This is a genomic window from Streptomyces cinereoruber (assembly GCF_009299385.1).
Taxonomy (GTDB): domain Bacteria; phylum Actinomycetota; class Actinomycetes; order Streptomycetales; family Streptomycetaceae; genus Streptomyces; species Streptomyces bikiniensis.
Window position 1 is genome coordinate 3,412,339 of record NZ_CP023693.1, and the last position, 54,729, is coordinate 3,467,067.

Consider the following 54,729-nt stretch of genomic DNA (forward strand, 5'->3'; position numbering starts at 1 on the left):
GTTCCCCGACGCGGTTCTCCCACTTGGTGGAGAGCACGATGGTCGTACGGGTGCGGGAGACGCCCTTGGTGCCGCTGAGGCGGCGGATCGTCTTCTCCAGGCCGTCGACGTCGTTCGCGCGCACCTTGAGCATGAAGGAGTCGTCGCCGGCGATGAACCAGCAGTCCTCGATCTCGGCGAGGTCCTTGAGGCGGCGGGCCACGTCCTCGTGGTCGGCGGCGTCGGAGAGCGAGATGCCGATGAGGGCGGTGACGCCGAGGCCGAGCGAGGCGGCGTCGACGGTGGCGCGGTAGCCGGTGATGACCCCGGCCGCCTCCAGGCGGTTGATGCGGTCGGTGACGGAGGGGCCGGAGAGCCCGACGAGCCGGCCGAGCTCGGCGTACGAGGCACGTCCGTTCTCGCGCAGGGCCTGGATGAGCTGCCTGTCCACGGCGTCCATAGGTATGAAGCCTTCCATTGTCCAGCGATACCGCGAGTTTAGGTATAGAATCTAAGGTACACAGGGGTCGACACCCTGTGATTCTTTCAGAAGATCAGAGTCGGCGGATCAGAGTCGATCTCTCAGGATTTCAGGAGTGGTGTTCACCGTGTACACGATCGAGATGGCCCGTGCCCGCATGCGCGAGCTGCAGGACCTGGCCGACCGCTCGCGTGCCCACCAGCCCGTCCCCGCCTCGGAGCGCGCTCCCCGGAAGCGCGCGAAGAAGCGCTAATCGGACCGGAGAGCCGCACCCAGCTCTCCCTCCCAGCGGCGGTACAACCGGTGCGGCACCTTCGCCGCGTCCAGTACCCGCCCGGCGACGAAGTCCACCAGGTCCTGGATGTGCGTCGCCCCCGCGTAGAACGCCGGAGAGGCGGGCAGCACCACGGCGCCCGCCTCGTCCAGCGCCACCATGTGCTTGAGCGTCTGCCCGTTGAGCGGGGTCTCCCGCACGGCGACCACCAGCGGCCGCCGCTCCTTCAGCGTCACGCTCGCGACCCGCTGCAGCAGGTCCTTCGAGAGCCCGAGCGCCACTCCCGCCACCGCGGCGGTCGAGGCGGGCACCACCAGCATCCCCTTCGCCGGGTACGACCCCGAGGACGGGCCCGCGCCCAGGTCACCGGCCGGCCAGTACCGCACGTCGTCCAGGTCCACGTCGAAGGTGTCGGGCTTCCCGTCGGCGCCGCGCGCCAGCCAGGCCGCCAGGTCCTCGCGCCAGTGCGCGTCCCGGAAGGAGATCCCGGTCTCGTCGAGCAGGGTGAGCCGCGAGGCCCGGGACACGACCAGGTCGACGCTCTCCCCGGCGGCGAGCAGTCCCCTCAGGACGGCGGCGGCGTACGGCGTGCCCGACGCCCCGGAAACCCCCACGATCCAGGGGGTGCGCTTGCCGTCGTTCATGCCGTCGAGCCTATCCGTGAGGGGTCCGGGACGATCCGGGGCGGTGCGGGACGGGTCCGGGACGTCGGGGCTACGGGGTGAGCCCGCGGACCAGCAGGTCGAGGAGCGCGCAGACGAACAACGAGATCCCGATGAAGCCGTTCGTCGTGAAGAACGCGCGGTTCAGCCGGGACAGGTCGTGCGGCTTCACGATCGTGTGCTCGTAGCAGAACGCCACCACGACGACCGCCAGGCCGATCCAGAAGAAGGCCCCGGCGCCGGTGGCGAGCGCGTACCAGACGAGCAGTCCGGTCGTCACGACCGCCGAGCCCCGCGCGCCCCACAGGGCGGCCGGGATCCCGAAGCGGGCCGGGACCGACATCACGCCGTGCGCCCGGTCCGCCTGCACGTCCTGGCAGGCGAAGATCAGGTCGAAGCCGCCGATCCACACGCCCACCGCGAGCCCCAGGATCACCGCGTCCCAGGACCACTCCCCGGTCACCGCCAGCCAGGCCCCGATCGGCCCTATGGCCTGGGCGAGCCCCAGGATCGCGTGCGGGAAGTTCGTGAACCTCTTCCCGTACGGGTAGACCACCATCGGTACGACGGCGAGCGGCGCGAGCGCCAGGCAGAGCGGGTTGAGCAGGGCGGCGGCCCCCAGGAACACCACGAGGGCGATCCCGGCCCCGGTCCACGCGGACCGCACGGACACGGCCCCGGTGACCAGCTCCCGGTTGGCGGTGCGCGGATTGCGCGCGTCGATCTCGCGGTCGATGATCCGGTTGCAGGCCATGGCGAAGGTCCGCAGTCCCACCATGCAGACGGTGACGAGCAGCAGCGTCCACCAGTGGATCCGCTCGTCCGTCTGGAACATCGCGGTGAGCGAGGCGATGTAGGCGAAGGGCAGCGCGAAGACCGAGTGCTCGATCATGACGAGCCGCAGGAAGGCCTTCGTACGCCCCGGCTGCGCGCCGGGCACGGCGGCGGTGGTCACAGCCCGTACTCCTTCCACCGCCGGTCGACCAAGGCGGCCGTCGCCGGGTCGGACTCGACCATGTCCGGCCAGCCGCCGTCCCGGGTGTAGCCCTCCTCGGGAAGCTTCTTCGTGGCGTCGATGCCCGCCTTGCCGCCCCAGAACTGCTGGTAGGAGGCGTGGTCGAGGTGGTCGACCGGGCCCTCCACCACGGTGAGGTCGCGGGCGTAGTCGGTGTTCCCGAGGGCCCGCCAGGCGACCTCGTGCAGGTCGTGGACGTCGCAGTCCTTGTCGACCACGACGATCAGCTTGGTCAGCGACATCATGTGCGCGCCCCAGATGGCGTGCATGACCTTCTGCGCGTGCTTCGGGTACTTCTTGTCGATCGAGATGATCGCGCAGTTGTGGAAGCCGCCGGACTCCGGCAGGTGGTAGTCCACGATGTCCGGCACGATGATCTTGAGCAGGGGCAGGAAGAAGCGTTCCGTCGCCCGGCCGAGCGGCCCGTCCTCGGTCGGCGGCCGGCCGACCACGATCGACTGGAGCAGCGGGCGCTTCCGCATCGTCACGCAGTCGATCTTCAGCGCGGGGAAGGGCTCCTGCGGGGTGTAGAAGCCGGTGTGGTCGCCGAAGGGGCCCTCCGGCAGCATCTCGCCCGGCTCCAGCCAGCCCTCGATGACGACCTCGGCCTGCGCCGGGACCTGGAGCGGGACGGTCTTGCAGTCGACCATCTCGATCCGCTTGCCCTGCACGAAGCCGGCGAAGAGGTACTCGTCGATGTCGCCGGGCAGTGGGGCCGTCGAGGCGTACGTCACGGCCGGCGGGCAGCCGAAGGCGATCGCGACCGGCAGCCGCTCGCCGCGCTCGGCCGCCACCGCGTAGTGGTTCCGGCTGTCCTTGTGGATCTGCCAGTGCATGCCGATGGTGCGCTTGTCGTGCCGCTGGAGCCGGTAGAGGCCGAGGTTCCGGACGCCGGTCTCGGGGTGCTTGGTGTGCGTGAGCCCCAGGTTGAAGAAGGAGCCGCCGTCCTTCGGCCAGGTGAAGAGCGCGGGCAGCTTGTCGAGGTCGACGTCGTCGCCGGTGAGGACGACCTCCTGCACGGGCGCGTCGCCGGACTTCACCTTCTTCGGCGGCACGTGGACCATCGAACCGAGCTTGCCGAAGGCCTCGCGGACCCCGACGAAGCCCTGCGGCAGCTCCGGCTTGAGGAGCCCGCCGATCTTCTCGCTGATCTCGCCGTACGACTTCAGGCCGAGCGCCTTGAGCAGCCGGCGGTCCGTCCCGAAGACGTTCATCGCCAGCGGCATCGAGGAACCCTTGACGTTCTCGAAGAGGAGCGCGGGGCCTCCCGCCTTGTTCACGCGGTCGACGATCTCCCCGACCTCCAGGTACGGGTCGACTTCGGCCTTGATGCGCTTGAGGTCGCCATCACGCTCGAGGGCCCTGAGCAGCGAGCGGAGATCGTCGTAAGCCATAGGGGCAAGTATCGGTCACCGGCTACCCTGGACCTGTCACCGGGGCCGCCCAAGCGCGCCCCCGCCACCGCTTCCAGGGGGCTGTCCCACATGCTCAGGGCGCTGCTGTTCATCCTGCCGCTGGCGCTGATGATCTACGCCTTCATCGACTGCCTGAACACCCCGGAGGAGGAGGTCAAGCACCTCCCGAAGCCGGTGTGGGCGATCGTGATCCTGCTGTTCTCGATCGTCGGCGCGATCGGCTGGATCGTCGCGGGCAAGGAGCGCGGGCCGAGGGGCCGGGCCGGCGGCGGCCGGGGCGCGGGCGGCTGGGTGGCCCCCGACGACAACCCGGAGTTCCTGAAGTCCCTCAAGGACGACGGCCCCGGCGCGAAGGCCGAGGACGACGACGACCTCCTCAAGGACTGGGAGGCGGACCTGCGGCGCCGCGAGGAGGAGCTGAAGCGGCGCGAGCGGGGCGAGGAGAACGAGGCCTGACGGACCCGGGGGCCTCTTGAGGAGGCCCCCGCCCCGGTCTCAGTTGTCGGAACCGACGGTGTTCTCGTGGCCGGCGTTGAAGACGTCGCCGCCCGCGAACTGGAGCCAGTCGCCGAAGACGATCGTGTACGAGGGCTCCGCCTCGTAGGCGACGTGCACGTCGGCGCTGGCGGCACCGGCACCGCCGAGGACGAGGGCACCGACGGCGAAGGCGGTCAGCAGGGAACGCATGGAGGACCTCTCGGTTCGGGGGGAAGTTCCGCGGAAGCGCGGCACTCCGCAAGCTAGGCCCTCCGCCCCCGGCCACTCGCGCACCGGGCCGGTAGGGCCTCGGATCCTCAGCCGATCGGCGGCAGCGACGGGGGACGGGACCGGGGCGGGGTGACGGGGGGCGGGCGGGGCCGGGGCGGGGGGACGGGCGGGGCCGGGCGACGGACGGGACCGGGCCGCGGGCGCCGGAATACCCGCGCGGAAGCCGGAGTTGGCACCGGACACCGGAGAACCCCCGACGAGACGGAGCCCCAGCCATGCCCCTGGACACCCCGCACGCCCCGGGTTCCCCGGACTTCTCGAACCGCTCGTTCCTCTTCGTCCTGGGCAGCTCCCGCCCGGACGGCAACTCGGAGATCCTGGCCCGGGAGGCGGCGGCGCACCTGCCGGCGGGCGTCCCGCAGCGCTGGGTGGACCTGAACGAGCTGCCGCTGCCGGACTTCCGGGACGGGCGGCACGAGGAGACGGGCCCGCCGACGCACGGGACGGAGAAGCTGCTCCTGGAGGCGACGGTGGAGGCCACGGACGTGGTGATCGTCTCGCCCCTGTACTGGTACAGCCTCTCCGCCCAGGCCAAGCGCTACCTGGACCACTGGTCGGGCTGGCTGAACGTCCCCGGCTCGGACTTCAAGGAGCGCATGGCGGGCGGCACGCTGTGGGGCGTGACGGCCCTGGCCCACGACGAACACGTCGTCGCCGAGGGCCTGGTCACCTCCCTGCACCACTCGGCGGCCTACCTCCGCATGCGCTTCGGCGGCGTCCTGACGGGCACGGGCTCCCGCGCGGGCCGCGTCCGCGCCGACGAGGAGGCCCTGCTCCGCGCGAGGACCTTCTTCCACACCGAGGCACCGCTGGCGCGGTTCCCGTACGAGGAGCGGGTGGCGGTGTGAGGGACGGGCCCCGGCCGGTCAGTTGAAGCGGTGGCCCTGGACCAGCCTCGTCCGCTTGCCGTCGGGCAGGACCAGTCGGTGCTTCTTGACGCCCTCGTAGCGGCGGCCGGTCATGAAGAAGGTCGGCCCCGCGACGAGCGCCACGGCGACGAGGGGCACCAGGACGACCATGGGGTTCATCGAGGGGTCGTTCTCCTCCCGGACCTGGCCTCCGAGGTGAAAGGCCATGGGAAGCGTGACGAGCAGCGAGAGCAACAGCAGCAGGCCGACCGCCAGGTGGACCAGTCTCTTGCGCCGGGCCTTGGCCGTGCTTTCCACGAGGGCCACGAAGGGCTTCCCGCAGCGCGGGCACTCGAAGGCGACCGGCGCCTCCTTCTCCGGCGGTCGGCGCATCTCCGGTGACGACAGCGTGGCGACGCTCCAGTGCACCGTCATCGTGCCCGCCCTGCTCTCCACGCCGACCCGGCACCCGACGGCGAGGGTGTAGCGATGGTCCAGCGGCAACTCGTCCACCCCCGTGATCCTCCACCCCGCCCCCGCGCGACCGCGGGGCGTTCCGAGCGTACCGCCGCGTCGCACCCTCCGGAACGGGATCGGAGCAATCCCGAGGGAACGCGAATGGGCTTTTACAGAAAGGGAGTTGTACGGCGGAAGGCGCGCCGGTCCGACCGCCGTCGGCCGGGCCGGCGCCTTGCGGTCAGTCGTCGGGCAGGCCCGGAGCCCCCGGATGGCAAGGACACCCGCACACCAGGTACCGGACCCCGGGGACGTCGCTCTCGCGTGGGACGTGGTCCCGGCAGTGGGCGTGGCGGCCGACGATGCAGCGCGGTGAGCGGTACTCCGGTTCGGGGCCGGATGCGAGGACGTGGGTCAGCAGGGACACGCTCACCGCGTCCGCGAGCTCGGGCGTCACCCACCAGCCGTCGCCCGCGCGGTCGCGGTGCGGACCGTCGTGGCCCGGGCCGAGGACGCAGACCGAGCCGGCCCACACCGGGCGCACCGCCTCCGCGACGGCGTGCACGGAACGCCGTGCCCCGCAGCGGCTCACCTGGCGCATCCCGCGTGGATGTTCCGGTGGTCGACGTCCACCCCGACCGTCGCCAGCCACAACGCCCTCCGGCGCCTGCGTTGCGCCGCGCGTGACGTGGCCGTCACCAGGTAGGGGCGGGTGAGGGGCGAGCGGGCGCCGTCCAGGGGCATCGTCTGTTCCCTGGCGTACGGGGAGCGCGGGGCGGGGGCCCGGTGGCGGGGCGGCGAGGCCGGGCGGCGGTGGGCCGTCCGGGCCGGGCGGTGCCTGCCGGTGGGTGGAAGCGTCAGCATCAGCAGCCAGAGGAGGACCGGAATCCAGACCCGGCCCAGTACGCGCGCGATAGGGTTCCGCACGTCATCAACTCCTTGAGCAGTTGGTGGCCATGCCCCGGGAGGTCTTGCCACCTCGCCGGGGTCTTCACGTCACCCACCCTAGGAGGCATGTATAGCTCTGTATAGCTTACTAGTGGTTCGCACAGGTTGTCGGTGCTTACGTTGGTCGGGTGACCGACCGCAGCCAGATTCCCGAGTTCGACCCGCAGGGTCCCCAGTTGGTCTACGTCGCCGTGGCCGACCACATCGCCGCCCGTGTCGCGGCCGGAGAGCTGGCGCCGGGCGCCCGCCTGCCCGCCGAGCGCGACCTCGCCGAGGAGTACGGGGTGGCCTACCTGGCGGTCCGCCGCGCCGCCCGGGTCCTGCGCGAACGCGGCCTGATCCTGACCGTCCACGGCAAGGGGACCTTCGTCGCCGACCCGCTGCCGGAGGAGTGAGACCCCGCCCCTGAACCCCCCCCTCCCGCCACAGACCCGCAACACCCCCACAACAGACTCGAAAAGCCGACCCCTTTCCCAACACACCGTCGATATCCTTGAGTTGACTGTTACGGGGGTGGCGGGGCTTGGACAGAGAGCTGTACGGCCGTGAAGCGGTCCTGGACGACGGCGGGTTGGTCGCGCGGCTCTGCGGGCTGACCCGGCACGGGGGCGCGCGGGTGGCGTACGAGCACGGGGACGATCCGCCGGTCACCGTCTTCACCGGGGGGCGCGGGACCGGGAAGACCGCGCTGCTCAAAGAGGTGCGGAACCGGTACCGGGGGTACACCCCGCTCGCGCTGCTCGACTGCGCCCACGTCGAGCCGCCCGCCGACCACGGGCCCGGCTGGACCCCGCTCACCGGCGCGCTCGCCGAGCTGGCCGTGCAGTTCTCGCCCAGGGTGCTCGGGGCCCGGCCCGTGCGGTTCCCGCGGCTCTCGCTCGGGCTCGTGGCCGTCGCCGCGATCGGCTGGTCCCGGGAGGACGACGAGCGGGCCCGGCGCGACCTCCAGCGGCTCGGGCCGCTCCTCGCGACCGTCGATCCGACCCGGGGCGCCGCCGCCCACTGGGTCGGCAAGGTCCTCGCCAAGCTCGCCGCCACCTTCGCGGAGACCGCCGCCCCGCTCGCCGGGGTGCTCGCCGAGGCGACCGTGGAGACCGTCCTGGAGGAGGTGTTCGGGCGGATGCAGCGGTCCGCCGAGGGGTGGTACGGCGGATACCGGAACGCCGGGGGGCGGGGGAAGGCCGGGCTCCAGCAGCTCGCCAACGACTTCGAGCAGGGAGGTCGGAGGCGCCAGGAGGCCGAAGCGTTTCTCGTCGGGGCGCTCACCGAGGACCTGCACCACGCCTACACCGGGCTCCGGCGCGGCACCCGCATCGGCCGGCCCCTGCTCCTCCTCGACAACGCCCACGAACCGCTCGGCCGGCAGCTGGCCGAACCGATTCTGCGCGCCCGCTCCGCCGAGGGGCGCCGGGACCGGCTCGTCGTCCTCGCCGCCTCCCGGGTCCGCGACCACGAGGCGCTGCGCCAGGCCACCCGGCTACGCCTGCCCGAGACCGCGCACCGGGCGCCCTGCCCGCGCGGGGAGAGCGTCGGCTCCGGCATCCTCGTCGTCGAGCTGACCCCGCTCTCCCCCGCCCAGACCCGCGGCGCCTTCGACCGCCACGACCCAGCGGGCCGCACCCCCGCCGAACTCCCCCGCGCCGTCCACCGGCTGACCGGCGGCCGCCCCCTGGGCGTGGCGCTCCTCGGCCGGGCCGCCGGGGAGGCCCCCGCCGGCCTGAAGCCGGAGCTCACCCCCGGCCGGCTGCTCGACCTGACGGTGGAGCTGCGCGAGGACTCCCCGCCGGTGCCCGTCGCGCCCGCCCTGCTCGCCGAGCTGCTGCCGGTGCCCCGGCCCGGCCCGTACGCCGTGCTCGCCGCCGCCCACGACGAGGATTCCGCCCGGGTCCTCGCCCACGCCCGGCTCCCCTCCGAGTCCCGCGACGGGGACGTGGCGCTGCGCGTCCGCGACCGGCTGCGCGCCGAGGACTGGGCCGCGTCCGCGCCCGGCTCCCGGCACTTCGTCGCCGACCCGCTGCTGCGCGCCCTGCTCCTGCACCGGCTGCGCTTCGAGGACGGCGACCACCCGCGCTACGCCGCCTGGCACGCCGTCCACGAGACCCTGCGCCGGCACTACGGGCCCGAGCCCGGCCCGTACCGGCTCCACCACGACCTCGCGCTCGGGCTCACCGAGGACGCCGTCACCCATCTGCGGGCCACCTTCCCCGAGCCGGACGTCCTCGGCTGGCTCGGGCGGCTGCGGTTCGTCGCCTCCGCGCCGTACCCGCGCGAGCGCGGCGCGACCGGGCCCGATCCGCGCCGGGCCGTCGCCCTCGGCCAGGCCCCGCCGGACGAGCTGCCCGACGGGCTCGACGCCGACGGCACCGAACTGCACCTCGCCCTGCGGCGCCTGCTGCACGCCGTATGGCTGCTCACCGATCCGCTCGCACTGCCCGACGAGGAGGTCGCCGACCGGCTCGCGTACGAGCTGCGCCGGCTCTCCGGCCGCCATCTGTCGGACAGCGGTTCGCTCTGGGACGCTGCCACCCACTGGCCGCGCGACATCCGCGCCTGGCGGGAGCCCTCGCTGCCGCCGGGCCGCGAGGACGGAGTCTGACGCCATGCCCGACCGCGTGACCGACCCCTCGGCCGCCCGCCCGCTCGACCGGCTCCGCCGCCGCGTCCGCACCCCCCGCCAGAAGCTCGTCGCCTCCCTCGTCACGGCCGCCGTCGTCCTGGGCCTCGGCGGGTACGGCGTCGTCCGCCTCACCACCCCGGAGGACCGTTCCTGCGCGGCGGGCGTCGAGCGCCCCGCCGGCAGCACGGAGTGCATCGGGGTCAACGGCGACGGGCACGACTTCGGGGTCGGCGAGCTGGGCGACATCGCCCGCGCCATCGGCGCCGAGAACGCCTCGCTCAAGCCCGACGACCACGTCACCGTCGCCCTGCTCCTGCCGCTGACCTCCACCGACGGCGGCATGCGGATCAAGATGCTGAACGAGCTGCGGGGCGCCCACGCCTACCAGTACCGGGCCAACCACGAGTCCAACGAGGAGCTGCCCAAGATCCGGGTCGTCCTCGCCAACACCGGCAAGGGCAACGCCCACTGGCGCACCACCGTCGACCGGCTCATCGCCATGAAGGACTCCGCCGACCGCCTCCGGGCCGTCTCCGGCGTCGCCACCTCCTCCACCGAGGTCCGGGAGGCGGTGACCGCGCTCACCGGGGCCGGGATCGCCGTCGTCGGCACCACCATCACCGCCGACGACATCGCCAACGCCCCCGGGAACGACCGCTACCCCGGCCTCGCCCGCGTCTCGCCCACCAACGGCGACGAGGCGAAGGCCCTCGCCAACTTCGGGAAGAAGGTGGACGCCACCAAGGCGCTCCTCGTCCAGGACACCCGCAGCGGCGACCACTACACGGACACCCTGAAGGCCGCCTTCGCCGCCACCCTCAAGGGCACCCCGCACGCCCCCGAGCTGTTCACCTCGCCCCCCGACCCCAACGAGGAGGGCACCACCGCCAACACCTTCCGCAACATCACCCTCCTGATCTGCGACACCCGCGTCGACACCATCTTCTTCGCGGGCCGCCACACCCAGCTGCGCCAGTTCATCAACGCGCTCGGGGCGCGCGGCTGCACCCACCGGTCCTTCACCGTCCTCACCGGGGACGAGGGCTCCTACCTGGGCGCGGACGCGAAGCTCGACCGGAGGGCCCTGCGGTCGAAGCTGACCGTGCGCTACGCGGCGCTCGCCCACCCGGACGCCTGGGTGCCGGCGGAGGGGCGGGAGGTCCCGGCCACGGGCGGCTCCCCCAAGGCGTACGAGACCTTCCTGAAGGACGTCACGCGGGACGCGAAGGAACCGCCGCCGCTCGCGGACGGGCAGGCGATCGTCGCGTACGACGCGATGGCGACGGCCGTCCACGCGATCCGCCAGGCCACCCCGCAGGGGGCCCGCCACCCGGCGGCGGCCGACGTGGCCACCCAGTGGCCGCAGGTCAAGGGCTCGCTGCGGGTGGAGGGGGCGAGCGGCTGGATCTGCCTGGACAACTACGGCAACCCGTACAACAAGGCGGTCCCGATCGTGGAACTGGCCCCGAACGGCTCCCAGCGCTTCGTCCAGATCGCCTGGCCGGAGGGACACCCGCCGGTGGCTCCCTGCCTGCCGCCGAAGCGGGGCTGACCGTACGGGAAGGGGCTAGGGCCTGTCCGACCCTGACCCGCCGGACAGGCCCTAAGGCTCCCACTTCGGCCAGGGCGCCTCGTCCCGCTCGTACAGCTCCCGCAGGTGCAGCCAGCGCTCGGTCGTCCGCTCCCGCCAGTCGGCGGGGTGCCCGTCCAGGGCGCGGGCGAGCCATTCGAAGTGGTCGTGCCAGGCGGCGAGCCGGTCGAGGCGGTGCTCGGGCGGGCCCCGCAGCTCGTTGGTGAAACGCAGCACGGTCGATCCGTCGGCGCCGGCTCCCGGGCCCGGTTCCAGGTGGAACCGGATCCGGCCGTGCGTCGGATCGACCGTGTACTCGGCCACGCTCCCGGGGTCCCAGGCGGTCACCCGCCCCGGGTCCTCGGTGTCGCCGCTGGTCAGCCGGTGGAGGACGACCCGGCCGCCGAGCCGGGGCTCCAGCGGGTCCGCCGCGCACAGCCAGCGCGCCAGGCCCTCGGGGGTGGTGACCGCCGTCCAGACCTCGGACGGCGGGTGCGGCAGCTCGACGGTGAAGCGCAGCAGGTGCGTGTCGCCGTCGTGGGTCTCGCTCCTGCCCCGGGGTATCTCGCTCATGGTTCCAGCGTCACCCAGGGGCGGAAGGGGTGCCAGTGCGGGCCGGGGGTCAGACTCCGGCGTAGGAGTGCTTGCTGCTCACGAAGATGTTCACGCCGTAGTAGTTGAAGAGGAAACAGGCGAAGGCGACGAGCGCGATGTACGCGGCCTTCCGGCCCTTCCAGCCGGCCGTCGCGCGCGCGTGCAGGTACGCGGCGTACCCGACCCACGTGATGAAGGACCAGACCTCCTTGGCGTCCCAGCCCCAGTAGCGGCCCCACGCGTCGCCGGCCCAGATCGCGCCCGCGATGATCGTGAAGGTCCACAGCGGGAAGATCGCCGCGTTCACCCGGTAGGAGAACTTGTCGAGCGAGGCCGCGGCGGGCAGCCGCTCCAGGACCGAGCGGGCGAAGGCGCCGGGGTTCCCGCCGTTCGCGAGCTTGTTCTCGTACGAGTCGCGGAAGAGGTACAGCAGGGTGGCGACCGCGCCGAGGTAGAAGACCGCGCCGCAGAAGATCGCGGTGGAGACGTGGATCCACAGCCAGTACGAGTCGAGCGCGGGCACCAGCTGGTCGCTGGGCGTCTTCAGCCAGGTGGTGGCCACGCCCAGGTCAAGCAGGACGGTGGTGACCAGCGGCAGGCCGATCCAGCGCACGTTCTTCTTGGCGAACAGGAAGCCCAGGTACGTGCCGACCGCCACCGTGGAGAAGGTGGTGGAGAACTCGTACATGTTGCCCCAGGGGGCCCGCTGCACGGAGAGCGCCCGGGTGACCACGCCCGACGCCTCGACCAGGAAGGCGAGGACGGTGAGCGAGACGGCGATCCGGCCGTACAGGTCGCCCTTGACCGTGCCGCCGGCCGCGCCGGGGCCGTCCGGCACGTCGCGGGCGCCGGCCGCGGTCCGGGTGACGACCTTCGGCTTGTCGAGCACGGCGGTGGAGCCGCCCTGCTTGACCCGCACGGTCACGGCGGGGGCCTGGGCGGCCCCGGCCCCCGCCGTGAGGGCGGCGGCGGTGCGGCCGACCTTGCTGCGGCTGCCGAGGACCCACTCGGCGATGTGGGCGAAGAAGGCCAGGGTGTAGACGGCCATCGAGGAGTAGATGAGCACGTCGCTCATCCGCGCCAGGCTCTCGTCGGTCGTGGCGGCGAGGATCACTTGTCAGCCTCTCCAGAAGGGGCGGGGTCTTCCGCGGGTGCGTCCGCCGGGTGCGTGGTGTCCGGTGCGGACTTCGTGGTGTCCCGTACGGCGTCCGTGGTGTCCGGTGCGGCGGTGTCCGGTGCGGACTTCGTGGTGTCCCGTACGGACTCAGGGTCGGCCCGCGGGGTCTCCGCGGCGGGCGGGGCCTGGGCCGTGAGCGCGACCGCCAGGTCGGCCAGCTCCTCGGGGAGCTTCGCGGACTCGCTGCGGCCGAGGCCGGCCATCTCGACGACGGTGGTGCCGTCCTCGCCCCGCACGGCCCGGACCCAGACCCGGCGCCGCTGGATGAAGAGCGAGCCGGACAGGCCCGCGATGGCGGCGAGCGCGCCCGCGAGGGCGAGGCCGTTGCCCGACTGCTGCGAGATCTGGAAGCTCGCCCACTCCTTGATCTCCTTCTCGAAGGTGATCGAGCCGGCGCCGTCCGGGAGGGTCATCGTCTCGCCGGGCCGCATCCGCTGGGCGACGCCGGTCCCCGTGTCGATCTTGAACTGGGTCATCTTGGACGTGTCCAGCTGGTACACGTTCTGCGGCAGTCCGGAGTCCACGCGCAGGTCGCCGTGGTAGCCGGTGAGGGCGAGGACGGGGAAGTCGAGCGCGGGGAACTGCGAGAACATCGTGCCCTGGCCGGCTCCCGCGAAGGTCGGCACGAAGAGGGCGCTGAAGCCCAGCTGCTCCTTCTTGCCGTTCTTGTCGCGGTAGCCGTCCATGACCTTGATCGCGCCGGTCGACGTGATGTTGTTGTCGATCGGGAGCAGCGGCACGGCGCCGTGGAAGACGGCCTTGCCGCGTCCGTCCCTGACGGTGACGACGGGCGCGTAGCCGTGGGCGATCAGGTAGACCTTGGAGTCGCCGATCTTCAGCGGCTCGTTGACCCGGATGACCGTCTTCCTGTCCGCGCCGCCCCGCGTGTAGGTGACGGCCGCCTCGAAGGTGCGGGGGGTGCCGCGCTGCGGGCCGCTCTTCTCGTACGTGCCCTCGAAGGAGTCCAGCTTGAAGCTGAACGGCTCCAGGTCGTCGGTGCCGAACCAGGACCCGGACTTGAAGTCGTCGTACTGGGTGAGGGTGTTGGAGAAGCCGTCGCCCTCGGTGATCAGCTTGCCGCCCTCGGACTTGAAGAGGACGCCCCAGGCGAAGGCGACGAGCATCACGATCAGGGCGATGTGGAAGGACAGGTTCCCGACCTCGCGCAGGTAGCCCTTCTCGGCGGCGACCGCGTCCCCGACCCGGTGGGCGCGGAAGCGGCGCTTCTTCAGGAGGGCGAGCGCGGCCTCCCGGGCCTCCTCGGGCCCGGCCGAGGTGCGCCAGGTGGTGTACGCGGGGAGCCGGTCGAGGTGGCGGGGGGCGCCCGGCGGCCGGCCCCGGAGCTGGCCGACGAACTGCCAGGTGCGCGGGACGATGCAGCCGATGAGGGAGACGAACAGCAGGAGGTAGATCGCGGAGAACCACACCGAGCCGTAGACGTCGAAGAACTGCAGCTTCTCGTAGATCGGCGTGAGGGTGGGGTGGGCGGCCTTGAAGTCCTGGACCTTCATCTCGTCCGCGCTGGTCTGCGGGACGAGGGAGCCGGGGACGGCGCCGAGGGAGAGCAGCAGCAGGAGCAGCAGCGCGATCCGCATGGAGGTCAGCTGCCGCCAGAACCAGCGGAGCCAGCCGGTGAACCCGAGGGTGGGGCCGCCGACGGCGGTGTCCTCGCGGTCCTCCCGGGGGGCGGTCGACAGCGCGGCGCCGGACGCCTCGTCGGCGGCGGTGCTCTCCGTCGTGTCGGTCTTGCTCATGGAACTCAGATCCCCACCGTGTAACCGTCGGACCAGCCCTGCATCGTGGCGACCATGCTGTCCCACGCCCCCGTGAGGAGCAGGACCCCGGTGACGATCATCATGCCGCCGCCGATCCGCATGACCCAGACGTAGTGCCTCTTGACCCAGTCGAACGCGCCGAGCGCCTTGCGGAAGGCGATGGCGGCGAGTACGAACGGTACGCCGAGGCCGAGGCAGTACGCGAAGGCGAGTATCGCGCCGCGTCCGGCGCTGGCCTGCTCCAGGGCGAGCGCGTTGACGGAGGCGAGGGTCGGGCCGATGCACGGGGTCCAGCCGATGCCGAAGAGCGCGCCGAGGACCGGGGCGCCGATCAGTCCGGCGGCGGGCTTCCTGTGGAAGCGGAACTCGCGCTGGGTGAGCCAGGGCATCAGGCCGAGGAAGAAGACGCCCATGAGGACCATGAGCACGCCGAGGACCGTGGTGAGCGTGGAGCGGTACTCCTGGAGCGTGGAGCCGAAGTAGCCGAAGAGGGCGCCGCCGGAGACGAACACGGCGGTGAAGCCGAGGACGAAGAGGACGGCGCCGGCGGTCATCCGGCCGCGGCGGCTCTCGGCGAGGTCGGTGCCGGTGACGCCGGTCACGTAGCTGAGGTAGCCGGGGACGAGCGGCAGGACGCACGGCGAGAAGAAGGAGACGAGCCCGCCGAGGACCGCGAGGGGCAGGGCGAGCAGCAGGGCTCCGCTGGTGACCGTCTCGTTCACCGGCTCACTTCTCCTCGAGCAGCGGGTCGATCATCGAGCGGAGCTTCTTCTCGTCGAGGGCCAGGAGCGCGCGGGCGGCGATCTTCCCCTCCTTGTCGAGGACGACGGTGGAGGGGATGCCCTGGAGGCTGAGGGTGCCCTTGGGGAAGCCGAAGAGGATCAGCTTGCCGGCGGGGTCGTAGAGGCTCGGGTAGGGGACCTTGTAGTCCTCTTCGAAGGTGAGCGCCTGCTGCTTGTTGGCGTCGCGGGTGTTGAGGCCGACGAACTCGACGCCCTTGCCCTTGAGGTCGGCGGCGACCTTCGCGAAGTGGGGTGCCTCGGCGCGGCAGGGGCCGCACCAGGAGCCCCAGGCGTTGAGGACGACGACCTTGCCCTTGAGGTCGGCGACGTCGAGCCGCTCGCCTTCGAGGGTCTCGCCGGCGAGCTCGCCCGGGGTCGCGCGCTGGCCCTTGGGGGCGGTGGAGATGCCGCCCTTGTTGGTCACGAAGTTGGTGCCGCCACCGCCGGACGTGCCGCCGTCACCGTCGCTGCAGGCCGAGAGCGCGAGGGCGGCGGTCAGCACTCCGACGGCGAACAGGGTGCGTCGAGGGGCGCGGCTGAGGCTCATGTGAAAAGTTTCGCATGGGCGTTTGGGGGATCTTGGGCACCCCCCTACGTGCCCGTAAAGCACCTTGTCAAGGATGCCTAAGCGAGCGGGCCCACGGGAACGATCAAGCGGCCCCGGGACTCGGAGATGATCAGGCGGCCTTGAGGAAGGCGTTCCAGCCGCCGGCGGGCTTCTGTCCGACGCCCAGGCCGCGCAGCTTCGTGAGGATCTTCGGGTCCTGGACGTCGAGCCAGTCCACGAACTGCCGGAAGGAGACGAGCCGGACGTCCTTCTTCCCCGCCATCCCCTTGAGCGACTCCTCGACGGCGTCCATGTAGATGCCGCCGTTCCACTGCTCGAAGTGGTTGCCGACGAAGAAGGGCGCGCGATTCGTCTCGTACGCGCGCGTGAAGCCGGCGAGGTACGCCTCGGTCGCCTGCTTGCGCCAGCCCGGGTAGCGCGAGGGCATGCCCTTGGTGGTGTTCTTCGACTGGTTGGCCAGCATGTTGTAGTCCATGGAGAGGACTTCGAAGGAGTGCCCGGGGAAGGGCACGCCCTGGAGCGGGAGGTCCCAGATCCCCTGGCGCTTGACGGGCCAGGTCTGGAGGCCGCCGGGCGAGCTGGCGTCGTAGCGCCAGCCGAGCCGCTTGGCGGTGGGCAGCAGGTTGTCCTGGCCGAGGAGGCAGGGGGTGCGGCCGCCGACGAGCTCCTTGGAGTAGTCGAAGGGCAGCGGGTCGATCTCGGTCCAGCCGCTGTTGGTCTTCCACTCGGTGACGAACTTCACGGCCTGGTCGATCTCGCTCTGCCACTGGGCCGGGGTCCAGTTGCCGACGGAGCCGGAGCCGCCGCAGAAGTGCCCGTTGAAGTGGGTGCCGATCTCGTGCCCGTCGAGCCAGGCCTGCCGGACGTACTTCAGGGTGTCCTTGATGTGGTCGTCGCTGAGGTAGCCGATGTCGGAGGCGCCGACGCGGTTGTTCGGCGGGCGGTAGAGGTTCTTCTTCGACTCGGGGAGGAGGTAGATCCCGGAGAGGAAGAAGGTCATCGCCGCGTCGTGGTTCCTGGCCAGTTCGAGGAAGCGGGGGAAGAGACCGTTGCCGACCTCGCCGGCGCCGTCCCAGGAGAAGACCACGAACTGGGGCGGGGTCTGGCCGGGTTCGAGGGGGACGGGGGCGTCGGGCTGGCGGGGCTGCTTGCCGGTGTCGGCGGTGGAGCCGTCGCCGATGAGCCGCACGGGCCGACCGGTCGGGGTGGCGGTGCCCGGGCCGCCCGTGGCGTCACCGCCCCTGCCGGGCTTCTCGGGTCCGGGGCGACCCGTCTTGTCCTGGTCCGAGGTGCTGCACGCGGCGAGGCCCATCGCCGCCGCCGCTCCGACGCCCGCCCCGAGGAGCCCCCTTCGAGTGATCCCGCTGATCTCGCGCATGTCGTCCCCATTCGCGCTGACGTATGAACTGAATGTCATCCAAACCGACAAACAGTGAGATGCGGGGAGGAACACGGGGGTTCCCGTTAAATAGAACAAAAATTTAAGGGCGTTCGGATGACATGAACATCATCCGAACGCCCTTCACCCCGGTCCGTCAAGGCCGGGGCCCGCCTTCGGGCCGGAGTTACGCCCCGAAGGCCTTCGACTTCCCCTTGACCGGCTTCGCGCCCGCGAGCAGGTGCGCCGGGACCAGGTCCCGGGCCGGCTCGCTGTACCCCACCGAGACGATCCTGTCGCCCCGGTACGTGAACGAGGTCAGCGACGCCAGCGTGCACTGCCGCCGCCGCGGGTCGTGCCACAGCCGCCGCTTCTCCACGAAGCTGCGGACGATCCAGATCGGCAGCTGGTGACTGACGCAGACCGCCTCGTGACCCCGCGCCGCGTCCTTCGCCGCGTCGAGCGCGCCCATCATCCGCACGACCTGCTCGACGTACGGCTCGCCCCAGGACGGCTGGAACGGGTTGGTCAGGTGCTTCCAGTTCGCCGGCCTGCGCAGCGCCCCGTCCCCGACGCCGAAGGTCTTGCCCTCGAAGACGTTCGCCGCCTCGATGAGACGCGGGTCACTGGCCAGGTCCAGGCCGTGGGACTTGGCGATCGGCTCCGCCGTCTCCTGCGCCCGCTCCAGCGGGGAGGCGACGACGTGGGTGACGTCCCGGTCGGCCAGGTGCTCCGCGACCCGGTCCGCCATCCGGCGCCCCAGCTCGGAGAGGTGGTAGCCGGCGCGGCGCCCGTAGAGGACGCCGTCGGGATTGTGCACCTCGCCGTGGCGCATCAGGTGGACGACGGTGATGTCGTCGTCGCCCACGGGCTTCTCGGCGTTCACGGCGTCGTCCACGCCCTTCACGGCGTCGTCCACGGCGTCCACGCTGTTCACGTCGCTCATGCCGTCGCCTCCGCGGCGGCGCGGGCGGCGGCCGGCAGGGCGGCGGCGATCCGCTCGACCGCCCGCTCGTCGTGCGCCGTCGACACGAACCAGGACTCGAACGCGGACGGCGGCAGATACACCCCGTCGGCCAGCATCGAGTGGAAGAAGGCGTTGAAGCGGAAGGCCTCCTGCTTCTTCGCGTCGTCGTAGTTCCGCACCTCGTCGGCGGTGAAGAACACCGAGAACATGTTGGAGGCGGTCTGCAGCCGGTGCGCCACGCCCTCCTTGGACAGCGCCTCCGTGACCAGGCCGCGGATCTCCTTCGAGACCGCGTCCACCGTCGCGTACGCCGCGTCGTCGAGCAGCCGCAGCTGCGCGAGCCCGGCGGCCGTCGCGACCGGGTTCCCGGAGAGCGTGCCCGCCTGGTAGACCGGGCCCGCCGGGGCCAGGTGCCCCATCACGTCGGCCCGGCCGCCGAAGGCCGCCGCCGGGAAGCCGCCGCCCATGACCTTGCCGAAGGTCAGCAGGTCCGGCTTCACGCCGTCGACGCCGTACCAGCCGGCCTTCGAGGTGCGGAACCCGGTCATCACCTCGTCCGAGACGTACAGCGCGCCGTTCTCCCGGCACAGGTCCGCCAGGCCCTGGTTGAAGCCCTCGGCCGGCGGGACGACGCCCATGTTGCCCGGCGAGGCCTCGGTGATCACGCAGGCGATCTCGCCCGGGTGCGCGGCGAACGCGGCCCGCACCGCCTCCAGGTCGTTGTACGGCAGCACGATCGTGTCGCCGGCCTGCGCGCCGGTCACGCCGGGCGTGTCCGGCAGCGCGAAGGTGGCGAGACCGGAGCCGGCCGCGGCGAGCAGCGCGTCCACGTGGCCGTGGTAGCAGCCCGCGAACTTGACGACCTTCGCGCGCCCGGTGAACCCGCGGGCGAGCCGGATCGCGGACATCGTCGCCTCGGTGCCCGAGGAGACCAGGCGCACCTGCTCGACCGGCTCCACGCGCGCGACGATCTCCTCCCCGAGCGCCACCTCGCCCTCACCGGGGGTGCCGAACGAGGTGCCGCGCGCCACCGCGGCCTGCACGGCGGCGGTGACCTCCGGGTGCGCGTGGCCGAGGATCATCGGTCCCCACGAGCAGACCAGGTCGACGTACTCCCGCCCGTCCGCGTCGGTGAGGTACGGACCGGAACCGGACACCATGAACCGGGGCGTTCCGCCCACGGCCCGGAAGGCACGCACCGGTGAATTCACGCCGCCGGGCGTCACGAGGGAAGCGCGGTCGAAAAGCGTCTGTGAGACTGGGGCTTCGTATGAATACGGCACTGTGATCCTGACCTGCGAGAACGACGTGGGTGACGACATCGGGGACGGAGGGACGGCGTGGGCCTCCTGTGCGTTACGCCGGGGCGTAGACCCTCCGCGTCTGCGAAACTGGGGCGTCATAGGGATGGCTCACGGAATCCATGGTGTCAGAGGCCACGGCGTTCTCGCGGACGGGTGTTTCACCGTACGAGCGCGGGGGAGGTCACTGTCACGATGATCGGGTTGCGCGGCGGGGTCGTGTTGCCGAGAAGAAGCAGTCGGGTGGAGATATGCATCGCGGTGGCGGACCGGGCGAGGGGACGGACGACCTGGGTCCGGAGTCTGCCCGGCGGGGAAGGCACCGGCGCCGGCGGACCGACGACCCGATCCCGGACGCTCCGGGAAGACAGGGCCCTCCGGACGCCCGGGACGAGCGGGACGCCGGGGGCGGGAGGGGCCGGTTGGGGGTGACGTACAAGTACTTCGGCGCGCCCGACGGCGCCACGGCGGCCCGCGTGCCGATCTCGATGCGTCCCGAGGAGCTCGGCGGCGACGAGCTCGGCATGGGCGGCATGTTCACCAAGATCAAGCCGGAGACCATAGCGGCCATGGTCCTCACCGGCATCCAGGGCATGCCCCTGCACAAGGTGCCCCCGCTGGAGCTGGTGGTCCTGCACCCCGACTACGCGGTGGTGAAGCTGCCGATGACCGTCGTCGACCCGCTGCGCGGGATAGGCGAGGAGTCGGTCGGCGCCGCCGCCTTCATCTGGTCCACGGTCCCGGACCGCGGCGGCCCGCGCGACGCCTTCGACGTCTACCAGCTGCTCCACGAATGGCAGGACTTCTCGGTCCGCCTGCACGAGGCGGGACACCAGCCGTACTGCCTGGTGTGGCCGTAAGACTTGCCGGTGTGACCGCGAGACTTCCCGGTGCGGCCGTGAGACTTCCCGATGTGGCCGCGAGGACGCGGTGACCCGCTGACGCGGTGACGCGGTGACGCGCCGGCACGACGGGGCCTCCGGCCGGGGCCCCGACCCACGCGCCCCCTTCTCCCCGCTCTCCTTCCGGCTTCCTCCCGCCCTTCTCCGGGGCGGACGGCCTACGAGCAGGCGTTTCTCCGCACTTCCGGCTTCCATAAGTGCTGAAATTAGGACGAATGCTATGGAATGCCCGAAAGTCGTACGCCCTGGGAAGGACTGACGCGTGAGCGGAGTACGAACGGCCGGCCGGCCCATGCAGATCGGCGAGGTCGCCGCACGGACCGAACTGCCCCTGCGCACCATCCGGCAGTACGAGGACAGCGGCCTGGTCGTCCCGTCGGCCGCCTCCCCCGGCGGCTTCCCCCTCTACACCGACGAGGACGTGTCCCGGCTCATGGTGGTCCGCCGGATGAAGCCGCTCGGCTTCACCCTGGACGAGACCCGCGAACTCCTCACGGCCGTGGACCGGCTGGCCGCCGACCGCCCGGGCACGGACACGGAGCTCGACCCGGACGAGCGGGCCGCGCTCGTGTCCCGCGTCCGCCGCTACGAGCAGGCCGCCGCCGAGCGCGTCGCCGAACTGCGGGCGCAGCTCGCCCGCGCGGAGGAGTTCGCCGACTCCCTCCGCGCCCGCCTCACGGCGACCCCGGCCTGAACCCGGCCCTCCCCGTCAGGGCGCCAGCGCCTCCGCGAGATCGCGGAAGAAGCGGGCGTACGCGGCGGGGCTGGGCGGGGTCTCCGGGTTCCAGGGAGCCAGCCGGACCCCGCCCGGGAGGGCGTACGGGGGCGTGGCGTGCTCCCGGTTGTCGAAGAGGACCAGGTCGGGGCGGAGCGCGGCGGCCCGGACCCAGTCGGCGGTGAGCCAGTTGGCGCCGGGCCCGGGGCCCGGGTCGAGCAGCCGGACGCCGAGCCCGGCGAGCCACGCCAGCTCGGGCCAGGCGTGCGGACGCGCCAGGTGCACCTGCTCGGGCCCGGCCCCGGAGAGCGCGAGCACCCCGAGGCCGCTCCGGGCCGCCGCCTCCCGCAGCGCGGCCTCGGCGGCCTCGAACTCCGCGAGGGCGGCGCCCTGACCGGGCCCGGTCGCCGGACTCGCGGTCACGGGGGTCACGATCTCGGGCCCGACGGCGTCCGAACCGACGACCACGGGAACGGGGGCCGCCGGGTCCGCCGCCCCCGGCTCCGTAGCCTCCGCCCCCACGCCCTCCGGCCCCGCCCCCTCCCGGCCGTCGATCCTCAGGCCGGCCGCCAGCGCCGCGAACCGGTCGAGGACGGCCGGCAGGTCGAGCTCGTTGCCGACCGAGAGGGCCACGAGCGGCACCCCGAGCCGCTCGACCAGCGCCGCGTCCAGCGCGTACGGGCTCTTCCCGTCGTACGTCACGTCCACCACGACGTCCGGCCGCAGCTCCCGCAGCACCGCCTCGTCCAGGGCCCGCCCCGGCCCGAGGTACGGCACCCCGACCGCCTCCAGGACCCCCGCCTTCGCCGGGTCGTACGCGTCGCCGTCGTGCCCGGAGCCGTACACCGCGACCGGTATCACCCCCAGGTCGTACAGGGCGGCCCCGGCCCGTACGTACGCGACCACCCGCCTCGGCACCCGGGCCGCCCCCAGCTGCGTACCCCTGTCGTCCGTGAATCCCCATGCCTGCGTTCCGGACATGCGGCTGCTCCCTCCCCGGCCGGAATCTCCCTGTTCCGCCACCTTGGAACGGTTGTCCGATCCGCACAAGAGGGCGTGCGCCCCCGTGCCCGCGCCCCGGCCCCGCCTCCCCCTGCCGAAAGGCCCCCGGGAGGTGTTGACTGAACACGTCGGAAGGAAGCAGAGGAAGCCGTAGCAACCGCCCCGCCGCCGCACGGGCGCGCCACCACCCGCCGGAGCGCACGCGTACGGACGGCCCTCACGCCCTGGAGTGCGCCATGCCCCTGCCCGGCCGGTTCTCCGACCCCCGTGCGCTCACGCTCGCCGGCCTGCTCGCCGTCTCGACGGCGACGTGCCTCGCCCTCGGCCTGCGCGCCCGCGCCCGCCGCGCCCGGGCGGGCGTCCCGCTGGAGCGCGTCTGGCACCCGCAGGAGTCGGTCCCGCTGACCCCCGCCGAGGAGCACGCCTTCGGCCAGGTCGCCGCCCGCCTCTCCCCCGGCCCCGTGCACCGCCCCCGCTGACCCGGGGCGGCCTACCGGGCGCGCGGGTCGCGACCCGTCACGGCGAGCAGCCGCTCGAAGGCGGTGGCGTCCCCGGGCACCTCGACGGCGTCCCCGAAGACACCGGCCTGCCGGGCCATCGGGGCCATCCGCTCCACCTCCCCGGCGAGGCCCGCCACCACGGCCGGGTCCGGCGCGAAGGCCCGCCCGGTGGCACGGGCCAGGTCCCAGGCGTGCACGGTCAGATCGAGCAGCACCATGGAGCCGACCGTCCGCGCGGGCAGCCCCATCGCCCCGGTCGTGCCCTCCTCGGCACCGGGCGCCGACCACGCCTCGACCAGCTTCCCGGCCTCCGCCGCGAACGACTCGCGCCAGCCGTCCCCGGCGACCCGGTCCGGGGTCTCGGAGAAGTCGGCCGTCCCCTTCGCGGCCAGGGCCTGGAAGTTCACGACGACGGAGAAGAGGTGGTTGAGCAGGGCGCGCACGTCGTACTCGGCACAGGGCGTGGGCGCGCCGAGCGACGCGTCGGCGACGCCGCCGACCACGGGAACGGCGTCGTCGGCGGCGGTACGGAGCAGGTCACCGATGCGGAGCTGGGCCTCGTTCGTCATGCTCCCGACGCTACGGAAGCCCGCCCTTCCCGTCTTGAAGAAACACGACAGGCGACGCCCCGGACAGGCCCTAGCATGCGGAACATGTCCGCCTCCGCCCCCCGCCGGGACACCCGGGGCATCGTCGACCCCGCCGGACTGCTCTCCCGCGTCCGCTTCCGCCGCCACCTCCCGGCCCCGGAACTGCGCGCCCACCTGGAGCACTACTGGCTGATCGACTGGGACCTCCCGGAGCCGTACACGAGCCACGTCGTCCCGCACCCCTCGGTGAACGTCGTCTTCCAGCGGTACGGCCCGCCGGCCACGGGGCACGCGTCGGCCGAGGTCGCCGGGATCGGGCTCGGCCTGTTCACCCACGAGCTGACCGGGACGGGCCGGGTCTGCGGGATCCAGTTCCGCCCCGGCGGCTTCCGGCCCTTCGCGCCCGCGCGGCCGGTGTCGACGTGGACGGGCCGCCGCGTCCCCCTGACCGACGCCTTCCCCGACGCCACGGACTCCCCCGCCGCCGTCCTCACCCCCGACGAGGACCACGCGCGCGTGGCGGCGCTCGACGCCTTCCTCCTCGCCCGCGGCCCCGCCCCCGACCCGGCCGCCGACCACGCAATGGAGCTGGTGGAACTGGCCCGTTCGGACCGCACGATCCGCCGGGCCGCCCAACTCGCCGCCGCCTCCGGCCTGTCGGCCCGCTCCCTCCAGCGCCTCTTCGCCGACCGCGTCGGAGTCGGCCCGAAGTGGGTGATCCTGCGCTACCGGATCCACGAGGCCCTGGAACGCGCCGAGGCCGCCGGAACGACCGGCACCCCGGACTGGGCCGCCCTCGCCGCCGAACTCGGCTACAGCGACCAGGCCCACCTCGTACGGGACTTCACGACGACGATCGGGGTGCCGCCGACCGCGTACGCCCGGGGCCCGTCGGTGCCGTGACCTACCGTGGGGAGATGGAGAACGCCGCCCCGCCCGTACGCCTGGAACCCTGGTCCGAGGAGGACGCCGGCCTGCTGCGCGCCCTCAACGCCCCGGAGCTCACCGCCCACCTCGGCGGCCCGGAGACCGGGGAACAGCTCGTACGACGCCACCGGCGGTACGTGGACCTGAGCGCCGCCGACCCCGGCGCGGGCAGGATGTTCCGGATCGTGCTGCTCCCCGAGGAGGCCCCGGTGGGCAGCATCGGCTTCTGGGCCCAGACCTGGGACGACGAGCCGGTGTACGAGACCGGCTGGGCCGTACTGCCGGGCTTCCAGGGCCGGGGCGTGGCGACGGCCGCCACGCGCGCGGTGATCGCGGAGGCCCGGGCGGCGGGCGCGAAGGGCCGGGCGGCAGGCGCGGGAAACGCGGCGGAGGGCCGCCGGCACCTGCACGCCTTCCCGTCCTCGGACAACACCGCCTCGAACGCGGTGTGCCGCAAGGCCGGCTTCCAGCCGCGCGGCGAACGGGACTTCGAGTACCCGCCCGGCCGCCTCATGCGCTGCAACGACTGGCGGCTCGACCTGGGACCGTCGGCTCAGGAGGCCTGATCCGGCCCGGCGAGCGGCCGGGTGAAGTGGAACGCCACGATGTCGAAGCGCTCCCGCAGGTAGAAGCGGTGGGCCCCGGTGCGGTGGGTGCCGGAGTCCAGGTTCAGCTCGTGGCAGCCCGCCGCACGGGCACGCCCCTCCAGGTGGGCGATCAGCGCGTGCCCGACACCGGCCGAACGGTCCGCCGCCGCCGTCACCAGGTCGTCCACGTACAGCTTGCGCAGGGAGCTGGTGTTGACGACGATCCGCCAGCCGGCCGCGCCGACGCAGCGCCCGTCGTCCGCGTAGGCGGCGCTGAACCGCAGCCCCTGCCCGTACCCGCCCTCGTACACCTCGCGGAACAGCTCCGGGGTGAGGTGCGGACGGAGCTCGGAGAGGACCGGCAGGAGGTCGCCCTCCAGACGCGGATCGCCCGGCTCGAGATCGATGATCTTCATGCCGGGACGGTACCGCAGGGACCACGGGGCGGAACGAAGGGGCGGGACCGGCCGGGCACCCCCGCCCACCAGCGCCGAAATACCTGGCGGCCCGCCCGCCCCGATGCGATCCTGACCCCGTGAACGGACCGGAGATCCAGATCAGTTTCGCCCCCGGCCTGCGGCTCTTCGTCTCGGCGGAGCGGCGCGGCGGCCCCACCCCCGTGACCACCGACGGCGCCTCCTCCCTCGGCCACGTCGTGGAATCGCTGGGCGTCCCCCTCACCGAGGCCGGACGGCTCCTGGTCGACGGACGGCCCGTCGAGGCCTCGTACGTCCCGGGCGCCGGCGAGACGGTCGAGGTCGAGGACGTCACCCGCCCCCAACAGGTCCCCGGCGCACCCCTCCGCTTCCTCCTCGACGTCCACCTCGGCACCCTCGCCCGCCGCCTGCGCCTGCTCGGCGTGGACGCCGCCTACGAGAGCGAGGACATCGGCGACCCCGCCCTGGCCGCGCTCTCCGCACGGGAACGGCGCGTCATGCTCTCCCGCGACCGCGGCCTGCTGCGCCGCCGCGAACTGTGGGCGGGCGCCTACGTCTACAGCGACCGCCCGGACGAACAGCTCCGCGACGTCCTCGCACGCTTCGCACCGCCCCTCGCCCCCTGGACCCGCTGCACGGCCTGCAACGGCGAACTGAGCGGCGCCGACAAGGACGCGGTGCGCGAACGCCTGGAGCAGGGCACGGAGAAGACGTACGACGTGTTCGCCCAGTGCGTCGCGTGCGAACGCGTCTACTGGCGCGGCGCCCACCACGCGCGCCTGGAGGCGATCGTCACGGACGCGGTGAGGGAGTTCGGCGGGGCGACGACCCGCTAGGCACCGGACCGGAAGACGCACGGGTCACCGGCGGCGGTCGTTCACCGGCGCCGGATCGACCGCCCCGCCCCCGCGCCCGCCGCCCCACCTATCCTGGCCGGGCTACACCGTCGATCACCTGCGCGAGGAGCACGCCATGACCGCCCCCGGTACCCCCATCGCCGTCGTCACCGGCGCGAGCAGCGGAATCGGCGCCGCCACGGCCCGGCAGCTGGCCGCCGCCGGCTACCGCGTGGTCCTCACCGCCCGCCGCAAGGACCGCATCGAAGCCCTCGCCGCCGAGATCAACGACGCCGGCCACCAGGCCACCGCCTACGCCCTCGACGTCACCGACCGCGCCGCCGTCGACGAGTTCGCCACCGCCTTCCGCACCCTCGCCGTCCTCGTCAACAACGCGGGCGGCGCGCTCGGCGCCGACCCCGTCGCCACCGGCGACCCCGACGACTGGCGCCGCATGTACGAGGTCAACGTCCTCGGCACCCTCCACATGACCCAGGCCCTGCTCCCCGCCCTCACCGCGAGCGGCGACGGCACGGTCGTCGTCCTCTCCTCCACCGCGGGCCACGGCACCTACGAGGGCGGCGCCGGCTACGTCGCCGCCAAGAACGGCGCCCGCGTCCTCGCCGAGACCCTGCGCCTGGAGATCGTCGGCACCCCCGTCCGCGTCATCGAGATCGCCCCCGGCATGGTCAGGACCGACGAGTTCGCCACGACCCGCTTCCGCGGCGACACCGACAAGGCCGCCAAGGTCTACGCCGGCGTCCCCGACCCCCTCACCGCCGACGACGTCGCCGAAACCATCACCTGGGCCTGCACCCGCCCCCCACACGTCAACATCGACCTCCTGGTCGTCCGCCCCCGCGCCCAGGCCTCCAACACCAAGGTCCACCGGGAGCTGTGACGACGCCCCGCGACCCGTACGACAGCGGCGGAGCGGCCCCCGGCACGATGGTGCCGGGGGGCCGCTCCGCCGTCCGTTCCGGACCTCAGCCCTTTACACAGATGAGCTGCTTCAGCTTCGCGACGACCTCCACCAGATCCCGCTGCTGGTCGATCACCTTCTCGATCGGCTTGTACGCGCCCGGGATCTCGTCCACGACGCCGGAGTCCTTGCGGCACTCCACGCCCCGCGTCTGCTCCTCCAGGTCCCGGGTCGTGAAGCGCCGCTTCGCCGCGCTCCGGCTCATCTTCCGGCCCGCGCCGTGCGAGGCCGAATTGAAGGACGCCACGTTCCCGAGGCCCTTCACGATGTACGAGCCCGTGCCCATCGAGCCCGGGATGATCCCGAACTCCCCGGAGCCGGCCCGGATCGCGCCCTTCCTCGTGACCAGCAGGTCCATGCCCTCGTACCGCTCCTCCGCCACGTAGTTGTGGTGGCAGGAGATCACCGGATCGAAGGTCACCCGGGCCTTGCGGAATTCCCGGCGGACGACCTCCTGGAAGAGCGCCATCATGATCGCGCGGTTGTACTTGGCGTACTCCTGCGCCCAGAAGAGGTCGTGCCGGTAGGCCGCCATCTGCGGGGTGTCCGCGACGAACACCGCCAGGTCGCGGTCGACCAGCCCCTGGTTGTGCGACAGCTTCTGCGCCACGCCGATGTGGTACTCGGCCAGCTCCTTGCCGATGTTCCGGGATCCGGAATGCAGCATGAGCCACACCGAATCGGACATATCAACGCAGAATTCTACAAAATGATTGCCTGATCCGAGCGTTCCCATCTGCTGCCCCGCCCGCTCCCGCCGGAACTTCACCGCATCCGCGATCCCGTCGAACCGCGACCAGAAGTCGTCCCACCCCGCCGTCGGGAACTGGTACAGCCGCTTCGGGTCCACCGCCTCGCGGTGGAGGCCGCGGCCGACCGGGATGGCCTGTTCGATCTTGGAGCGGAGGCGGGAGAGGTCGCCCGGCAGGTCGTTGGCCGTCAGGGAGGTCTTGACCGCCGACATGCCGCAGCCGATGTCCACCCCGACCGCCGCCGGACACACCGCGCCCCGCATCGCGATCACCGAGCCGACCGTCGCGCCCTTGCCGTAGTGCACGTCCGGCATCACGGCCAGGCCCTCGACCCACGGCAGCGTCGCCACGTTCTGGAGCTGCTGCATGGCGCCGCCCTCGACCGTGGAGGGGTCGGTCCACATCCGGATCGGTACTTTCGCCCCCGGCACCTCTACGTACGACATACTCCCTCGATTCCCCCGAAAAGACCGATAACGCAAAAACCGGAGCCAAAGCCCGTACAGGTGACAGGGGACCGGCATCAACGGCAGCGTGTGCGATAGACATTGTGTCCATCGGCCGGGTTCGCGCGGCAAACAGTTTTCGGGAAAGTCTTCGGGAGAAGGGAGCCTGGGACCGTGCAGCGAAAGAGGTACGCCCCCGGCCGCACCGGGTCCACGGCTCGTACCGCCCTCGGCCTCACGCTCGGCCTCGGCCTCGCCGCGGGCCTCGTCGGCTGCTCCTCCGGCACCCCCTCCGAGGACGTCGCCGTCGACGCCAAGGCCGGTCTCGCCGCCTCCGCGGCGCCCCCCGGCCGCTACCGCACCCTCTTCGAGCCCTGCGGCGCCGTCCCGAGGGCCGTCCTCCAGGAGCTGCTCCCCGGCGCCGCCGCCCTGCCCGACCCCGAGCGCGACCGGGCGTACCGGGGCACCGCCGCCGTCACGTACGACACCGACCGGCGCGTCGGCTGCTCGTGGCGGGCCGACACCCCGGAGGCCTCGCACCGCCTCTCGCTCGACATCGAGCGGGTGGTCTCGTACGACTCCGCCGTCAGCGACGACGACCGGGCGCAGGAGGTGTACGTCCGCAAGCAGCTCGCGGCGAACATTCCGCTGCCGCCCACCGCGCCGCCCGAGACGGGCGGCACGCCCACCACCGGCCCCCCCGGCAGCACGGCCGGTACGGGCGGCCCCTCGCAGCAGGCGGTCACCGGCGGCGCGACCCCCGTGAACGCGCCCGCATCCGCCCCGCCCGGTTCCACGGCTCCGACCGCGCCCACGCCCACCGGTTCGGCCTCCGGCGGGCCGACGCCGTCCGGTGCCCCTTCCCCCACCGGTCTGGAGCCCCGCGTCCTGGAGGGGCTGGGTGACGTGGCGTACCTCGACGACGTCCTCGGCCAGCCCAGGGCGAGCAGTCGTCAGCGGTCCGTGAGCGTGGTGTTCCGCACATCCAACGTGATCGTGACGGTGTCCTACCGGAAGGAGGCCGTCGGTCTCGCCGGGGCGCCGGACAGCGGGGAACTGCAGGAAAGGGCCCGGAAGGTGGCCCGGTTGCTCGCCGACCGCCTGGAGGAGTAGTCGTTCGGCGCCGCTCCGTGAGCGGGTGGCGACCACGTAACGTGTCGCCGTGGCCCATGGCCGTACCGCAGAACAGCCGGACCGTACGACAGCCGTACTGCACGACAGCCGGACCGTACGACAAGCGACTGAAGGAACCATGCAGCGATCAGCTCCGCGACTCACCCGCATACTCGCCTGCGCAGCCGTCCCGGTGATGCTCGTCGTCGCCGGCTGCTCCTCCGACTCCGGTGACTCGGGGAAGCCGAAGGCGCAGGAGAAGACGGGCGCGTCGGCGTCCGCGACCCCCTCGCCCTCGCAGACGACGAAGGCGGTCGAGCCGGCGAAGTTCGCGAAGCTGCCCCAGGTCTGCCAGTCGGTCTCGGCGAAGACGACCGAGGTCCTGGTGCCGAAGGCGAAGACCAAGAACGGGACGCCGGCCGTCTCCAGCGATCTGGCCAGCCGTGGCGGCTGTTCGTGGAACGGTCTGGACGACAAGGGCGTGAAGGGTTCGCAGTACCGCTGGCTGGACGTGTCGTTCTACCGGTACGAGTCGGACGCCACGCTCGGCAGCGGTCAGGAGCGGGCGGGGCAGAACCTCGCGAAGGAGGTCGCCAAGGTCGAGGGGACGGCGGGGGCGAAGAACCTCCGGACGTCGGTGGCCGCGGGGATCGGCGACGAGGCGAAGGCCGTGACGTACCAGGAGAACAAGACGGGCGTGAACTTCGTGTACACGTCGATCGTGGCGCGTACGGGCAACGTGCTGGTCCTGCTGTCGTACAACGGCGCGGGGTACTCGGGTGCGCCGACTCCGACGGAGAAGGCGATCACGGACGGTGCGGTCAAGGCGGCCAAGGAGGCCGTGGCGTCGGTCGCGGCGGCCAACAAGTAGGCACAAAACAGTACATTCATGCGAAGCCCGCCCCTCCCCCGGGGCGGGCTTCGTTCACATGTGCCACTCTGTGCGCGCGAGATGTCGAACGACGGGAGGGGTCGCGGGTGGCCGCGATGCAGCTGACACGCACACACCGGGTACTCATCGGCCTCGTCATCGCCGGTGCGCTGATCATCGCGGGGATCGGTTTCGCGGGTTCGTACGCCGCCGTGCGCGAGCTCGCGGTCCACAAGGGTTTCGGCACCTTCTCGTACTTCTTCCCGATCGGCATCGACGCGGGCATCTGTGTGCTGCTCGCGCTGGACCTGCTGCTGACGTGGCTGCGGATCCCGTTCCCGCTGCTGCGGCAGACGGCGTGGGTGCTCACGGCGGCGACGATCGCGTTCAACGGCGCGGCGGCCTGGCCGGATCCGCTGGGCGTGGGCATGCACGCGGTGATCCCGGTGCTGTTCGTGGTCGCGGTGGAGGCCGCGCGGCACGCGGTGGGCCGGATCGCGGACATCACGGCCGACAAGCACATGGAGGGCGTGCGGCTGACCCGGTGGCTGCTGTCGCCGATCCCGACGTTCCGGCTGTGGCGGCGGATGAAGCTGTGGGAGCTGCGTTCGTACGAGCAGGTCATCAAGCTGGAGCAGGAGCGGATGATCTACCAGGCCCGGCTGCAGGCCCGGTTCGGGCGGAACTGGCGGCGGAAGGCGCCGGTGGAGGCGCTGATGCCGCTGCGTCTGGCGCGGTACGGGGTGCCGCTGGCGGAGACGGCGGCGGCGGGTCTGGCGGCGGCGGGCATCGAGCCGGCGGTGCTGCCTCCGCAGCCGGGGCAGACGTACGAGCAGCTTCCGTCGTCCCAGTCGCCGCAGCCTGTCCAGTCGGCTCAGCCTGTCCAGTCGGCTCAGCCTGCTCAGTTGCCTCAGCAGTCCGAGTCGCCTCAGCCGGTCCAGTTGTCCCAGGCGCCTCAGTCGGCCCGGTCGCCGCAGCAGTCCGAGCTGCCGCAGCAGTTCCAGCATCCTCAGCAGTCGCAGCAGGCTCAGGCGTCGCAGGGGCCGCAGCAGCTTCCGCAGCAGGCCGGGCTTCCGCGGCCGGACGTCCCGGTCGTGCTGCCGGTGAACCACGACAGCCCGTGGTTCGACACGCCGGAGGTCTCCCCGAAGGCGTACACGGGTACGTACAACCTCCAGGGCGTCGAGGGGCCGGAGCCGGTGTACGGCCCGGTTCCGCAGGGGGCCGAGGGGTACGCCGAGCACCAGGAGCGGGTCGGGGAGTACGCCGACGGGGACGCCGGGGAGCAGGACCCGCGGGGCGGCCGGCTCCACAAGGTCGTCCACGACCTGGTGTGGGAGTACGCCCGCGAGCACGAGGCCGTCATGGATGCGGCGGAGGCCGCGGACCGGGTGGCCGCGGAGCACGGCGGTCAGGAGTACTACGACCCCGAGCACGCCCAGCAGTTGATCTTCGAGGTGCGGGCGGGCGTCCAGGAGGCGCTCGCCGCGCGCCACACCACCTGATCCGTACGGCATACGGCGATACGGGAAAGGGGCCGCCGCCCGGAGGTTTCCGGGCGGCGGCCCCTTTCCGTGTCTCCGTGTGCGTCAGGCGCCGAGGAGCTTCCTCACCCGGTCCGCGCCGACGGCGAGGAGGAGGGTGGGGAGGCGGGGGCCGGTCTCGCGGCTCACGAGGAGCTTGTAGAGCAGGGCGAAGAAGGCGCGCTGGGCGAGCTTGAGCTCGGGCGTGGGCTTGGCCTCGGGGTCGAGTCCGGCCATGACCTTCGGGACGCCGTAGACGAGGGTGGTGAGTCCGTCGAGCGACCAGTGGGTGTCGAGGCCGTCCAGGAGGAGGCGGAGGGACTCGCGGCCCTCGTCGTCCAGGGAGCCGAGGAGCTCGGTGTCGGGCTCGTCGCGGACGATGGTGCGCTGGTCAGCCGGGACCTGGTTGGTGATCCAGTTCTCGGCGCGGTCGAGGCGGGGCCGGACCTCGTCGAGGGAGGTGACGGGGTTGTCGGGGTCGAGTTCGGTGAGGATCCGCAGGGTCTGCTCGTCGTGTCCGGCGGTGATGTCCATGACCGAGGCCAGGGTCCGGTACGGGAGCGGGCGCGGGGTGCGGGGGAGTTCGCCGGCGGCGGTGCGGGCGGCGCGGGAGTGGGCGGCGGCGTCGGCGGGCAGGACGGTGCCGTCGGCGACCTTGGCCTCCAGCTTGTCCCACTCGTCGTAGAGGCGCTGGATCTCCTGGTCGAAGGCGATCTTGAAGGACTGGTTGGGCCTGCGGCGGGCGTAGAGCCAGCGCAGCAGGGGGGCTTCCATGATCTTCAGGGCGTCGGCGGGGGTGGGGACGCCGCCTCGGGAGGAGGACATCTTGGCCATGCCGCTGATGCCGACGAAGGCGTACATGGGGCCGATGGGCTGGACGCCGTCGAAGATCTCGCGGACGATCTGGCCGCCGACGACGAAAGAGGAGCCGGGCGAGGAGTGGTCGACGCCGGAGGGCTCGAAGACGACGCCCTCGTAGGCCCAGCGCATGGGCCAGTCGACCTTCCAGACGAGCTTGCCGCGGTTGAACTCGCTGAGCTTCACCGTCTCGGCGAAGCCGCAGGCGGTGCAGGTGTAGGCGAGTTCGGTGGTGTCGTCGTCGTAGGAGGTGACGGTGGTGAGGTCCTTCTCGCACCGGCCGCAGTAGGGCTTGTACGGGAAGTAGCCGGCGCCGCCGCCGGAGCCGTCGTCCTCGGCGGCCGCGCCGGAGCCCTCCTCGGCCTCCAGCTCGGCCGCGTCGAGGGGCTTCTGGGTCTGCTTCTTCGGGGCCTTCTTCGTCCGGTACTGGTCGAGGATGGCGTCGATGTCGGCGCGGTGGCGCACGGCGTGCAGGATCTGCTCGCGGTAGGTGCCGGCGGTGTACTGCTCGGTCTGGCTGATCGGGTCGTACTCGACGCCGAGCTCGGCCAGGGACTCGACCATGGCGGCCTTGAAGTGCTCGGCCCAGTTGGGGTGGGGCGAGCCGGCGGGGGCCGGGACGGAGGTCAGGGGCTTGCCGATGTGCTCGGCCCAGGTCTCGTCGACGCCCTCGACGCCGTTCGGGACCTTGCGGTAGCGGTCGTAGTCGTCCCAGGAGACGAGGTGGCGGACGGTGTGGCCGCGGCGGCGGATCTCGTCGGCGACCAGGTGCGGGGTCATGACCTCGCGGAGGTTGCCGAGGTGGATCGGGCCGGAGGGGGAGAGTCCGGAGGCGACGACGACCGGTTTGCCAGGCGCACGTCGCTCCGACTCGGCGATGACCTCGTCCGCGAAACGGGAGACCCAGTCGGTCTCGGTGCTGCTCTGAGCCACGGTCGGTACGTCCTTCTTTCCGTAAATCCCTCGGTGCCCTGCGTCGGGCCTCACGTCTGTCATTGTCCCAGACGGAACGACGGGCCACGGGGTTGTCCACAGGCGTGGATCGTCCACGGCTCCGGGTTCTCCGCGGGTCCCTGTTGTCCACAGGCGGGGAAAACACGTTGCTCTCCCATGGGACACTTGACAAGCGAAATAGACCACCGGACACCTCTCGACGGAAACGGAAGCTCATGGCCTCGGTCCCTTCCCTCGCTTCGACCGTGCAGCAGCGCCTCGCGGACGGACTCTCGGCAGCCCTGCCGGAGGCCGCGTCCGCCGACCCGCTGCTGCGACGTAGCGACCGGGCCGACTTCCAGGCGAACGGCATCCTGGCGCTCGCCAAGCGGCTCAAGGGCAATCCGCGTGAGCTGGCGACGAAGGTCGTCGAGGCGATTCCGGCGAACGACGTCCTGAAGGAGGTCGAGGTCTCGGGGCCCGGCTTCCTGAACATCACGGTGACCGACCGGGCGATCGTGGAGACCCTGGCGGCCCGTGCCGCCGACGCGCGGCTCGGCGTGCCGTTCAGCGAGTCGGCGGGCACGACGGTGATCGACTACGCGCAGCCGAACGTGGCGAAGGAGATGCACGTCGGCCACCTGCGGTCCGCGGTGATCGGCGCGGCGATGGTCGAGATCCTGGAGTTCACCGGGGAGACGGTGGTCCGGCGGCACCACATCGGCGACTGGGGCACCCAGTTCGGCATGCTCATCCAGTACCTGGTGGAGCACCCGCACGAGCTGGACCACTCCTCGGAGTCGGAGGTGTCGGGCGAGGAGGCCATGTCGAACCTGGACAGGCTCTACAAGACGTCGCGCGCCCTGTTCGACTCGGACGAGGGGTTCAAGACGCGGGCCCGCGCGCGGGTGGTGGACCTCCAGGCCGGTGACGAGGAGACCCTGGCGTTCTGGCAGCGGTTCGTGGACGAGTCGAAGATCTACTTCTACTCGGTCTTCGACAAGCTGGACATGGACATCCGGGACACCGACGTGGTCGGCGAGTCGGGTTACAACGACATGCTGGCGGAGACCTGCCGGCTCCTGGAGGAGAAGGGCGTCGCGGTCCGCTCCGAGGGCGCGCTGTGCGTCTTCTTCGACGACGTGAAGGGCCCGGACGGCAATCCGGTGCCGCTGATCGTGCAGAAGTCGGACGGCGGTTTCGGGTACGCGGCGACGGACCTGTCGGCGATCCGGGACCGGGTGGGGAGCCTGAAGGCGACGTCCCTGCTGTACGTGGTGGACGCGCGGCAGTCGCTGCACTTCAAGATGGTGTTCGAGACGGCCCGCCGGGCGGGCTGGCTGAACGACGAGGTGAAGGCGCACCAGCTGGCGTTCGGCACGGTCCTGGGCAAGGACGGCAAGCCGTTCAAGACCCGTGAGGGCGAGACGGTCCGGCTTGTGGACCTGCTGGACGAGGCCGTGGAGCGGGCGACGTCGGTCGTCCGGGAGAAGGCCGACGACTACCGCGAGAAGACCGGCAAGGAGCTGCTGACCGAGGCGGAGATCGTCGAGAACGGGCAGTACGTGGGCATCGGCGCGGTGAAGTACGCCGACCTGTCGACGTCGGCCGCGCGGGACTACAAGTTCGACCTGGACCAGATGGTGTCGCTGAACGGCGACACGTCGGTGTACATCCAGTACGCGTACGCGCGGATCAGGTCGATCTTCGGCCGGGCGGGCGACCGCACCCCGGTCGCCCACCCGGAGCTGGAGCTGGCCCCGGCGGAGCGTGCGCTCGGTCTGCACCTGGACGGGTTCGCGGAGACGGTGGCCGAGGCGGCCGCGGAGTACGCGCCGCACAAGCTGACCGCGTACCTGTACCAGCTGGCCTCGCTGTACACGACGTTCTACGACCAGTGTCCGGTGGTCAAGCCGGAGCCGGCGCGGGAGGTCGCGGAGAACCGGCTGTTCCTCTGCGACCTGACGGCCCGCACGCTCCACCAGGGCATGGCGCTCCTGGGCATCCGGACGCCCGAGCGGCTCTGATCCCCGGGGCCGCCGGGTCCCCCGCGCGCCGACGGGCACCTCTCGCACGTGCGAGGGGTGCCCGTTCCGCGTTTCAGTCCCACTCGTCCGGGCGCCATTCGCCCGGGTCCACCCACCAGACGTACGAGGGACGCCCGGCGGTCGCGCTGGTGCGGAAGGGGCGGCCTCCGTCGTCGACCCGGATCGTGCCCCTGCGGTCGCCGCTGCTCCATTCGACCTCCAGGTACCAGTGGACGTCGTGGGCCTTCGTGGTCACGTCGAAGCGGAGCACCTGGGGGTCGTCGGAGGCGACCTTGTAGGGGAAGTCCTCGGCGGGGACGGTGATGTCGCCGTTCCGGCCGGCGACCGGGCGGACGCCGGGCTGGGGGCGGTCGAGGTCCACGGCGAACGTCTGCGGGGTGACGCCGCTGCCGCAGCCCTCGCCCATCGAGAACGCCGACCAGGGCAGGGCGGCGGAGCGGCCCACCACCCGGACGTTGACCCTGGTGATCACCACGGAGTCGGCCGTGCGGCCCGTGGCGGTGAGTTCGAGGCGCATCCCGCCGCCGTCCACCGCGCCGAGCGACCGCGCCCAGCTCCGGTGGTCCTGGGGCGGGGGCGGCGGGGGCACGGTGCCGGGGGCGCGGTCGAGCAGGTAGTACTGGCCGCAGGGATGGTCCCAGTTGTACGAGCTGATGCCGACGCGCAGCGGGGCACCCCCGGTCGCGGGCGCGCCGGACCGCGAGGCGGCCGGTGACGGGGTGCGCGAAGGGGCCGGGGAGGCCGGGGCGCCCTTGCCGTCCGGCGGCCGGGACGGCGATCCGGCCGGAGTCCCGGACGGGGTCGGGGTCGCGGCCGGGGACGAAGCGGGACCGGGGCGTACGGGGAGGGTGCCGCCGGTCGCCGGACCGGACGGGGCGGGCGCCGGGGCCGCCCGCTCCGGCCGCTCTCCCCCGCCACCGGACGCGAACACGGCGACCGGCACGGCCACCGCGACGACCACGGCGGCGGCGAGCGCGACGAGCACGCGGCGACGGCGCGCGCCGCCCCGCCGGGGCGCACCGGGCTCGCCGGGCTCGTCGGACACGTCCGGAACGGCTTCCGTTTCAGGCGCAGGCACCGGCACCGGCTCAGGCACCGGAGCTGGCGCGGGCGCCGCCACAGGCACAGGCACAGGATCGGCTACCGGCTCAGGTCCAGCCGCCCGTTCAGGTTCAGCTACCGGCTCCGGGTCCGCCTCCGCCCCAACCGGCTCCGGCTCCGGGCCCGGATCCGCCCCGACCGGCCTCGTCCCCACCCCCGACCGGCTCCGGGTCCGCGCGTCGTCCGCGACGATCCAGCGCCGGTGCAGCTCGATCAGTTCCTCGCGCTCGGCCCCGCACAGGCGCGCGAACCGCTCGACCGCCGCGAACTCGGCCGGTACGGCGTCCCCGTTGCAGTACCGGTGCAGGGTCGACGTGCTGACGTGCAGGCGTCCGGCGAGCACCCCGTAACTGCGCCCCGAACGTTCCTTCAGCCGCCGCAGCAGCGCGCCCAACTCCTGGGCCTCCGGCGTGGTCGCCACCGCGCCCCTCCCCGTGTTCGGTGTCCTCGCGTCCCGGGACGGCGTTCCAGGCAGAGGCCGTTCCCGCTGGTCACCGTACCCGTGAGCGTTCCGGCGTCCCCCATGGTCCGTTCGGCGTTGCGGCCGGAATCCGCCGCCCCGCAACCTGGGGCCACGCCGCAGGGCACCGGTCCACGGACGGTGCGGCGGCCGGAGACAGACCGAAAAGCAACGACACCCACGGGGGTTCCACCATGCGTACGCACCGCATCCGCATCGCCGCCGCGGCGGCCGCCACCGCCGCCGTCCTCTCCCTCACCGCCTGCCAGGGCTCGGGCGGCGGGACGCGGGACGAGGGCCGGGCCTCGTCGCCGGCCACCGCCACGCCGACGACGCAGGCACCGGCGGCCACGCCGACGTCGGCCCCCGCCCCCGCCCCCGCTCCGACGGACACGGACGCCTCCGGCAGCAAGAGCACCTCCCCGCAGGGCACCGCCGAAGCCCCTGCCCCCGGTAAGAACAACGGCAAGGGCAAGGGCGAAGGCGGCGGGAAGAACACCACCGGCACCCCGAACACCGCCGACACCGCCGACCGCCCGTGCGACGCGTCGGCCGTGCGGGTCGTCTACAGCCCCCTCAGCCGCCCGCTGAACCACGCGATGCTCACCGTCACCAACACCGGCCGCACGGCGTGCAGCGCCTACCACGCCCCGGTGCTGCGCCTCGACGACGGGCAGGCGGCGGTCGCGGTGGACCGGGGCAGCAAGCCGCAGGCGGTGGTCACCCTGTTCCCGGGCGAGAGCGCGTACGCGGCCATGATCCTGTCGGCGGCCGACGGCAGCGGGAACCACGGCCGGACGTCGAAGAAGCTGACCGTGTGGTTCGCCCCGCGCGACGACGCGGGTTCGGCCGGGGGCCCGGCGGTCCTGGAGCTGCCGGCCGGCACGTACACGGACAGCACCACCCGGGTCACGTACTGGCAGAGCTCGATGGAGGACGCCCTGAGCTGAGGACGTCCCGAGCCTCTGATCCCGCAGATCACCGCCGACGCGCCGCGTCCCGTTCCCGGGGCGCGGCGCGTCGGCGTCACCGTGTCACCGGATGGCGTGCGAGGTGCGTCCGGAGACCTCGTCGATCTCCGTGTGGGCCTTCTGGAGGAGCTGCGAGGCGAGGTCCATCAGGGCGCGCGCTCCGGCGATCTCCTCGCCGACCCGCAGCTGGTCCGGATCGGAGGGGTGCCGGTTCGCGGTGCCGTGGGCCCGGAACTCGGTGCCGTCGCCGAGCCGGACCATGGCGGCGGCCCGTGTCCGGTCGCCCTCCTCCTGGAACTCCATCTCCACGTGCCATCCGACCAGCGTGTGCATCATGAGGACCACCTCCGGCGAGGTAGGGGGGACCTGTCGGCTACCCCTCCAGGGTGCGCCGACCGGCGGCCCCCCACCAGCCAGGGCCGGTCAGACGCCGCGGCCGAGCTTCTGCGCGACCTCGGTCGCCCAGTAGGTGAGGATCATCTGCGCGCCGGCCCGCCGGATGCCGGTGAGGCTCTCCAGGATGGCCTTGTCGCGGTCGATCCAGCCCTTCTCGGCGGCGGCCTCGACCATCGCGTACTCGCCGCTGATCTGGTAGGCGGCGACCGGTACGTCCACGGAGTCGGCGACCTTGGCGAGGACGTCGAGGTACGGTCCCGCGGGCTTGACCATGACCATGTCCGCGCCCTCCTCCAGGTCGAGCGCGAGCTCGCGCATCGACTCGCGGAGGTTGGCCGGGTCCTGCTGGTAGGTCTTGCGGTCGCCCTGGAGGGAGGAGCCGACGGCCTCGCGGAAGGGGCCGTAGAAGGCGGAGGAGTACTTGACGGCGTACGCGAGGATCGCGACGTCCTCCTTGCCGATGGTGTCGAGGGCGTCGCGGATCACGCCGACCTGGCCGTCCATCATCCCGGAGGGGGCGACGACGTGGGCGCCGGCGTCGGCCTGGACCTGGGCCATCTCGGCGTACCGTTCCAGCGTGGCGTCGTTGTCGACCCGTCCGTCGGCGTCGAGGACACCGCAGTGGCCGTGGTCGGTGAACTCGTCCAGGCACAGGTCGGACATGATCACGAGGTCGTCGCCGACCTCGGCGCGCACGTCCCGGAGGGCGACCTGGAGGATGCCGTCGGGGTCGGTGCCGACGGTGCCGGCGGCGTCCTTCTTGGCGTCCTCGGGCACGCCGAAGAGCATGATCCCGGAGACCCCGGCCTCCAGCGCCTCCACGGCGGCCTTCCGCAGGGTGTCGCGGGTGTGCTGGACGACGCCGGGCATGGCCCCGATCGGCACGGGTTCGGTGATCCCCTCGCGCACGAACGCGGGCAGGATCAGGTCGGCGGGATGCAGCCGCGTCTCGGCCACCATCCGCCGCATGGCGGGCGTCGTCCGCAGCCGCCGCGGCCGCGCCCCGGGAAAGGATCCGTACGAGTTCATACGCCCGAGGCTACGCCCGCGCGAGCGGTGCACTTGCCGACAGGGTGTTGCCGCGAAAAGCCCCCGGGCAGCGCGAAGGGTGCGGGCCCGTGAAGGACCCGCACCCCGGAGAACCCCTAGGTGGTGCGCCGTCTCCTCGCACCCGGTCGCCGCTCGCTCGGCCGCGTCACCGGGTCGCCCGCCTCCAGGGCGGACTCCCGGCGGCGCGTGCCGAAGTCCGCGAGGGCCTCCGCCAGCTTGTGGACGGACGGCTCGGGCGACAGGACGTCGACCCGCAGGCCGTGCTCCTCCGCCGTCTTGGCGGTGGCGGGGCCGATGCAGGCGATGACGGTGACGTTGTGCGGCTTGCCGGCGATGCCGACCAGGTTCCGCACGGTCGAGGACGAGGTGAAGAGGACCGCGTCGAAGCCGCCGCCCTTGATCGCCTCGCGGGTGTCGGCCGGCGGCGGCGAGGCCCGTACGGTCCGGTAGGCGGTGACGTCGTCCACCTCCCACCCGAGCTCGATGAGGCCCGCGACCAGGGTCTCGGTCGCGATGTCGGCGCGCGGCAGGAAGACGCGGTCGATCGGGTCGAAGACCGGGTCGTACGGCGGCCAGTCCTCCAGGAGTCCGGCGGCGGACTGCTCGCCGCTGGGCACCAGGTCGGGCTTGACGCCGAAGTCCACGAGGGCGGCGGCGGTCTGCTCGCCCACCGCGGCGACCTTGATCCCGGCGAAGGCGCGGGCGTCGAGCCCGTACTCCTCGAACTTCTCGCGGACGGCCTTCACGGCGTTGACGGAGGTGAAGGCGATCCACTCGTAGCGGCCGGTGACCAGGCCCTTGACCGCGCGCTCCATCTGCTGGGGGGTGCGCGGCGGCTCGACGGCGATGGTCGGGACCTCGTGCGGCACGGCGCCGTACGAGCGCAGCTGGTCGGAGAGCGAGGCGGACTGCTCCTTGGTGCGCGGCACGAGGACCCGCCAGCCGAAGAGCGGCTTGGACTCGAACCACGACAGCTGGTCCCGCTGCGCCGGGGCGCTGCGCTCGCCGACCACGGCTATGACCGGCCGGTGGCCCTCGGGTGAGGGGAGGACCTTGCCCTGCTTGAAGACCTGGGCGATGGTGCCGAGGGTGGCGTTCCAGGTCCGCTGGCGGGTGGTCGTACCGGCGATGGTGACGGTGAGCGGGGTGTCCGGCTTGCGGCCGGCCGCGACCAGCTCGCCGGCGGCGGCGGCCACCGCGTCGAGGGTGGTGGAGACGACGACGGTGCCGTCGGAGGCGCCGACCTCGCTCCAGCACCGCTCGTCGGCGGTGCGGGCGTCGACGAAGCGCACGTCGGTGCCCTGGGCGTCGCGCAGCGGTACGCCGGCGTACGCGGGGACGCCGACGGCGGTGGCGACGCCGGGGACGACCTCGAAGGGGATGCCCTCGGCGGCGCAGGCGAGCATCTCGGCGCCCGCGTTGCCGTCGAGGCCGGGGTCGCCGGTCACCGCACGGACGACCCGCCTGCCGCCCCTCGCGGCCTCCATGACAAGATTGGCCGCATCCCTCAACACGGGGACACCGGCGGCTGTTGACGCCTCGTCGACGACCGCCAGCTCCGGCGTGCTCACCCCCGCGCGCGCGTGGCCGCGGACGACGTCGAGGACCTCGGGCTCGGCGATCAGGACGTCCGCCCCCGCGAGGGCCTCGACGGCCCGGAGGGTCAGGAGTCCGGGGTCGCCCGGTCCCGCGCCGAGGAAGGTGACGTGTCCGTGGCCCGCGAAGGCCGGGGACAGGGGGCTGGTGGTCGGGCTGGTGGGGTTCAAAGTGCTCGCTCCCCCATAAGACCGGCCGCACCCTTGGCGAGCATCTCGTCCGCGAGTACGCGTCCGAGCGCCATGGCCTCGTCGTGCGAGGTGGGTACGGGTCCGGTGGTGGACAGCTGCACCAGCGTCGAGCCGTCGGTGGTGCCGACGACGCCGCGCAGGCGCATTTCGGTGACAGCCTGCCCGTGACCGGGGTCGTCGGCCAGCAGGTCGGCGAGCGCACCCACGGGTGCGGAGCAGCCGGCCTCCAGGGCGGCGAGCAGGGAGCGCTCGGCGGTCACGGCGACCCGCGTGTGCGGGTCGTCGAGAGCGGAGAGCGCGGCGACGAGTCCGGCGTCGGACGCCGGACACTCGACGGCGAGGGCCCCCTGGCCGGGGGCGGGCAGCACGGAGTCGACCGGGAGGTGGTCGAGGGCGAGGGAGCCGATGAGCTCCTCGGTGCCGCCGATGCGGTTGAGTCCGGCCGCGGCGAGGACCACCGCGTCCAGCTCGCCCTTGCGGACGTAGCCGACGCGGGTGTCGACGTTGCCCCGGATCGGGACGCAGGTCAGGTCCAGGCCGTGGCTGCGCGCGTAGGCGTGCAGCTGGGCCGTGCGGCGCGGCGAGCCGGTGCCGACCCGGGCGCCCTCGGGGAGCCGGTCGAGCGTGGTGCCGGCGGGGGCGATCAGCACGTCGCGGGGGTCCTCGCGGCGGGGGATCGCGGCCACGACCAGGTCGGGGTGCGGGGTGGTCGGCAGGTCCTTCAGCGAGTGGACGGCGAAGTCCACCTCGCCGGCGAGCAGCGCGTCGCGCAGGGCGGCGACGAAGACGCCGGTGCCGCCGATCTGCGCGAGGTGCTCGCGGGAGGTGTCCCCGTACGTCGTGATCTCCACGAGCTCGACGGGCCGGCCGGTCAGCTGCCGTACGGCGTCGGCCACGTGCCCGGACTGGGCCATGGCGAGCTTGCTGCGCCTGGTCCCGAGCCTCAGTGCCCTCTCGGTCATACTCGCCCTCGGTTCTTGACGTCGGCGTCATTCAGGTCGGCCCGGCTGACGGCGGCGACCGTCTCCGGGTCGAGGTCGAAGAGTGTCCGCAGCGCGTCCGCGTACCCGGCGCCGCCGGGCTCGCTGGCGAGCTGCTTGACCCGCACGGTCGGCGCGTGCAGGAGCTTGTCCACCACGCGGCGCACGGTCTGGGTGATCTCGGCGCGCTGCTTCTCGTCGAGGCCGGGGAGCCGGCCTTCGAGGCGCGTGACCTCGCTGGTCACCACGTCGGCGGCCATGGCGCGCAGGGCCACGACGGTGGGGGTGATGTGGGCGGCGCGCTGGGCGGCGCCGAAGGCGGCGACCTCGTCGGCGACGATGGCGCGGACCCGGTCGACGTCGGCGGCCATGGGTGCGTCCGCGGAGGCCTCGGCGAGCGATTCGATGTCGACGAGCCGGACGCGGGGGAGGCGGTGGGCGGCGGCGTCGATGTCGCGGGGCATGGCGAGGTCGAGGAGGGCGAGGGGGGTCTCGCGGTCCCGTACGGCGTCGGCGACGTCGTCTCCGGTGAGGACGAGTCCGGTGGCGCCGGTGCAGGAGACGACGACGTCGGCGCCGCGCAGTTCGTCGCCGACGGCAACCATCTCGGCCGCGCGTGCGGCGACTCCCGTTCCGCCGGGCTCGGTGAGGATCTGGACGAGCCGTTCGGCGCGGGCGAGGGTGCGGTTGGCGACGACGATCTCGGCGACGCCGGAGCGGGCGAGGGTGGCGGCGGCCAGGGAGGACATGGAGCCGGCGCCGATGACGAGGGCCTTCTTGCCCTTGGCCCAGGTGTCGACGTCCTGGCCGTCGGCGAGCTGCTGGAGCCCGAAGGTGACGAGCGACTGCCCGGCGCGGTCGATGCCGGTCTCGCTGTGGGCGCGCTTGCCGACCCGCAGGGCCTGCTGGAAGAGGTCGTTGAGGAGGCGTCCGGCGGTGTGGAGTTCCTGGCCGAGGGCGAGGGCGTCCTTGATCTGGCCGAGGATCTGGCCCTCGCCGACGACCATGGAGTCCAGGCCGCAGGCCACCGAGAAGAGGTGGTGGACGGCCCGGTCCTCGTAGTGCACGTAGAGGTAGGGGGTGAGCTCGTCCAGGCCGACGCCGCTGTGCTGGGCGAGGAGCGTGGACAGCTCGGCGACGCCGGCGTGGAACTTGTCGACGTCGGCGTAGAGCTCGATGCGGTTGCAGGTGGCCAGGACGGTGCCCTCGGTGGCCGGTTCGGCGGCGAGGGTGTCCTGGAGGAGCTTGGAGCGGGTGTCGGCCGGCAGGGAGGCCCGCTCCAGGATGGAGACGGGGGCGCTGCGGTGGCTGAGTCCGACGACGAGGAGGCTCATGCCGGCATCACGGCGGGGACGTCCCCGTCGGGTCCCTTGCGGCTGCCGGCGCCCGTGGCGCCGCGGGGGGCGGGCGGTACGACGGCGGGGGTGTGCTCCGCGTCGCCGTCGGCCCCGGCGTCCTCGCCGGCCTTGCGCTGCTCGTGGAAGGCGAGGATCTGGAGCTCGATGGAGAGGTCGACCTTGCGCACGTCGACGCCGTCGGGCACGGAGAGCACGGTCGGGGCGAAGTTCAGGATGGAGGTGACGCCGGCGGCCACGAGGCGGTCGCAGACCTGCTGGGCGACGCCGGCGGGGGTGGCGATGACGCCGATGGAGACGCCGTCCTGCTCGATGATCCGCTCGAGGTCGTCGCTGTGCTGGACGGGGATGCCGGCGACGGGCCGCCCGGTCATGGCGGGGTCGGCGTCGATGAGCGCGGCGACGCGGAAGCCTCGGGAGGCGAAGCCGCCGTAGCCGGCGAGCGCGGCGCCGAGGTTTCCGATGCCGACGATGACGACGGGCCAGTCCTGGGTGAGGCCCAGCTCGCGGGAGATCTGGTAGACGAGGTACTCGACGTCGTAGCCGACCCCGCGGGTGCCGTAGGAGCCGAGGTAGCTGAAGTCCTTGCGCAGCTTCGCGGAGTTGACGCCCGCAGCGGCCGCGAGCTCCTCGGAGGAGACCGTGGGTACGGAACGCTCCGAGAGCGCGGTCAGCGCGCGCAGATACAGCGGAAGCCGGGCGACGGTGGCCTCGGGAATTCCTCGGCTACGGGTCGCCGGTCGGTGAGTTCGGCCAGTTGCCACGGTGCTCCTGCGGGATGAGCGGGGCTGCAGGCGGCCATATGTCCCAAGACCGCCCCGTCGAATGCAGGCTATGTCTTTGTGAACGCGTGCACAAAGATGGTGTCCGTTTTGTCCGGCCAAAGTGACCGGGGTCACGCGGCTGGTTCCCGTCGCCGGGGAACCACCGGAGAGCTCGGCGCGTCGAGAACCCGAAGGGGGCAAAACCGCACACTCTCCTCACGGTGCCGCCCCCGAAACCCAACAAAACGTCCACGATGGTAACCGGGTTTCGGTCACGCACCCAGTTCGCGCCGGAGCCGGTCGGCGTCCACCCGCCAGAAGGTGTGCTGCTCCCCGTCGACCAGGACGACGGGGATCTGCTCCCAGTACGCCCGGTAAAGGTCTTCGTCGCGCGTGATGTCCTTCTCCTCCCAGGACGCCCCGGTCTCCGCGCACACGGCCTCGACCACCGCCCGCGCGTCGTCGCAGAGATGGCATCCCGGCCTGCCGATGAGGGTCACGGTCCGCGCCCCGGCGTCCGCCTTCTTCTTCCGTCCGAACATGGCGCCCATTCTGTCCCGCCGCCGCACCGGGGCCACCCCGCCGGAACGCGCTCCGGACGCGACCCGGTCAAGTGACCCCCGATCAAGTGACCCGATTAACAGGAGGGCCCCGCACTGTTCACGCCGCCGCATCGTCACAAGTCGGGAAGTACCGAACAGACTGGCTATGCTCACGGCATGGCCGCTCTGGGATGGCTCACCCCACGTAGGCGCTCCGCCACCGCGCGCAGCGTCCTCGCAGGCGAGGCCGCTGCCGAGGCAGCGCGCAAGACCTCGCTCCAGCTGGAACGGGAGCGGGAGGAGGCCTCGGCCGAACCGCCCGCCGAGCCCGAGTTCCCGGTCGTCGGCGACGTGCGGGCGGCGGCCTTCTTCGACCTCGACAACACCGTGATGCAGGGCGCCGCGATCTTCCACTTCGGCCGCGGCCTGTACAAGCGGAAGTTCTTCCAGCGCCGCGAACTCGCCCGCTTCGCCTGGCAGCAGGCCTGGTTCCGGCTCGCCGGCGTCGAGGACCCCGAGCACATGCAGGACGCCCGCGAGAGCGCCCTGTCCATCGTCAAGGGCCACCGCGTCTCCGAACTGATGAGCATCGGCGAGGAGATCTACGACGAGTACATGGCCGACCGCATCTGGCCCGGGACCCGGGGCCTGGCCCAGGCGCACCTGGACGCGGGCCAGAAGGTGTGGCTCGTCACGGCCGCCCCGGTCGAGACGGCCACGATCATCGCCCGGCGGCTCGGCCTGACCGGCGCGCTCGGCACGGTCGCCGAGTCCGTCGACGGCGTCTACACCGGCCGGCTGGTCGGCGAGCCCCTGCACGGACCGGCCAAGGCCGAGGCGGTACGGGCGCTCGCCGCCGCCGAGGGCCTGGACCTGGGCCGCTGCGCCGCGTACAGCGACTCGCACAACGACATCCCGATGCTCTCGCTCGTCGGGCACCCGTACGCGATCAACCCGGACACCAAGCTCCGGAAGCACGCGAAGGAACGGGAGTGGCGGCTGCGCGACTACCGGACCGGGCGCAAGGCCGCCAAGGTCGGCATCCCCGCCGCCGCGGGCCTGGGCGCGCTGGCCGGCGGCACGGCCGCCGCGGTCGCCCTGCACCGCCGCCGCCACTGACGCCCGGCCTCCCCGCCCGCCGATACGTTTCGGCTGCGATCATCTGCGACAACCCCGGACCAGGCCCCCTCACCCGTCCGTGGTCGAACAGCACCGCACAGGTCGACTCCCGGGCATTCCCGGCCCCTTACCCCGCAGCGGCCCCGATCACGCACGCAGCTCTCACTTGAGCACAACACAACGTGCACGCGATCAGATTCGAAAGCAGACCGATCAACAACCAGTCACCAACTGGACCTTGATCCGACTGCAAGCAGTAACAGATGCGACGGAACCGGCGATTTCTGCAACTGGGTGTAGCGCTGCCTGTACGAAGCGTTATTCTCCTCAGACGCACAAAGGACCCCTCACGTCGCCACGACGGGTGAACGGTCCCGCACTGCACGTGATGGAAGCTCTGCCTCTGGGAGTCCCGTGTACCCACACGTCGGGGTTGACACCTCGGGCCTGGCCACGCTGCGCGCAACGGTCCTGGACCACTTGCGCGGCTTCGTCCCCACCGCGTACGCCGGCCCCGTCCCCGCCTTCGCCTTCGCCGCACCGGCACCCGTCGGGCCTTGCTACGCCCTGGCCGACGGCGGCGCCGCCGTGGGCAGACGCGGCGCCCGGTCCGGCACCTCGACCGCCTCCCGCCGTCCCGCCGCGGACAGCGACAGCGCCCGCATGATGGACCTCGTCGAACGGGCCCAGGCGGGCGAGGCCGAGGCCTTCGGCCGCCTGTACGACCAGTACAGCGACACGGTCTACCGCTACATCTACTACCGCGTCGGCGGAAAGGCGACGGCGGAGGACCTCACCAGCGAGACGTTCCTGCGCGCCCTGCGCCGGATCTCCACCTTCACCTGGCAGGGCCGCGACTTCGGCGCCTGGCTCGTCACCATCGCCCGGAACCTGGTCGCCGACCACTTCAAGTCCAGCCGCTTCCGCCTCGAAGTGACCACCGGCGAGATGCTGGACGCCAACGAGGTGGAGCGCAGCCCCGAGGACTCCGTCCTGGAGTCCCTCTCCAACGCCGCCCTCCTCGACGCGGTCCGCCGCCTCAACCCCCAGCAGCAGGAGTGCGTGACCCTGCGCTTCCTCCAGGGCCTCTCGGTCGCCGAGACCGCCCGCGTCATGGGGAAGAACGAGGGGGCGATCAAGACCCTCCAGTACCGGGCGGTCCGCACCCTGGCCCGCCTCCTCCCCGACGACGCCCGCTGACCCGACGACACCCGGCGACGCCCGCAGACCGCCCGGCGCCCCCCACGCGCGCCCGTCCCGCCCCCGTCCGCGGCCCGTCCCCCGCTCCCCCGCCCCACTCCCCCACACGTCCCCCGACCCCCGTCCAACTCACAGTCGGTGACGCCCCGATGACGCACTGGTCCGATCATCTCTCGCGCGTAACCCAAGTGCCGCGCCGCTCGTTGTGCGGGATGCAGGCTCCCTGTGGTCACGCCATGCCCGCAGCCACTCACTCTTTCGTGTGGCCGCGCTCAAGGTGTGCAACCCTCCGGACACCCCGGGGAGTCGACCGTCATGACGAGAGGAGGTGCCGCCAGTGATCGCGAACGTATCGGCGCACCGGCGGGCGAACGCCTTCGCCCAGGCCCTGGAGGACCGGGCGTCCGAGGGCGCTGCGGCCGAGCAGCCCGAGACCCCGGCCGAACCGGCCGAACCTGCGGAGCAGGGACGGCTCCTGGCCTTGGCGAACGGACTCGGCGAGCTGCCCAAGCCGCAGCTGGACCCCGAGGTCAAAGTGGTGCAGCGGGCCCAGTTGGTCGCCGCCATGGAAGCGATGCTCATGGAGGGGAGCGCGGCCGCGGGCCCCACGGTCCCGGAGCAGCGGACGTCCACCGGCAAGGGAGCCCACCGGGCGTCCCCGCTCCGGAAGCTGCGCCCGCGTTCCCGCTGGTCCAAGGGGCTCGCCGCCGGCGGCCTCACGGTCGGTGTGGCCGCGGGAGCCTTCGGCGGCGTGGCCGCCGCCAGCTCCGACGCCCTCCCCGGTGACTCGCTCTACGGGCTGAAGCGCGGGATGGAGGACATCAAGCTGGGCATGGCGGACGACGACGCGGACCGCGGCGGCATCTACCTCGACCAGGCCTCCACCCGCCTCAGCGAGGCCCGCCGCCTCATGGAGCGCGGCCGCGCGGGCGACCTCGACCACGAGTCGCTCGCCGAGATCCGGCGCGTCCTGGGCGGGATGAAGCACGACGCCTCCGAGGGCCACCGGCTGCTCCGCCAGGCGTACGAGCGGGACGGCGCCATCGCCCCGATGGCCCGGCTCAACTCCTTCGCCCAGGCCCACCGGGACACCTGGGACGGCCTCCGCGACCGGCTCCCCGTCCAGCTCGCGGACGTCGGCAGCGAGGTGACGCACGTCTTCGACGCCATAGACGAAGAGGTCGAGCCGCTCCAGTCGGTGCTCCCCCGCACCCCCGAGAAGGGCGCGGCCGGCACCGAGGGCCCCCGCAGCAGTCCCAGTACGCCGCAGGGCTCCCGGGAGACGGACACCCAGCGTCCGCCGACCGGCCGCGAGACGCCCTCCTCGGGCGACCCGTCCAGCGCGCCCCGCCCGTCGGGACCCGGCACGGACGCCGGCCCGGGCGCGGCCCCCGGCACCACCGCCCCGCCGCAGGACGACGGCCTCATCGGCGGCGGCACCGGCGGACTGCTCAAACCCTCCCCGACCGGGACGCCGACGTCCCCACCGGCGGCGGACCAGCCGGTCCCGGACGTCCCCGACGTCACCATCCCGCCCATCCTGCCGGGTCTGCTTCCGGGCCTCGGCATCGACAGCGAGGACGCTCGCTGACAAGAGGAAGGGGCGCCCCCACGGACGGGGGGTGCCCCTTTCTCATGCGCTGGACCCGGACGGCCGGAGGCTCAGAAGAACACCGACCTCCGCTGCACCAGCAGCTTGTAGAGCGTGTGCTGGATCTGCTCCCGCACCTGGTCCGTCAGGTTGAACATCAGCATCGGGTCCTCCGCCGCCTCCGGCGCGTAGGAGTCCGTCGGGATCGGCTCCCCGAACTGGATCGTCCACTTCGTCGGCAGCGGCAGCGCCCCGAGCGGCCCCAGCCACGGGAAGGTCGGCGTCAGCGGGAAGTACGGCAGGCCGAGGATCCGCGCCAGCGTCCTCGCGTTCCCCACCATGGGGTATATCTCCTCCGCTCCCACGATCGAGCAGGGCACGATCGGCACCCCGGCCCGCAGCGCCGTCGAGACGAACCCGCCCCGCCCGAACCGCTGGAGCTTGTACCGCTCCCCGAACGGCTTCCCGATCCCCTTGAAGCCCTCGGGCATCACCCCGACGATCTCACCGGACCGCAGCAGCCGCTCCGCGTCCTCCGCACAAGCCAGGGTGTGCCCCGCCTTGCGCGCCAGCTCGTTGACGACCGGCAGCACGAAGACCAGGTCCGCGGCGAGCAGCCGCAGGTGCCGCCCCGCCGGATGGTGGTCGTGGACGGCGACCTGCATCATCAGGCCGTCCAGCGGCAGCGTCCCCGAGTGGTTGGCGACGATCAGCGCCCCGCCCTTGTCGGGGATGTTCTCGACGCCCTTCACCTCCACCCGGAAGTACTTCTCGTACAGCGGGCGCAGCAGCGACATCAGGACCTGGTCGGTCAGCTCCTCGTCGTAGCCGAACTCGTCCACCTCGTACTCGCCGGTGATCCGCCGCCGCAGGAACGCGAGCCCGCCCGCGAGCCGCCGCTCCCAGTCGCCCCGGGCGGCCGGCGGCCCGGCGGTGACGGGCACGTCGGGCGCGGCCGGCTCCTCCGCCCCCGGGGAGGCGGGGGGTTCCGGCTCCTGCGGCCCCGGCAGGGCCCGTACGGCCGCCGTCTCGCCGTCGGCCCTGGCGGGCCGGCGACGGGCCCGTGAGCGGTCGTCGTCGAAGGGAATGACCTTGGCGTCCGCCATCGCAGTCGGGCCTCCTCAGGCGCCGTCGTGAACTGTGGGAACTCCGGAAGGGCCCCCGGGGGCCACGCGGGCGGCCAGCCGGTCCACCGCCCCGGCCAGTGCCTCGGGCGGCAGCAGCCCCCGCCCCCGGCTGCGCGCGAAGTCCGCGAAGGCCTCCGCCGTCGTGTGCCGGGGCGAGAAGCCGAAGACCTCGCGGGTGTGGACCGTCGAGACGACCCTGCCGTGCGTGAGCAGCCGGATCTGCTCGGGCGCGAAGTCGGTGACCCCGACCGTCCGCAGCGCCGTCCCCACCCAGGTGACCGCCGGGAGCAGCACCGGCACCGTAGGTCGGCCGAGCCGCCGCGCGCACTGGGAGAGGAGCAGCACCCCGTCCCCGGCCACGTTGAAGGTGCCGCTGTTCTGGGTGGCCCGGCGCGGCTCGTGCGCCGCCAGGCGCAGCACGTCGATCACGTCGTCCTCGTGGACGAACTGCAGCCGCGGGTCGTAGCCGAGGACGGTCGGCAGGACGGGCAGCGCCAGGTACTCGGTCAGCGGGGAGTCGATCCGGGGGCCCAGGATGTTCGCGAACCGCAGCACGCACACGGCCACGTCCGGGCGGCGCCGGGCGAAGCCCCGTACGTACCCCTCGACCTCGACGGCGTCCTTCGCGAAGCCCCCGCTCGGCAGCGCCTTCGCGGGCGTCGTCTCGGTGAAGACGGCCGGGTCGCGCGGCGCGGAGCCGTACACGCTCGTACTGGACTTGACGACGAGCCGGGCGATCCGCGGCGACTTCTGGCAGGCGCCGAGCAGCTGCATGGTGCCGATGACGTTGGTCTCCTTGACCGACGTCCGGCCGCCCCCGCCGAGGGCCGTCCCGGTGACGTCCAGGTGGACCACCGTGTCGACGTCGTGCTCGGCGAGGACCTTCGCGATCTCGGGGCGGCGGATGTCCACCCGTACGAAGTCGGCGGCGCCGAGGGGGTGCGCCGGCTCGACCGCGTCCACCGCGATCACCCGGTCCACCTCGGGGTCCCGCTGGATCCGCCGCACGAAGCGGCCGCCGAGGTGCCGGGCGGCACCGGTGACGAGCACGACCTTGCCCAAGATCAGCGCCTTCCGTCCGTCTTCCGTCGTCTTCCGTGGAGAGCTTCCACCGGTTCTGCCGGTTCCGTAGGTCGCCACCGTAGCGCTTCCGGATTTCCGCGCGACAAAAGACGTGGCCCTCCACCGCGAACGGTGAAGGGCCACGCCCGACGCACTGAATGCTGCGGTGCAGCGGTCGCCTTACTTCTTGTTGCGACGCTGAACGCGCGTGCGCTTGAGCAGCTTGCGGTGCTTCTTCTTCGCCATCCGCTTGCGCCGCTTCTTGATAACAGAGCCCACGACTACCCTCGCTCACTTCTCGGAACATTCCCGCCTCGGCGGAAATCGGTGCGGGGCGTCTGGGCCCACACGACCTACGTCGGCCTAGCCTACCGTCCCGAGCACCCCGGTCGTAATCCGAGGGCAATATCCGGCTCCCCCGGGGGACGCCCGGGGTCCTCCCGGGCTTTCCCGGTGACGTGCCGCGCGCTCGCTACGCGGTCCCCACCCCCACGTAGGACTCCCGGAGGTACTCGTGAACCGCCTGTTCCGGCACCCGGAAGGACCTGCCCACCCGGATCGCCGGCAGATGACCGCTGTGCACCAAGCGGTACACGGTCATCTTCGAGACGCGCATCACCGAGGCGACTTCCGCCACGGTCAGAAACTTGACCTCGTTGAGAGGTCGATCGCCAGCAGCCATGACCCACCTGTACCTTCCGCCGCGACGCCCACCGGCTTCCCCTCCGGTGACTCTTCGTCGCCGAGCGCTCACGATCCAGACTAGGGGCGGGTGGTACGAGTGGGGAAGAGGAGCCACCACCGGCCGTTTACCGTGACAGACGCGCCCGATTGAGTACATAGCGCGTCAGCGGGAGGTACGAGGCGGAGCGCACGCCGTCGTCAAGCGGAACCACCGCCGACACCTGCCCCTCGGCCTCCCCGACGAACGGCGCGGGATCGTCCGTGTCGGCGAGCCCGATGGCCTCGATACCCAGCTGACCTGCCCCGCAGACCCATCCGTGGTCCCCGACCACCAGCTCCGGAAGCGGCCCGCCGGAGTCGGCCGCGCTCTCCAGGGCGGCCCTGACCGGTAGCGGCGAATGGGAGTGCGCCCCCGGTGCGCGCCCGTCCCCGGGCGGTCCGGGTTCCCGTACGAACGCCACCCCCCGGACGTAGTCGAGGAGGTACGTGCGTACGCCGAACCGGGTCGTCATGTCGACACATCTCCCCTGCGCGGGGGTGAGGACAAGACATCCCGCCGCCGACAACGCGTCTGCGAGAGCGGCGTAGAAACCGAGCAGCCGGTGCGGATGGCCCGTGCCCAGGAGCACCGGAACCCTCCGTGCCGCCGCCGCGCCGAGCCGCGCCGCGAAGGCGTCGAGCCCCCGCAGGGTGCGCTCCGGGTCGATGGCGTCGGGGCCCGACCGGTGCTCCGGGTCGCCCGAGACCCCGCACTTCTCGGCCATGAGCCGCAGCAGTGCGGCCTCGTCCCACGGCCGCACCGGGTCGAGCCCGAGCAGCACCCGGGGGTCGCGCGCGGCGAAGAGCCGGTAGCTCCGCAGGTTCTCCTCCCGCGGGGTCGCCACCGCGCCCGCCAACCCCGCCGCCAACAGATGCGCCCGCAGCGCCCCGGTACTCCACACCCTCCCGATGCTGCCGGAACACGCCCGCCGGGGGGCCGGAACCTCCCGGACGCCCCACCGTCGGCGTAACTTCCGGCGGGGCGTTCCCCGGACGGGCCCTAGGCCAGCAGCCCCCGCAGCGGGAAGGCGGCCTTGCGGGTCGCGATCACCGCCTGGTCGAGCCGGTCGGCCGGGTCGTACCCCTCGGCCCACTCCCGGAAGTCCACCGGCCAGCGCCCGTCCGTCATCCGCGCGGGCCCCAACTGCCGCGTCCGCGCGTACACCTCGTCCCGCCACGACGAGGGGATCACCGACGCGGGGTCCACGGGCGCGTGCGCCGCGATCCCCACCAGGTGCGTCCACGACCGGGGGACGACGTCGACCACCGCGTACCCGCCGCCGCCGAGCGCCAGCCACCGCCCGCCGGCGTGCTCGTGCGCCAGCTCGTGGCAGGCCTCCTGGACCGCCCGCTGGGCGTCGAGGGAGACCGCCAGGTGGGCGAGCGGGTCCTCGAAGTGCGTGTCCGCCCCGTGCTGCGTGACGAGGACCTGCGGCCGGAAGTCCGCGAGCAGTTCCGGTACGACCGCGTGGAAGGCCCGCAGCCACCCCGCGTCCCCGGTCCCGGCCGGAAGCGCCACGTTCACGGCCCCGCCCTCGCCGGCCCCCGGCGCGCCGGTCTCCTCCGGCCAGCCGGTCTGCGGGAACAGCGTCCTCGGGTGCTCGTGCAGCGAGACCGTCAGGACCCGCGGGTCCTCCCAGAACGCCGCCTGCACCCCGTCCCCGTGGTGCACGTCCACGTCCACGTACGCCACCCGCTCCGCGCCCAGTTCGAGCAGCCGGGCGATGGCGAGCGAGGCGTCGTTGTAGATGCAGAAGCCGGCGGCCGCCCCGGGCATCGCGTGGTGCAGCCCGCCGGAGAAGTTGACCGCGTGCGCGGCCTCCCCGCGCCAGATCGCCTCCGCCGCGCCCACCGACTGGCCGGCGATCAGCGCCGACACCTCGTGCATCCCGGCGAACGCCGGGTCGTCGACCGTGCCGAGCCCGTACGCCTGGTCCGCGTGGCGCGGATCGGCCGAGGCCGCCCGCACGGCCGTCACGTAGTCCTCGCGGTGCACCAGCCGCAGCGTCGAGTCCCCGGCCGGTTTCGCCGCGACCACGTCGACCGCCCGGTCGAGCCCGTAGGCCCGCACCAGCGACATCGTCAGCGCGAGCCGTACCGGGTCCATCGGATGCTCGGACCCGAAGTCGTACTGCGTGACAGCTTCATCCCACATCAACAGTGCGCGGCCGCTCATGCCCGCCACCGTATCGGGCGCCCCGCGAGCCGAACGACGTGGCGTACACCACCGTCACCAGGACGAGCACCATCGGCACCAGCATCGCGCCCCGGTAGCTCCACGCGTCCCCGAGCGCCCCCACGAGCGGCGATCCGATGAGGAACCCGACGTAGTTGAAGACGTTGAGCCGGGCCACGGCCGCGTCGCTGTTCCCGGGGAAGAGCCGCCCGGCGGCGGCGAAGGTCTGCGGCACGAGCACGCTGAGCCCGAGCCCGAGGAGCGTGAACGCGGCAATCCCCGCCCAGGCGCCCGGCGCCGCCGCGACGAGCCCGAATCCGAGCGCCGCGAGCACGGCCCCGCCGCGCACGACCGCCGCGGCCCCGAGCCGGCGCACCCCGAAGTCCCCGACGGCCCGCCCGAGGAGCGTCGTCACCATGTACGCGTTGTACGGCACGGTCGCCAGCTCCTCGGAGCCGTGCAGCACGTCCTGGAGGTACTTGGCGCTCCAGTTGGCGACCGTCGAGTCCCCGATGTACGCGAAGGTCATCACGAGGCAGAGCGGCAGCAGCAGCGTGAACGCGACCGCACCGCTCCCCTTCTCCGTACTCTCCTCCGGTACGGGACCGTCGCCACCGGCCACGTACCACCGGCTGCCGACGAGCGCGAGGGGCAACAGGACGGCCACGACCGGCAGATAGGACGTGAACAGCGACAGGTGCCAGTGCGCCCCGACCCAGGCGAGCGAG

At 72.6% G+C, this 54,729-nt stretch carries 57 protein-coding genes and 1 pseudogene (2 of these 58 cut by a window edge); 21 read left to right on the forward strand and 37 right to left on the reverse strand.

Annotation, left to right across the window (positions count from 1 at the left end; genetic code table 11):
• Window positions 1–439, reverse strand: partial view of an Lrp/AsnC family transcriptional regulator gene (locus tag CP977_RS15125; protein WP_030219133.1) — the 5' portion only. The gene continues 17 nt to the left of window position 1, outside the view; 439 of the gene's 456 nt are visible here — the first part of the coding sequence; the start codon lies at window positions 437–439; its stop codon lies off the left edge, out of view.
• 136 nt (window positions 440–575) lie between these two features.
• Between CP977_RS15125 and CP977_RS34095 the strand changes: the two genes are divergently transcribed.
• On the forward strand, window positions 576–713 hold the full coding sequence (locus CP977_RS34095) for a hypothetical protein (protein ID WP_159057782.1): 138 nt from the start codon (window positions 576–578) through the stop codon (window positions 711–713).
• Here the strand turns inward: CP977_RS34095 and CP977_RS15130 are convergent.
• The 3 genes from CP977_RS15130 to CP977_RS15140 form a co-directional block, all read right to left on the reverse strand.
• Window positions 710–1,378: a UbiX family flavin prenyltransferase gene (locus tag CP977_RS15130; RefSeq protein WP_062754567.1), complete on the reverse strand. Its 669-nt coding sequence runs from the start codon at window positions 1,376–1,378 to the stop codon at window positions 710–712. The genes CP977_RS34095 and CP977_RS15130 overlap by 4 nt on opposite strands.
• A 70-nt stretch (window positions 1,379–1,448) precedes the next feature.
• Entirely contained in the window at window positions 1,449–2,351 is a 903-nt protein-coding gene (gene mqnP / locus CP977_RS15135; RefSeq protein WP_062754565.1) for a menaquinone biosynthesis prenyltransferase MqnP, read from the reverse strand.
• Window positions 2,348–3,805, reverse strand: a complete 1,458-nt coding sequence (locus tag CP977_RS15140; RefSeq protein WP_062754563.1) for a menaquinone biosynthesis decarboxylase — start codon at window positions 3,803–3,805, stop codon at window positions 2,348–2,350. The genes mqnP and CP977_RS15140 overlap by 4 nt, the downstream gene beginning before the upstream one ends.
• A 90-nt stretch (window positions 3,806–3,895) precedes the next feature.
• Between CP977_RS15140 and CP977_RS15145 the strand changes: the two genes are divergently transcribed.
• Entirely contained in the window at window positions 3,896–4,282 is a 387-nt protein-coding gene (locus tag CP977_RS15145) for a PLD nuclease N-terminal domain-containing protein (RefSeq protein WP_104860486.1), read from the forward strand.
• 39 nt (window positions 4,283–4,321) lie between these two features.
• Here CP977_RS15145 and CP977_RS15150 read toward each other — a convergent pair whose 3' ends face one another.
• Entirely contained in the window at window positions 4,322–4,513 is a 192-nt protein-coding gene (locus tag CP977_RS15150) for a hypothetical protein (protein WP_062754561.1), read from the reverse strand.
• Between the two features lie 296 nt (window positions 4,514–4,809).
• On the opposite strand from CP977_RS15150, the gene CP977_RS15155 reads away from it, so the two are divergent.
• Complete coding sequence (locus CP977_RS15155) at window positions 4,810–5,442, forward strand: flavodoxin family protein (protein WP_062754559.1); 633 nt, start codon at window positions 4,810–4,812, stop codon at window positions 5,440–5,442.
• Window positions 5,443–5,460: 18 nt separating this feature from the next.
• Here CP977_RS15155 and CP977_RS15160 read toward each other — a convergent pair whose 3' ends face one another.
• The 3 genes from CP977_RS15160 to CP977_RS15170 form a co-directional block, all read right to left on the reverse strand.
• On the reverse strand, window positions 5,461–5,955 hold the full coding sequence (locus CP977_RS15160; RefSeq protein WP_152370292.1) for a hypothetical protein: 495 nt from the start codon (window positions 5,953–5,955) through the stop codon (window positions 5,461–5,463).
• A gap of 184 nt (window positions 5,956–6,139) precedes the next feature.
• The gene (locus tag CP977_RS15165) at window positions 6,140–6,499 is read right to left on the reverse strand and encodes a hypothetical protein (RefSeq protein WP_208420699.1); all 360 of its coding nucleotides are present in this window, start codon (window positions 6,497–6,499) and stop codon (window positions 6,140–6,142) included.
• Window positions 6,487–6,825 (reverse strand): hypothetical protein, encoded by a 339-nt coding sequence (locus CP977_RS15170; protein ID WP_152370293.1) that lies wholly within the window; start codon window positions 6,823–6,825, stop codon window positions 6,487–6,489. Before CP977_RS15170 ends, CP977_RS15165 begins: the two co-directional genes overlap by 13 nt.
• A 149-nt stretch (window positions 6,826–6,974) precedes the next feature.
• On the opposite strand from CP977_RS15170, the gene CP977_RS15175 reads away from it, so the two are divergent.
• From CP977_RS15175 to CP977_RS15185, 3 genes are all read left to right on the forward strand, one after another.
• Window positions 6,975–7,241: a GntR family transcriptional regulator gene (locus CP977_RS15175; protein ID WP_152370294.1), complete on the forward strand. Its 267-nt coding sequence runs from the start codon at window positions 6,975–6,977 to the stop codon at window positions 7,239–7,241.
• 128 nt (window positions 7,242–7,369) lie between these two features.
• Window positions 7,370–9,442, forward strand: coding sequence for a hypothetical protein (locus CP977_RS15180; RefSeq protein ID WP_152370295.1), 2,073 nt, complete (start codon window positions 7,370–7,372; stop codon window positions 9,440–9,442).
• 4 nt (window positions 9,443–9,446) lie between these two features.
• Window positions 9,447–11,015, forward strand: a complete 1,569-nt coding sequence (locus CP977_RS15185; protein WP_104860485.1) for an ABC transporter substrate-binding protein — start codon at window positions 9,447–9,449, stop codon at window positions 11,013–11,015.
• 51 nt (window positions 11,016–11,066) lie between these two features.
• Here CP977_RS15185 and CP977_RS15190 read toward each other — a convergent pair whose 3' ends face one another.
• The 8 genes from CP977_RS15190 to hemL all read right to left on the reverse strand — a co-directional run bounded on the left by CP977_RS15190 (window position 11,067) and on the right by hemL (window position 19,596).
• A complete protein-coding gene (locus CP977_RS15190) occupies window positions 11,067–11,606 on the reverse strand; it encodes an SRPBCC domain-containing protein (RefSeq protein WP_062754546.1) in 540 nt (179 codons plus the stop codon).
• A gap of 49 nt (window positions 11,607–11,655) precedes the next feature.
• A complete protein-coding gene (gene ccsB / locus CP977_RS15195; RefSeq protein ID WP_062754544.1) occupies window positions 11,656–12,741 on the reverse strand; it encodes a c-type cytochrome biogenesis protein CcsB in 1,086 nt (361 codons plus the stop codon).
• Window positions 12,738–14,558 carry a cytochrome c biogenesis protein ResB gene (resB, locus tag CP977_RS15200; RefSeq protein WP_152370296.1) on the reverse strand — a complete coding sequence of 607 codons (1,821 nt, stop codon included), beginning with the start codon at window positions 14,556–14,558 and terminating at the stop codon, window positions 12,738–12,740. Before resB ends, ccsB begins: the two co-directional genes overlap by 4 nt.
• A 5-nt stretch (window positions 14,559–14,563) precedes the next feature.
• Window positions 14,564–15,301 (reverse strand): cytochrome c biogenesis CcdA family protein, encoded by a 738-nt coding sequence (locus tag CP977_RS15205; RefSeq protein ID WP_062754540.1) that lies wholly within the window; start codon window positions 15,299–15,301, stop codon window positions 14,564–14,566.
• 4 nt (window positions 15,302–15,305) lie between these two features.
• Window positions 15,306–15,908: a TlpA family protein disulfide reductase gene (locus CP977_RS15210; protein ID WP_062754538.1), complete on the reverse strand. Its 603-nt coding sequence runs from the start codon at window positions 15,906–15,908 to the stop codon at window positions 15,306–15,308.
• A 130-nt stretch (window positions 15,909–16,038) separates the two neighbouring features.
• Window positions 16,039–17,307, reverse strand: coding sequence for a polysaccharide deacetylase family protein (locus CP977_RS15215; RefSeq protein ID WP_062754536.1), 1,269 nt, complete (start codon window positions 17,305–17,307; stop codon window positions 16,039–16,041).
• 187 nt (window positions 17,308–17,494) lie between these two features.
• On the reverse strand, window positions 17,495–18,142 hold the full coding sequence (locus CP977_RS15220) for a histidine phosphatase family protein (protein WP_062757028.1): 648 nt from the start codon (window positions 18,140–18,142) through the stop codon (window positions 17,495–17,497).
• A 107-nt stretch (window positions 18,143–18,249) separates the two neighbouring features.
• A complete protein-coding gene (gene hemL, locus CP977_RS15225; RefSeq protein ID WP_152370297.1) occupies window positions 18,250–19,596 on the reverse strand; it encodes a glutamate-1-semialdehyde 2,1-aminomutase in 1,347 nt (448 codons plus the stop codon).
• A 230-nt stretch (window positions 19,597–19,826) separates the two neighbouring features.
• On the opposite strand from hemL, the gene CP977_RS15235 reads away from it, so the two are divergent.
• Both CP977_RS15235 and CP977_RS15240 read left to right on the forward strand, forming a co-directional pair.
• The gene (locus CP977_RS15235; RefSeq protein WP_079131155.1) at window positions 19,827–20,435 is read left to right on the forward strand and encodes a hypothetical protein; all 609 of its coding nucleotides are present in this window, start codon (window positions 19,827–19,829) and stop codon (window positions 20,433–20,435) included.
• 334 nt (window positions 20,436–20,769) lie between these two features.
• A complete protein-coding gene (locus tag CP977_RS15240) occupies window positions 20,770–21,171 on the forward strand; it encodes a MerR family transcriptional regulator (RefSeq protein ID WP_062754531.1) in 402 nt (133 codons plus the stop codon).
• A gap of 15 nt (window positions 21,172–21,186) precedes the next feature.
• Here the strand turns inward: CP977_RS15240 and CP977_RS15245 are convergent, their stop codons facing one another.
• Complete coding sequence (locus CP977_RS15245; protein ID WP_208420698.1) at window positions 21,187–22,173, reverse strand: substrate-binding domain-containing protein; 987 nt, start codon at window positions 22,171–22,173, stop codon at window positions 21,187–21,189.
• A gap of 257 nt (window positions 22,174–22,430) precedes the next feature.
• On the opposite strand from CP977_RS15245, the gene CP977_RS15250 reads away from it, so the two are divergent.
• A complete protein-coding gene (locus tag CP977_RS15250) occupies window positions 22,431–22,673 on the forward strand; it encodes a hypothetical protein (RefSeq protein WP_062754527.1) in 243 nt (80 codons plus the stop codon).
• Window positions 22,674–22,684: 11 nt separating this feature from the next.
• On the opposite strand, the gene CP977_RS15255 is transcribed toward CP977_RS15250, so the two are convergent.
• Window positions 22,685–23,263, reverse strand: a complete 579-nt coding sequence (locus CP977_RS15255) for a TIGR03086 family metal-binding protein (RefSeq protein WP_062754525.1) — start codon at window positions 23,261–23,263, stop codon at window positions 22,685–22,687.
• A gap of 84 nt (window positions 23,264–23,347) precedes the next feature.
• Between CP977_RS15255 and CP977_RS15260 the strand changes: the two genes are divergently transcribed.
• Window positions 23,348–24,187, forward strand: a complete 840-nt coding sequence (locus tag CP977_RS15260) for a helix-turn-helix domain-containing protein (RefSeq protein ID WP_062757027.1) — start codon at window positions 23,348–23,350, stop codon at window positions 24,185–24,187.
• Between the two features lie 14 nt (window positions 24,188–24,201).
• The gene (locus CP977_RS15265) at window positions 24,202–24,777 is read left to right on the forward strand and encodes a GNAT family N-acetyltransferase (RefSeq protein ID WP_152370299.1); all 576 of its coding nucleotides are present in this window, start codon (window positions 24,202–24,204) and stop codon (window positions 24,775–24,777) included.
• On the opposite strand, the gene CP977_RS15270 is transcribed toward CP977_RS15265, so the two are convergent.
• On the reverse strand, window positions 24,765–25,214 hold the full coding sequence (locus tag CP977_RS15270) for a GNAT family N-acetyltransferase (protein WP_062754520.1): 450 nt from the start codon (window positions 25,212–25,214) through the stop codon (window positions 24,765–24,767). The genes CP977_RS15265 and CP977_RS15270 overlap by 13 nt on opposite strands.
• A gap of 119 nt (window positions 25,215–25,333) precedes the next feature.
• Between CP977_RS15270 and CP977_RS15275 the strand changes: the two genes are divergently transcribed.
• Both CP977_RS15275 and CP977_RS15280 read left to right on the forward strand, forming a co-directional pair.
• Complete coding sequence (locus CP977_RS15275) at window positions 25,334–26,071, forward strand: Mut7-C RNAse domain-containing protein (protein ID WP_109187264.1); 738 nt, start codon at window positions 25,334–25,336, stop codon at window positions 26,069–26,071.
• A gap of 136 nt (window positions 26,072–26,207) precedes the next feature.
• Window positions 26,208–26,972: an SDR family NAD(P)-dependent oxidoreductase gene (locus CP977_RS15280; protein ID WP_062754516.1), complete on the forward strand. Its 765-nt coding sequence runs from the start codon at window positions 26,208–26,210 to the stop codon at window positions 26,970–26,972.
• An 85-nt stretch (window positions 26,973–27,057) separates the two neighbouring features.
• On the opposite strand, the gene CP977_RS15285 is transcribed toward CP977_RS15280, so the two are convergent.
• A complete protein-coding gene (locus CP977_RS15285) occupies window positions 27,058–28,251 on the reverse strand; it encodes an RtcB family protein (protein WP_152370300.1) in 1,194 nt (397 codons plus the stop codon).
• A gap of 174 nt (window positions 28,252–28,425) precedes the next feature.
• Here CP977_RS15285 and CP977_RS15290 point away from each other — a divergent pair, with 174 nt between their 5' ends.
• The 3 genes from CP977_RS15290 (at window position 28,426) to CP977_RS15300 (ending at window position 31,740) form a co-directional block, all read left to right on the forward strand.
• A complete protein-coding gene (locus CP977_RS15290) occupies window positions 28,426–29,364 on the forward strand; it encodes a hypothetical protein (protein WP_062754512.1) in 939 nt (312 codons plus the stop codon).
• Window positions 29,365–29,503: 139 nt separating this feature from the next.
• The gene (locus CP977_RS15295; protein ID WP_062754510.1) at window positions 29,504–30,235 is read left to right on the forward strand and encodes a hypothetical protein; all 732 of its coding nucleotides are present in this window, start codon (window positions 29,504–29,506) and stop codon (window positions 30,233–30,235) included.
• A 107-nt stretch (window positions 30,236–30,342) separates the two neighbouring features.
• Entirely contained in the window at window positions 30,343–31,740 is a 1,398-nt protein-coding gene (locus tag CP977_RS15300) for a DUF2637 domain-containing protein (RefSeq protein WP_152370301.1), read from the forward strand.
• Between the two features lie 84 nt (window positions 31,741–31,824).
• On the opposite strand, the gene lysS is transcribed toward CP977_RS15300, so the two are convergent.
• Window positions 31,825–33,612, reverse strand: coding sequence for a lysine--tRNA ligase (gene lysS / locus CP977_RS15305; RefSeq protein WP_208420696.1), 1,788 nt, complete (start codon window positions 33,610–33,612; stop codon window positions 31,825–31,827).
• A gap of 173 nt (window positions 33,613–33,785) precedes the next feature.
• On the opposite strand from lysS, the gene argS reads away from it, so the two are divergent.
• On the forward strand, window positions 33,786–35,576 hold the full coding sequence (argS, locus tag CP977_RS15310; RefSeq protein WP_152370302.1) for an arginine--tRNA ligase: 1,791 nt from the start codon (window positions 33,786–33,788) through the stop codon (window positions 35,574–35,576).
• Between the two features lie 73 nt (window positions 35,577–35,649).
• On the opposite strand, the gene CP977_RS15315 is transcribed toward argS, so the two are convergent.
• The gene (locus CP977_RS15315) at window positions 35,650–36,642 is read right to left on the reverse strand and encodes a transcriptional regulator (RefSeq protein ID WP_308017213.1); all 993 of its coding nucleotides are present in this window, start codon (window positions 36,640–36,642) and stop codon (window positions 35,650–35,652) included.
• Between the two features lie 282 nt (window positions 36,643–36,924).
• A pseudogene (locus CP977_RS35340) lies at window positions 36,925–37,119 on the reverse strand (helix-turn-helix domain-containing protein); the annotation flags it as partial.
• A gap of 233 nt (window positions 37,120–37,352) precedes the next feature.
• On the opposite strand from CP977_RS35340, the gene CP977_RS15320 reads away from it, so the two are divergent.
• Window positions 37,353–38,108 carry a DUF4232 domain-containing protein gene (locus CP977_RS15320; protein ID WP_062754500.1) on the forward strand — a complete coding sequence of 252 codons (756 nt, stop codon included), beginning with the start codon at window positions 37,353–37,355 and terminating at the stop codon, window positions 38,106–38,108.
• Window positions 38,109–38,192: 84 nt separating this feature from the next.
• On the opposite strand, the gene CP977_RS15325 is transcribed toward CP977_RS15320, so the two are convergent.
• The 7 genes from CP977_RS15325 to CP977_RS15355 form a co-directional block, all read right to left on the reverse strand.
• Window positions 38,193–38,462 carry a DUF1876 domain-containing protein gene (locus tag CP977_RS15325; protein WP_062757026.1) on the reverse strand — a complete coding sequence of 90 codons (270 nt, stop codon included), beginning with the start codon at window positions 38,460–38,462 and terminating at the stop codon, window positions 38,193–38,195.
• Window positions 38,463–38,552: 90 nt separating this feature from the next.
• Window positions 38,553–39,554 (reverse strand): porphobilinogen synthase, encoded by a 1,002-nt coding sequence (gene hemB / locus CP977_RS15330; protein WP_152370304.1) that lies wholly within the window; start codon window positions 39,552–39,554, stop codon window positions 38,553–38,555.
• A gap of 116 nt (window positions 39,555–39,670) precedes the next feature.
• Window positions 39,671–41,341, reverse strand: a complete 1,671-nt coding sequence (locus CP977_RS15335) for a bifunctional uroporphyrinogen-III C-methyltransferase/uroporphyrinogen-III synthase (protein WP_062754496.1) — start codon at window positions 41,339–41,341, stop codon at window positions 39,671–39,673.
• Window positions 41,338–42,324 (reverse strand): hydroxymethylbilane synthase, encoded by a 987-nt coding sequence (hemC, locus tag CP977_RS15340; RefSeq protein ID WP_062754494.1) that lies wholly within the window; start codon window positions 42,322–42,324, stop codon window positions 41,338–41,340. The genes CP977_RS15335 and hemC overlap by 4 nt, the downstream gene beginning before the upstream one ends.
• Window positions 42,321–43,676: a glutamyl-tRNA reductase gene (locus tag CP977_RS15345; RefSeq protein ID WP_152370305.1), complete on the reverse strand. Its 1,356-nt coding sequence runs from the start codon at window positions 43,674–43,676 to the stop codon at window positions 42,321–42,323. Before CP977_RS15345 ends, hemC begins: the two co-directional genes overlap by 4 nt.
• Window positions 43,673–44,461 (reverse strand): redox-sensing transcriptional repressor Rex, encoded by a 789-nt coding sequence (locus CP977_RS15350; protein ID WP_062754490.1) that lies wholly within the window; start codon window positions 44,459–44,461, stop codon window positions 43,673–43,675. The genes CP977_RS15345 and CP977_RS15350 overlap by 4 nt, the downstream gene beginning before the upstream one ends.
• A 272-nt stretch (window positions 44,462–44,733) precedes the next feature.
• Window positions 44,734–45,012, reverse strand: a complete 279-nt coding sequence (locus CP977_RS15355; RefSeq protein WP_152370306.1) for a glutaredoxin family protein — start codon at window positions 45,010–45,012, stop codon at window positions 44,734–44,736.
• 168 nt (window positions 45,013–45,180) lie between these two features.
• On the opposite strand from CP977_RS15355, the gene CP977_RS15360 reads away from it, so the two are divergent.
• From CP977_RS15360 to CP977_RS15370, 3 genes are all read left to right on the forward strand, one after another.
• Entirely contained in the window at window positions 45,181–46,122 is a 942-nt protein-coding gene (locus CP977_RS15360; protein WP_030219257.1) for an HAD family hydrolase, read from the forward strand.
• 414 nt (window positions 46,123–46,536) lie between these two features.
• Entirely contained in the window at window positions 46,537–47,322 is a 786-nt protein-coding gene (locus CP977_RS15365) for an ECF subfamily RNA polymerase sigma factor, BldN family (protein ID WP_062754486.1), read from the forward strand.
• Between the two features lie 337 nt (window positions 47,323–47,659).
• Complete coding sequence (locus CP977_RS15370; protein ID WP_062754484.1) at window positions 47,660–48,913, forward strand: DUF5667 domain-containing protein; 1,254 nt, start codon at window positions 47,660–47,662, stop codon at window positions 48,911–48,913.
• Window positions 48,914–48,984: 71 nt separating this feature from the next.
• Here the strand turns inward: CP977_RS15370 and CP977_RS15375 are convergent, their stop codons facing one another.
• From CP977_RS15375 to CP977_RS15405, 7 genes are all read right to left on the reverse strand, one after another.
• Window positions 48,985–50,019 carry a lysophospholipid acyltransferase family protein gene (locus CP977_RS15375; RefSeq protein WP_062754482.1) on the reverse strand — a complete coding sequence of 345 codons (1,035 nt, stop codon included), beginning with the start codon at window positions 50,017–50,019 and terminating at the stop codon, window positions 48,985–48,987.
• 15 nt (window positions 50,020–50,034) lie between these two features.
• Window positions 50,035–51,102: an NAD-dependent epimerase/dehydratase family protein gene (locus CP977_RS15380; protein WP_062754480.1), complete on the reverse strand. Its 1,068-nt coding sequence runs from the start codon at window positions 51,100–51,102 to the stop codon at window positions 50,035–50,037.
• A 180-nt stretch (window positions 51,103–51,282) separates the two neighbouring features.
• Window positions 51,283–51,381: a 30S ribosomal protein bS22 gene (locus tag CP977_RS15385; protein WP_003948845.1), complete on the reverse strand. Its 99-nt coding sequence runs from the start codon at window positions 51,379–51,381 to the stop codon at window positions 51,283–51,285.
• Window positions 51,382–51,574: 193 nt separating this feature from the next.
• Window positions 51,575–51,784 (reverse strand): helix-turn-helix domain-containing protein, encoded by a 210-nt coding sequence (locus CP977_RS15390; RefSeq protein WP_030219271.1) that lies wholly within the window; start codon window positions 51,782–51,784, stop codon window positions 51,575–51,577.
• A 127-nt stretch (window positions 51,785–51,911) separates the two neighbouring features.
• Window positions 51,912–52,727 (reverse strand): phosphatase, encoded by an 816-nt coding sequence (locus tag CP977_RS15395; RefSeq protein WP_062754477.1) that lies wholly within the window; start codon window positions 52,725–52,727, stop codon window positions 51,912–51,914.
• Window positions 52,728–52,825: 98 nt separating this feature from the next.
• Window positions 52,826–54,001 carry an acetoin utilization protein AcuC gene (locus CP977_RS15400; RefSeq protein ID WP_062754475.1) on the reverse strand — a complete coding sequence of 392 codons (1,176 nt, stop codon included), beginning with the start codon at window positions 53,999–54,001 and terminating at the stop codon, window positions 52,826–52,828.
• A protein-coding gene (locus CP977_RS15405) for an MFS transporter (RefSeq protein WP_152370307.1) crosses the window boundary here: on the reverse strand, window positions 53,970–54,729 show its 3' portion. The gene runs 443 nt beyond the window's last position; only the last 760 of its 1,203 coding nucleotides appear in the window; its start codon lies off the right edge, out of view; its stop codon occupies window positions 53,970–53,972. Before CP977_RS15405 ends, CP977_RS15400 begins: the two co-directional genes overlap by 32 nt.

What these genes read in the sequence shown, in the direction of transcription:
- argS (WP_152370302.1), top strand. Translation starts at nt 33,786, where the DNA reads ATGGCCTCGGTCCCTTCCCTCGCTTCGACCGTGCAGCAGCGCCTCGCG.
- lysS (WP_208420696.1), bottom strand. Translation starts at nt 33,612, where the DNA reads ATGACAGACGTGAGGCCCGACGCAGGGCACCGAGGGATTTACGGAAAG.
- CP977_RS15390 (WP_030219271.1), bottom strand. Translation starts at nt 51,784, where the DNA reads ATGGCTGCTGGCGATCGACCTCTCAACGAGGTCAAGTTTCTGACCGTG.
- CP977_RS15345 (WP_152370305.1), bottom strand. Translation starts at nt 43,676, where the DNA reads ATGAGCCTCCTCGTCGTCGGACTCAGCCACCGCAGCGCCCCCGTCTCC.
- CP977_RS15165 (WP_208420699.1), bottom strand. Translation starts at nt 6,499, where the DNA reads ATGCGCCAGGTGAGCCGCTGCGGGGCACGGCGTTCCGTGCACGCCGTC.
- CP977_RS15150 (WP_062754561.1), bottom strand. Translation starts at nt 4,513, where the DNA reads ATGCGTTCCCTGCTGACCGCCTTCGCCGTCGGTGCCCTCGTCCTCGGC.
- hemC (WP_062754494.1), bottom strand. Translation starts at nt 42,324, where the DNA reads ATGACCGAGAGGGCACTGAGGCTCGGGACCAGGCGCAGCAAGCTCGCC.
- CP977_RS15400 (WP_062754475.1), bottom strand. Translation starts at nt 54,001, where the DNA reads ATGAGCGGCCGCGCACTGTTGATGTGGGATGAAGCTGTCACGCAGTAC.
- CP977_RS15140 (WP_062754563.1), bottom strand. Translation starts at nt 3,805, where the DNA reads ATGGCTTACGACGATCTCCGCTCGCTGCTCAGGGCCCTCGAGCGTGAT.
- CP977_RS15375 (WP_062754482.1), bottom strand. Translation starts at nt 50,019, where the DNA reads ATGGCGGACGCCAAGGTCATTCCCTTCGACGACGACCGCTCACGGGCC.
- CP977_RS15145 (WP_104860486.1), top strand. Translation starts at nt 3,896, where the DNA reads ATGCTCAGGGCGCTGCTGTTCATCCTGCCGCTGGCGCTGATGATCTAC.
- CP977_RS15280 (WP_062754516.1), top strand. Translation starts at nt 26,208, where the DNA reads ATGACCGCCCCCGGTACCCCCATCGCCGTCGTCACCGGCGCGAGCAGC.
- CP977_RS15240 (WP_062754531.1), top strand. Translation starts at nt 20,770, where the DNA reads ATGCAGATCGGCGAGGTCGCCGCACGGACCGAACTGCCCCTGCGCACC.
- CP977_RS15130 (WP_062754567.1), bottom strand. Translation starts at nt 1,378, where the DNA reads ATGAACGACGGCAAGCGCACCCCCTGGATCGTGGGGGTTTCCGGGGCG.
- CP977_RS15210 (WP_062754538.1), bottom strand. Translation starts at nt 15,908, where the DNA reads ATGAGCCTCAGCCGCGCCCCTCGACGCACCCTGTTCGCCGTCGGAGTG.
- CP977_RS15270 (WP_062754520.1), bottom strand. Translation starts at nt 25,214, where the DNA reads ATGAAGATCATCGATCTCGAGCCGGGCGATCCGCGTCTGGAGGGCGAC.
- CP977_RS15355 (WP_152370306.1), bottom strand. Translation starts at nt 45,012, where the DNA reads ATGGGCGCCATGTTCGGACGGAAGAAGAAGGCGGACGCCGGGGCGCGG.
- CP977_RS15185 (WP_104860485.1), top strand. Translation starts at nt 9,447, where the DNA reads ATGCCCGACCGCGTGACCGACCCCTCGGCCGCCCGCCCGCTCGACCGG.
- CP977_RS15235 (WP_079131155.1), top strand. Translation starts at nt 19,827, where the DNA reads ATGCATCGCGGTGGCGGACCGGGCGAGGGGACGGACGACCTGGGTCCG.
- CP977_RS15265 (WP_152370299.1), top strand. Translation starts at nt 24,202, where the DNA reads ATGGAGAACGCCGCCCCGCCCGTACGCCTGGAACCCTGGTCCGAGGAG.
- CP977_RS15220 (WP_062757028.1), bottom strand. Translation starts at nt 18,142, where the DNA reads ATGCGCCACGGCGAGGTGCACAATCCCGACGGCGTCCTCTACGGGCGC.
- CP977_RS15320 (WP_062754500.1), top strand. Translation starts at nt 37,353, where the DNA reads ATGCGTACGCACCGCATCCGCATCGCCGCCGCGGCGGCCGCCACCGCC.
- CP977_RS15295 (WP_062754510.1), top strand. Translation starts at nt 29,504, where the DNA reads ATGCAGCGATCAGCTCCGCGACTCACCCGCATACTCGCCTGCGCAGCC.
- CP977_RS15250 (WP_062754527.1), top strand. Translation starts at nt 22,431, where the DNA reads ATGCCCCTGCCCGGCCGGTTCTCCGACCCCCGTGCGCTCACGCTCGCC.
- hemB (WP_152370304.1), bottom strand. Translation starts at nt 39,554, where the DNA reads ATGAACTCGTACGGATCCTTTCCCGGGGCGCGGCCGCGGCGGCTGCGG.
- hemL (WP_152370297.1), bottom strand. Translation starts at nt 19,596, where the DNA reads ATGTCGTCACCCACGTCGTTCTCGCAGGTCAGGATCACAGTGCCGTAT.
- CP977_RS15190 (WP_062754546.1), bottom strand. Translation starts at nt 11,606, where the DNA reads ATGAGCGAGATACCCCGGGGCAGGAGCGAGACCCACGACGGCGACACG.
- CP977_RS15285 (WP_152370300.1), bottom strand. Translation starts at nt 28,251, where the DNA reads ATGTCGTACGTAGAGGTGCCGGGGGCGAAAGTACCGATCCGGATGTGG.
- CP977_RS15155 (WP_062754559.1), top strand. Translation starts at nt 4,810, where the DNA reads ATGCCCCTGGACACCCCGCACGCCCCGGGTTCCCCGGACTTCTCGAAC.
- resB (WP_152370296.1), bottom strand. Translation starts at nt 14,558, where the DNA reads ATGAGCAAGACCGACACGACGGAGAGCACCGCCGCCGACGAGGCGTCC.
- CP977_RS15255 (WP_062754525.1), bottom strand. Translation starts at nt 23,263, where the DNA reads ATGACGAACGAGGCCCAGCTCCGCATCGGTGACCTGCTCCGTACCGCC.
- CP977_RS15360 (WP_030219257.1), top strand. Translation starts at nt 45,181, where the DNA reads ATGGCCGCTCTGGGATGGCTCACCCCACGTAGGCGCTCCGCCACCGCG.
- CP977_RS15245 (WP_208420698.1), bottom strand. Translation starts at nt 22,173, where the DNA reads ATGTCCGGAACGCAGGCATGGGGATTCACGGACGACAGGGGTACGCAG.
- CP977_RS15260 (WP_062757027.1), top strand. Translation starts at nt 23,348, where the DNA reads ATGTCCGCCTCCGCCCCCCGCCGGGACACCCGGGGCATCGTCGACCCC.
- CP977_RS15325 (WP_062757026.1), bottom strand. Translation starts at nt 38,462, where the DNA reads ATGCACACGCTGGTCGGATGGCACGTGGAGATGGAGTTCCAGGAGGAG.
- CP977_RS15215 (WP_062754536.1), bottom strand. Translation starts at nt 17,307, where the DNA reads ATGCGCGAGATCAGCGGGATCACTCGAAGGGGGCTCCTCGGGGCGGGC.